Origin of the sequence: Rubellimicrobium thermophilum DSM 16684 (genome assembly GCF_000442315.1) — a bacterium.
Lineage (GTDB): Bacteria > Pseudomonadota > Alphaproteobacteria > Rhodobacterales > Rhodobacteraceae > Rubellimicrobium > Rubellimicrobium thermophilum.
Map to the genome: position 1 here is coordinate 499,235 of NZ_KE557320.1, position 57,553 is coordinate 556,787.

A 57,553-nucleotide genomic window follows, 5' to 3' on the forward strand; every position below is an offset into this window, starting at 1 on the left:
CACATCCGCGTCAGGTTCGCCCGGATCTTCGCCAGGCGCAGCGCCTGCGCCCCGTCGCCCTCCGCGGCGGCGGCCAGCGCCGCATCGAGATCGAACAGCACCTCGCGCCGGGCCGGGTCGCGCACCCGGCTCGTGACCCAGCCCACCACGGCCAGGCGCACGCCTTCGGTGACCGGCTCCACCCGGTGCAGCGTGTCCGAAGGATAGAGCACCAGCTCTCCCGCCGGCAGGCGGAAGGCGCGGTCCTCGATCCGGTCCTCGATCACCAGCTCGCCGCCGCGATAGCGGTCGGGGTCGGACAGGAACAGCGTGAAGGACAGATCCGTGCGCGCGCCCCCGATGAAGGCCTCGTCCACATGGGTGCCATAGGTCTGCCCCCCCTCATAGCGCGAGACCATCAGCCGCGCGAATCCCTTCGGCCGCGCGGCCGAGACGAAGCCAGCATGGGCCAGCAGTGCGGCCTCGACCTTGCGCAGCACCGCCTCGCGGGCGGGGCCGGGCGTGGCCTGCGCATTGCGCTTGACGGCGCGCGCCATGGCCCCTGCGGTCAGGGTGCCGTCCTCCCAGGGGAGGGCGGCCACCGCTGCCTGCAGCGCGGCCAGTTCATGGGCATCGAACAGGCCGCCGATCACATGGAACATGCGCGCCTACCGCAGCTGCAGCCCGGCCAGCTCGATCCGCGCCGCCGCGCCGAGCAGCACGGCCGCATCGCCCTCGACCGCCCCTTCGGGCACAAGCCCCGGGAAAATCGCATCGGTCGGCGCCAGGGCCTCTTCCATGGCTGCGGCGGCCTCGGGGCTGGTTCCGGCCAGCTTCGCAACCTGATCCTTCGCCACCTGAACAAAGCCCCAGGCATCCTGATATTCGTGCAGATTGGCGACCGCCCCATCGACGATGCCGATGGCATATTCCTCGGCAGCGGTCCGCATCAGGGCCTCGATGGCGCGGGCCTGCTGATAGGGCGTGGCCCCTGCGGCCTGCCGCGCCGCCTCGATCCGCGCCATCACCGCCGATTCGGCCTCGGCGACGGCCGCCGGATCGGCCCTGCCTTCGACCGCCGCCGCCAGAGCCTCCAGCTCGGGCGCAAAGCCCTCCGCCCCGGCGGCCTCCAGCATCGGCACGAGATCGGCATAGATCTCGTCGCCCGGATGCTTCATGTGGGTCACGGCGAGGTTCGACTCTCCGGCTGCATAGAGGGCGGCACCGGCGCGCAGATGCCCCTCCACAAGGCCCAGCGCCGTCAGCAGGGCAACCGCCGCATCGCCCTCTGCCAGGGCGGCCCCTTCGCCGCCTTCGCCCTCGCCGCCACCGGCGGCGGCGCCATGGGCCTGCCCATGGGGTCTGGGCCAGGGCCGGCGCCGCGGCAAGAACCGCCAGACCGCCCGCCAGCATCGTCCGCCGGGGAATCACCACCCGCACCGGCCTGTCCTGTTCGCTGCTCATTGTCGCGTCCAGTTCCTGATTGTTTTTGTCTGGATAATCCGGCGGCCGGCCGGAGTCAAAGTCTTTCTGTCAGGAAAAGGGGGCCTCGGAAAGGTGCGGCGCGGCCCGTCGCCGGACCGCGCCATTTCTCCGGCTGTTCCGGGGCCTCAGCCGTCGCGGGACACGCTCCACAGCATCGTCTCGCCCGAGCTGTCCTGCACGCCGTCATTGTCGGTCAGAAGCCACATCCGGCCTTCGCTGTCGAAGGCCAGCCCTTCGACCTTGTCCAGGACATAGCCGCCTGTCGCCGTCAGGTCCGGCAGCAGGTCGCGCACCACTTCGCGCGGGACGGTCGGCAGATCGCCCCCGAGCGGCGCCGGCACCAGCGCCTCCAGCGGCACGCGCGTCACCAGCTTGGTGCGGGCCATCCCGCCGACATGGTTGTCGCGCTCGATCAGATAGAGGTGGTCCCCCTGCACCGCCATGTCGCCCAGACCGACCCAGCCGCCATCGGTCGGCGCGGCGGTCTGATAGCGCACGGCGCCCCATTCGCCCGTGGCGGGATCATAGGACAGCAGCTTGACATGGTTCTCCGGATCGTCGCGCCAGGGGCGCTGGATCGCGATCCACACCACCCCGTCGATGACGGCCACGCCTTCGGCGCCGAACCGCGTCTCGTGGTCGAGCAGCGCCGGGGGAAAGCCGATCTCCTCGCGGATCGCGCCATCGGCGCCGATGCGGATCAGGCCATGCGGGATCAGGCGATCCGGGCGCCCCTCGGTGACGGCCCAGAACCCGCCCTCGCCATCGGGGGCCAGGCCTTCGAGGTCGAGCTTCTGCGCCGCATCGCCGCCACGGGTGATGCGCAGGGCCGCGGTGATCCGGGCGGGGGTCTGCGTGATGTCGATGGTGAAGATCGTCGGCTGGGCGGCGAACAGGCTGTCGCCCACGGCATAAAGGATCCCCGGCCGTTCCGGGTCCTCGGCCAGGCCCGACAACGCGCCCCAGCCGAGCGGTCCGCCCTCGGGCGCCTCCGTCCCTGCCGAGGTCAGATGGGGATAGGCGGGCGGGCCGTCCTGCATCCGGTAGATCATCACATGCGCCCGCGGGCCGCCATCGGCGCCCAGATCCGCCTCGTTGGCGGTGACCAGAAGGCCGCGTCCGGGGATGCTCACGGCGCCTTCGGGGCTGACGCCCGAGGGCAGGAGCTGCGTCAGCACCGGCGCCGCCGGATCCGTCACGTCATACACGGCCACGACCGATGCCCGCTCCGACAGGACGAACAGCAGCGGCACCCCGTCGAAGACGCCGAAGGCCGCGCCCTCGGGGCTCGTTGCCCTTGGACGAAGAGCGGTGGTCGGGATAATGCCCGATCGCGATGATGGCCTGCTCGAGGGCGGGGCCGCTCTCCCAGACCACGCGGCCATCGCGGTTCCAGATCGTCACCCCGCGCGATCCGCCATCCATGTCGCCCTCGTTGACGGTGGCGAAATGGTCCTCGTCGATCCACTGGATGGCGTCGGGCTCGCGCAGGCGGCCGGGCTGGCTGTCGGTGGCGCGGATCGCTCCGTCGCGCCGCGTGTCGATCCCTTCCAGATCGACCGTTCCGGCGGGGAAATGGGCCAGCACCTCTCCTGTGCGCGAGAGCAGGACGATGTGGTTGTTCTCCTGCAGGGTGACGGCGATCTCGCCCCGGGCGTTGACATGGACGAATTCCGGCTCGGGGTCTTCGGGGGCGATCTCCGCCAGACCCGAGACATCGGCCCGGATGATCCCGTCGCAATCGGGCAGCCCCTCCGCCAGGGGCACGATGCTGACCCATCCGCCGGGCATCTGCCCCACGCGGCCGTCGCCGGCCTCCTCGTCGCGCTCGTTCTCGATGGCCACGGCCAGGAAGGATCCGTCCGGCGCAAGGGCGGTGGAATCGGGCTGTCCGCCCAGGTCGCAGCGCGCCCGTTCCTCCCGACTGTCGAGATCCAGCGCGACGAGATGTCCCGAGGGCTCGGTGAAGCTCGCGGATGTGTTGACGGCGATCATCGCCATCCGCCCGAGGACCGAGACGGCGGTGGGTTCTCCCGCCATCGCGACATGGCCGAGAGGCCGCGGCCGCGCGGGATCGGCAAGATCGATCAGGCCGACCGCGCCCAGCGGGCTGTCGGTATAAACCAGCACCATGCCATCGTCCGAGGCGGCGACGATCTCGGCCGACGATTCCTGCGCAGGGTCCTCGCCCTCGGCCATGTTCGCAACGACCGGAAAGCTTGCGATGCGGTTGAAGGCGCGCCCGGCCTCCTGCGCCAGGGCGCCCGAAGCCGCAAGCGCCAGCGCGGAGACGAGGCCGGCGATCCGACAGGTCATGACTGAATTCTCCCGATGCAGTTCCGCCCTGCCTGCTGACGGCCCCGCGTTACGGGATCATGACGGTTCGGTTGCGGTTGCATGACGCGCTGCGCCTTCCTTGACGCGCGCTCCGCCCGGCCCCATAGCCTGCGCCATGACCGACCTCGCCCGCATCCGCAACTTCTCGATCGTCGCCCATATCGACCACGGGAAGTCCACGCTCGCCGACAGGCTGATCCAGGCCACCGGCACCGTCGCCGACCGCGACATGAAGGAGCAGATTCTCGACTCGATGGACATCGAGCGCGAGCGCGGCATCACCATCAAGGCCAACACCGTCCGGCTCGACTACACGGCCCGCGACGGCCAGGCCTATGTCCTGAACCTGATCGACACCCCCGGCCATGTGGACTTTGCCTATGAGGTGTCGCGCTCCATGCGGGCGGTGGAGGGTTCCCTGCTGGTCGTGGATGCCAGCCAGGGGGTCGAGGCGCAGACCCTCGCCAATGTCTATCAGGCGCTCGATGCCGGGCACGAGATCGTCCCCGTCCTCAACAAGATCGACCTGCCCGCCGCCGAACCGGACCGGGTCAAGGCCCAGATCGAGGACGTGATCGGTCTCGATGCCTCGGATGCGGTGCTGATCTCGGCCAAGTCGGGCCTCGGCATCCCCGATGTGCTCGAGGCGATCGTCACCCGCCTGCCGCCGCCGAAGGGCGACCGCGAGGCCCCGCTCAAGGCGATGCTGGTGGACAGCTGGTATGACGCCTATCTCGGCGTCGTCGTCATGATCCGCGTCATGGACGGGGTGATCCGCAAGGGCGACCGCATCCGCATGATGCAGACCGGTGCCGTCTATGCCGTGGACCGGCTGGCCGTGCTGCGCCCGCAGATGGTGGACTGGCCCGAACTCGGCCCCGGCGAGATCGGCGTCCTCACCGCCTCGATCAAGCAGGTCCGCGATACCCGGGTGGGCGATACCATCACCCATGAGCGCCGCCCGGCGGATGCGCCCCTGCCCGGCTTCAAGCCGGCCCAGCCCGTGGTCTTCTGCGGCCTCTTCCCCGTCGATGCCGCCGATTTCGAGGATCTGCGCGACGCCATCGAGAAGCTCGCCCTCAACGACGCCAGCTTCACCTTCGAGATGGAGACCTCCGCCGCGCTCGGCTTCGGCTTCCGCTGCGGCTTTCTCGGCCTGCTGCATCTGGAGGTGGTGCGCGACCGGCTCGAACGCGAATACGGGCTGGACCTGATCACCACCGCGCCCAGCGTGGTCTACCGCCTGCACATGAAGGACGGCACCGTGCGGGACCTGCACAATCCCGCCGACATGCCGGACCCCACCCATATCGACCATATCGAGGAACCGCGCATCAAGGCGACGATCATGGTCCCGGACGAGTATCTGGGCGATGTGCTCAAGCTCTGCCAGGACCGCCGCGGCATCCAGCTCAACCTGACCTATGCCGGCAGCCGGGCGATGGTCGAATACGACCTGCCGCTGAACGAGGTCGTGTTCGACTTCTACGACCGGCTGAAATCCGTGACCAAGGGTTATGCCAGCTTCGACTATCACATCACCGGCTACCGCGAGGACCGGCTGGTCAAGATGCAGATCCTCGTCAATGGCGAGCCCGTGGACGCGCTGTCGATGATGGTCCATCGTGACCGCGCCGAAACGCGCGGCCGCGCCATGGTGGAAAAGCTCAAGGAGCTGATCCCCCGCCACATGTTCCAGATTCCCATCCAGGCCGCCATCGGCGGCAAGGTCATCGCGCGCGAGACGCTCTCGGCCCTGCGCAAGGACGTGACCGCGAAATGCTATGGCGGCGACGCCACGCGCAAGCGCAAGCTGCTCGAGAAGCAGAAGGCCGGCAAGAAGAGGATGCGCCAGTTCGGCAAGGTGGACATCCCGCAGGAGGCCTTCATCTCCGCCCTGAAGATGGACGGATAGGGACGGACGGACCGGCCCCCCGTGGCCGGCCGCGCGATGCCCGGCCGTGCCGCCGGGGCGCCCGGGCACCCGGATGCCGCCGCAGGGGATCCGGCCGGGGGGCTGGCGGGGGCTGTGTCCCCTGTGCCACGGTGGCCGGCGTGGAGGGCGGCCTTAACCCGGTATTAACCCTTCCTTGCGATTCTCCGCCTGTCCCCCACCAGACGGAGTGTTTCGCCCATGGCCCCCGAACTGGCGCTTCTGCGCCCCGATCTGCTGCCCCCGGCCCGTGCGGCGCTGCTGGCGGCGCTGCGGGACTGGCTCATCGGGCTGAACCCGGATGCGCCAGATATGCGGGATCTGGCGATCGCCGCCCTCCTGCAGGCGGCGCATGTCGCGGCCTCTCCCGTCACGGATGCGGGGCTGGCCGCCTTCTGCGACCACGCCCGCCACGCCTTCATCGGCCGCATGCTGGACGTCAACTGGTTCTTCGCCCCCGAAGGGCCGGTTCATCCCTTCCCACTGCCCCAGGCGCCGCCTCCGCCCCGCCCGAAGGCGCCGCCCGGCGCGCTGCCGCGGATCGTCCGTCCGCGCCTGCCGATGATCCGCCGCCGCCGCGGCGGCGGTCACGCGGGGGTGCCCTCACTCCGCGACATGGAGCCGCGGGCGCGCCGCCTCGGCCTCGATCCGCATCAGCCGCTGCTCGAGGGCCATGCGCTCGGCCCGCTCGGCCGCCAGGGCATGGGCGAGATCGCGCGGATCGGGCAGCGGCTCCTCGGCCTCCCGCGGGCCGACGAAGCGGCCGAAGATGCGGGTCAGAAGCCGCTGCAGGTCGTCCATGATGAGGAAGAAGCTCGGCACGACGACCAGGCTCAGCACCGTGCTCATCAGGATGCCGCCGATGACCGCTGTCGCCATGGGGGCGCGGAAGCTGCCGCCATCGCCCACCCCCAGGGCAGAGGGCAGCATCCCCGCCGACATGGCGATGGAGGTCATGATGATCGGGCGCGCCCGCTTGTGCCCGGCCTCCACCACCGCGTCAAAGCGGCTCATGCCGTCGGCCCGCATCTCGATGGCGAAATCCACCAGAAGGATGGCGTTCTTGGTCACGATTCCCATCAGCATCAGGATGCCGATGAGGACGGGCATCGAGACGGGCGAATTCGTCAGGATCAGTGCCGCGGCCACGCCCCCGATGGCCAGCGGAAGGGAGAAGAGGATCGTGAAGGGCTGGATGACCGAGCGGAACAGGAGGATCAGCACCCCCAGCACCATGAACAGGCCAAGGACCATGGAGTTGAGGAAGCCCGCATTCAGTTCGGCCTGCGCTTCGGCGTCGCCGGATTCGGCGATGCGCACGCCGGGGGGCAGCTCGACCCCCGCCATGATCTCCTCGAAACGGGCGGTGGCGGTACCCAGCGCCACACCGGGGGACAGGGTGGCGCCGATGGTGGCGACACGGTCGCGGTTGAGCCGCTTGACCACCGAGGGTCCTTCGGCGACCGCGATGTCGGCCACGGCCGACAGGGGGACCGTCGCGCCCGTGGCGGTCGGCACGCGCAGGGCGGCCAGCCGCACGAGGTCGTCCCGCGCCGCCTCGGTCAGCCGGACACGAACCGGGATCAGCCGGTCGTCGATCGACAGCTTGGCATTGGCGGCGTCGAAATCGCCGATGGTTGCGACGCGCACCGTCTGGGCGATGGCGGCCGTGGTGACACCCAGGCGGGCGGCATCGTCGGCGCGCGGGGTGATCTGGACCTCGGGCCGGGGCAGGGCGCCTTCGGTGGACACGTCGGTGAAGAGGGGGTCTCCCCGCAGCGCCTCTTCCAGACGGGCCACGGCCAGGTTCAGCGCCTCGGCGTCGTCCGAGAGGATGGAGTAGCTGATGTCGCGTCCGCCGCCGCCGGGGCCGACATTGAGCCGGTAGGCGCGGATGTCCGGGATCGGGGCGATGGCCTGCGAGACGTCCATCTCGATCTCCGACTGGCTTCGGCTGCGTCCCTCCACGGGCTTGTCGGGGATCAGGCTGCCCAGGACGGGGATTCTCTCGGCCAGGTCGTGCAGCTTGCGCGAGAGCGAGGTATCCCGCTCTTCCAGCAGCACCGTGACCGAGGCGCGCCGCACATCGCGATCGCCCGTGGGCGAGGAGCCGCCCAGAACGAAGACATGCTCCACCCCGTCGATGTCCCGCACCGCCTCGAGGATGCGATCGGTGGCGAGGCGCGTGTCCTCGAGCGTCGATCCCGGCGGCAGCTCGACCGAGACGGGAATGCGCCCCGAATCGTCCTCGGGCATGAAGGATCCGGGGATCTGGGCCATGAAGAAGACCGAGACGGCGAGGACCCCGAAGGCCGCCAGCAGCGTCAGGTAGCGCCCCGGCAGGATCCACAGCCGGCCCGTGGCCGTGGCCCGCACCAGGCGCAGGTAGCCGCGCATCAGAAGGCCGTCGCCATGTCCGCCCCGTTCGTCGGCGTCCTTGCTGCGCATGAAGTAGGCCGCCAGCATCGGTGTGATGAGGCGCGCCACCAGCAGCGAGAAGATCACCGCCAGGGCGACGGTCAGACCGAACTGGCGGAAGTACTGGCCGGCGATCCCCGGCATGAAGGAGACGGGGACGAAGACCGCGACGATGGTCGCCGTGGTGGCGATGACGGCCAGGCCGATTTCGTCGGCGGCGTCGATGGCGGCGCGGTAGGGCGTCTTGCCCATGCGGACATGGCGCTGGATGTTCTCGATCTCCACGATCGCATCATCCACGAGGATCCCCGTGGCCAGCGTGATGGCCAGGAAGGAGACGAGGTTGAGCGAGAAGCCCAGCATCTCCATCGCCCAGAAGGTGGGGATGGCGGACAGGGGCAGGGCGATGGCCGCAATGATCGTGGCGCGCCAGTTGCGCAGGAAGGCCAGCACCACGAGCACGGCCAGGATGCCGCCCTCGATCAGCGTGTGGATGGCCGCTTCGTAATTGCCGTAGGTGAAGGAGACCTGATCATCCACCAGGGTGATCGAGACATCGGGATGTTCCGCCCGGATGCGGTCGAGCGTGGCTTCGGTCAGCTCGGCGACCGAGACCTCGGAGGCCCCCTTGGCCTTGTAGACGGAAAAGACGACGACCTCCTGCCCGTCGTAGCGGGCAAAGGACCGGGGTTCCTCGAAACTGTCGGTGACGGTGCCGAGCTGATCGAGCGTGACACGCTGGCCGGAGGGGAGGGCGATGGGCATCGCGGCAAGCCGCTCCGCATCGCCCCTGTCGCCCAGAAGGCGGATTGCCTGTTCCCCTCCGCCGATTTCGCTGCGCCCGGCGCCCTGATTGGCATTGATGGCGCGGATCTGCTGGCTGACCGCGGCGGCCGTGACGCCGTAGGCATCGAGCCGCAGCGGGTCGAGCTCCACCCGGATTTCGCGGTCGGCCCCGCCGTAGCGGTCCACGCGCCCGACGCCGAGCTGCCCCTGCAGCTCTCCGGCGATGGTGTTGTCCACGAACCAGGACAGCTCCTCGACGGTCATGCCGGGGGCCGAGACGGCGAAGGTCATGATCGCCTGACCCTCGACATCGATGCGCGTGACGACGGGGGTCTCGACCTCGGCGGGCAGGTCGCCGAGGATGCGGTCGATGGCATCCTTGACATCCTGCACGGCCTGATCGGTGGGGACTTCCAGACGGAACTCCACCAGGGTCTGGGAGACGCCGTCGCTGACGGTGGAGGTGACGTTCTTGACCCCGGCGATGCCGGCAACCGCATCCTCGATCTGCCGCGTGACCTGCGTTTCCATCTCGGCCGGCGCGGCGCCGGATTGCGAGACGCTCACCGCCACCAGCGGAATGTCGATGGAGGGGAACTGGGTGATGGGCAGGCTGCGGAACGACTGCCAGCCCAGGATCATCAGCAGAAGGAAGAAGAGGATCGGGGCGATCGGGTTGCGGATGGACCAGGCCGAGAAATTCATGATGCCTACTCTCCCTGGTCGGCGGGCTGGTCGGCGGGCTGGTCGGCGGGAACCGGGTTCACCCGGTCGCCATCGCGCACGAAGGCTCCGGCCTTGGCAACCACGCGATCGCCGGCCGCCAGCCCTTCGAGGATGCCGATGAGGGCGCCATCCCGGATGCCGGTGCGCACGGCCACACGTTCCACCGTTCCGTCAGGACCCACACGCATCACGCTTGTCCCGCCGTCGGGTTCCGATCCGATCGCTGTCACCGGCACGGCAAGCTGCTCCTCTTCGGCCACGAGAATCTCGGCCATCAGGGCCATGCCCCTGACGGCCCTGGCCTCGGCGGGGATGTCGATCCGGGCCAGCCCCAGGCGCGACTGGCGGTCGATCACCGGCTCCACCAGCCGCACCCGCCCCTCGACGGGATCGGACCAGGCCATTCCCGTCAGCCGGACAGTCTGGCCGGGTTGCACGCGGAGAAGATCGCCTTCCGCCAGTTCGGCCCGCAGCTCCATCGCCCCGTCGCGGATGATGGTGAACATCGCCGGTCCCGCGGCGCTGGCAATGGCCCCGATCTGCGCGTTCCTCTCCACCACAACGCCCGCCACCGGTGCCTTCACCTCGGTGCGCGAGAGCTGGAGCTCGGCATGGGCGATCTGCGCCTCCACGAGGGCGAGCTGCGCCCGCGCCGCCTCCACTCCCTGCCGGGCAACATCCACCGCGGCCCTTGCGGCTTCGGCGGCGGCGGTCGTCTGGTCGGCCTGCGCGCGCGGCACCGTGCCGTCGGCGGCCAGCCTTGCGTTGCGTGCGGCCACGCGCTCGGCCTCCTCGGCATTGGCGGTGGCCTGCGTCAGGGTCGCTTCGGCCTGCGCGATCTGGGCCTCCACCGCGGCACGGTTCGCCGCCAGCTGCGACAGCTGCAGCTCGAGCGTGGCCGGGGACAGCCGGGCCAGCACCTGTCCGGCCTCGACCCGCTCGCCGACATCGGCCAGCAGCGCATCGATCGCCTGTCCTTCGACAAGCGGCTGGACCTGCACCTCCTCCACCGCATCCACAAGGCCCGAGGCCATGATCCGGTCGCGCAGCAGGGCGGGGCGTACCTCGACCACGCTGATCGCGGGCAGGGACAGGGTCTGTCCTTCGGCCGAGGCGGGGATCGCCTCGGGCTGGGCTGTTGCCGCCAGGGGAGCGCACAGCGCCGCCACGGCCAGCAGGATGCGAAGGGGGAATGAAGTCATGTCACGGGCTTCCGGTTCCGGCCAATGCCTCGTCGAGCAGCCGGTCGATTGTGCGCAGGATGAGCGCATTCAGATCATCGGAGAGAGACTGTCCGGCCGGCCGTTCGAGAGAGGCCCCCCGGATCAGGATGAAGATGACGCGGGCATGAGCATCGAAGCGCCGGGCTGCCTCCTCCTCGGGCAGACCGCTGACAAGGGCGAGGACCCGCAGGATCCGTCGGAGGATTCCCTCCTCCACCTGCCGGAGAAGGGCAGCGATGTCGGGCTTGCGGGCGGCGGCGGCGATGATCTCGGCCCAGAGGGTGGGGGACTTCTCACAGGCCGCGGCCAGCCGCTGGGCCAGCGCCGCCTTCAGGGCGCCGAGCGGATCGGGAGAGGAGGCGATGGCGCGGAAGGCCCCCTCCACCTCGGCCAGATCGCGCGCGATCAGGGCCTCCACAAGGGCGGCCTTGGAGGGAAAGTAGCGGTAGAAATTTCCCGCGCTCATGCCGGCCGCGCGCGCCAGATCCTGCATCGAGGCGCCGTCGAAGCCCTTTTCCATGAAGGCATGCCGCGCCAAGCCGAGAATCATCTCGGCACGGTCGCTCTGGATGCCTTCGGCGGCGGCAGATGGCATGAATGTCCCTTCCGGGAATCAGGGGTGAATGAACGTTCATTCACATGTGCCTGCCGCCGGGAAAAGTCCAGAGGGATCGGAAGGGATTCCCGGTCTGCCGCATTCGCCGTGCGGCGGCGGGCTCGCGGCTCAGGCGGTGGCTCAGGCGGTCAGGAACTCCTGCACGAAGGCCGTCCGCGGGCGCGCTCGGATCTCGGCCGGCTTGCCGACCTGCTCGATCCGGCCCATCGACATGACCACGACAAGGTCGGCCAGCTCCATCGCCTCGTCCTGATCATGGGTGACGAAGACGGTGGTGAGGCCGGTGCTGTCGTGGATATGGCGCAAGCCCTGACGCAGCTCCCTGCGGACCTTGGCATCGAGGGCACCGAACGGCTCGTCGAGCAGGAGCATCCGCGGCTCGATGGCCAGCGCCCGGGCCAGGGCGACGCGTTGGCGCTGGCCTCCCGAAAGCTGGGAGGGGTAGCGTCCGCCGATCCCGGGAAGCTGGATCAGGTCGAGAAGCCGGTTCACGCGCCGTGCGATCTCGGCCTGCGGGGGTCGGATGGCGCGGGGACGGGCCCGCAGCCCGTAGGCGATGTTCTCGAAGACCGTCATGTGGCGGAACAGCGCGTAATGCTGGAATACGAAGCCCGCCCGGCGGTCCTGCACCCGCATTCCGGTGGTATCGACACCGTCGAACAGCACGCGCCCCTGAGTCGCCTCCTCCAGACCGCCGAGGATGCGCAGCAGCGTCGTCTTGCCCGAACCCGAAGGGCCGAGCAGAGCGACCAGCGCGCCGGACGGGATCGACAGCGAGACGGGATGAAGCGCGACGGTCCGGCCGAAGGTCTTGGCGATCCCGTCGATCTCGATATGCATGGCGGTGGTCTCCTAATGCCGCGCCGTGGCGGCCAGCTGATCCGCATGGCGCCATTCCAGCGCCGTCTTGAGCCCGAGCGTGACGAGCGCCAGCATCGCCAGCAGCGCCGCCATCGAGAAGGCCGCGACCGAGAGGTATTCGTTGTAGAGCATCTCGATCATGATCGGCATGGTGGCGGTCTGGCCGCGGATCTTGCCCGAGACGACGGCAACCGCCCCGAACTCGCCCATGGCGCGGGCGTTGCTCAGCAGTACGCCGTAGAGCAACGCCCAGCGGATCTTGGGCAGCGTCACGGTCAGGAACATCCGCCAGCCGGACGCACCGAGGGTCAGCGCGGCTTCCTCCTCGGCCTTGCCCTGCTCGGTCATCAGCGGCACGAGCTCGCGGGCGACGAAGGGAAAGGTGATGAACATCGTGGCCAGCACGATGCCCGGCACCGCGAAGACGACGGGAAACCCATGGGCCACGAGCCAGCCGCCCAGGGCGGAATGGGCCCCGAAGAGCAGGACCACGCACAGACCCGCCACGACCGGCGAGACGGAGAAGGGCAGATCGATCAGCGTCAGGAGCAGCGCCTTGCCGCGCCAGTGATATTTGGTGATGAGCCAGGCTGCGGCGATGCCGAAGACCGCATTGAGCGGCACCGCGATCGCGGCGACGGTCAGGGTCAGGCGAATCGCGGCGCGTGCATCGTGTTCGCCCAGCGAGGCGAGGGCGACGCGCCAGCCCTGCCCGAGCGCCTCCGCCAGCACCGCGGCGAGCGGCGCAAGGAGCAGCACGGCCAGCACGGCCAGGACGATCGCGGTCAGCAGGATCCGGACCCAGCGCGGCTCCTCGGTCGGGCCGGTGCGGGCGCGGAAGCGGGGCGGCGTCCAGAGAAGATGCGGGCTTGCGACGGTCATCGGTCAGGCCTCCGCGGTCATGCGCCGGCTCCAGACCTGGATCAGATTGATCAGCAGGAGGAGCGCAAAGGAAATGGCCAGCATGGCCATGGCGATGGCTACGGCCCCGTCGTAATCGAATTCCTCGAGCCGGATGACGATGAGAAGGGGGGCGATCTCGGTCACGCCGGGCAGATTGCCCGCGATGAAGATGACCGATCCGTATTCCCCCACGGCGCGGGCAAGGGCGAGGGCAAAGCCGGTCAGCAGGGCCGGCAGGAGCATGGGCAGGACCACCCGGCGGAGGGTGGTGAGGCGGCTGGCCCCCAATGTGGCCGAAACCTCCTCGATCTCCGTCTCGATCTCCTGGATCACGGGCTGGACCGTGCGCACGACGAAGGGCAGCCCGACGAAGACGAGGGCGATCCAGATCCCGATCTCGGTATAGGCGACGCGCAGGCCGAACCACTGCAGCAGCGGCGCGCCAAGGGCGCCATTGGGGGCATAGAGGGCCGTCAGGGCGATGCCGGCGACGGCGGTGGGAAGGGCAAAGGGCAGGTCCACGGCGGCATCGATCAGCCGCCGGCCTGGAAAGCGGTAGCGCACCAGCACCCAGGCGAGGGCAAGGCCGAAGACGAGGTTGAACAGGGCCGCCACGAGCGCGGCGCGGAACGACAGCAGCAGGGCCGCCGTCGTCCGCGGGCGGGCGATCATCGCCCACAGATCCGCCGGCCCCACCTGCGCCGCCCGTAGCAGGAGCGCACCGATCGGCAGCAGGACCACGAGGCTGAGCATCGACAGCGTGATGCCAGCGGCCAGTCCCCATCCCGGAAGGGGAGAGGACGGGCGCAGGGCGCGGAGGGGGTTCATTGTTCCCCCGTGTAGATCTGGTCGAACACGCCCCCGTCGGCGAAATGCTCCGCCTGGGCGGCGCGCCAGCCGCCGAAATCCTCGATGGTCACGAGGTCGAGAGGGGGCAGGCGTTCCACATCCTCTGGCGCGGCCAGCGAGCTGTCCCAGCCACGGTAGAAATGATGGAAGATCAGCGCCTGGGCCTCCGGGGTATAGAGGAAGTCGAGATAGGCCTGGGCCAGCGCCCGCTCCTCCTCGGAGGCGAGGTTGCCATCGACCAGGCTCACGGGTGGCTCGGCCAGGATGGAAAGCGAGGGCACCACGATGTCGAACTGGTCTTCGCCCAGCTCCCGGAGAGCCAGATGAGCCTCGTTTTCCCAGGCGAGCAGCACATCCCCGATGCCACGTTGCGCGAAGGTGGTCGTCGCACCGCGCGCACCGGAATCGAGGACGGGCACATGGCGGTAGAGTTCGGCGACGAATTCGCGCGGGTCCCGGCCATTGGCCTTGGCCCAGGCCCATGCGGCAAGATAGTTCCAGCGCGCGCCGCCCGATGTCTTGGGGTTCGGCGTGATGACCTGCACCCCGTCGGCCAGCAGGTCGTCCCAGTCCTCGATCCCCTTCGGATTACCCTCACGCACAAGGAACACGATGGTGGACGTGTAGGGAGAGGAATTGTGGGGCAGGCGGGATTGCCAGTCCTCGGGGATGAGGTCGGTCTTCTCGGCGATGGCGTCGATGTCTCCGGCCAGGGCGAGCGTGACCACATCCGCGCCCAGTCCGTCGATGACCGCCCGCGCCTGCGAACCGGATCCGCCATGGCTCATCTCGATCGTGACGGGCTCATGGCCCTGCGCCTCCCACCAGGCTGCGAAGGCCGCATTGATGTCGCGGTAGAGTTCGCGCGTGGGATCATAGGAAACGTTCAGCAGCGTCTGCTGCGCCGTGGCCATGTCGGCCACTCCCAGGGCCGCAGTCAGCGCAGCGGGCAGGAGCCGGGCGATGCCGGCAGCCCTGTCCATGCGGAACAGGGGCAGTGCGGTGGTGACGATGCGATGCGGCATCGGATGTCTCCCTGCAAGCCGACCGGAGCGCCGGTCGGGGGTGGCGCAAATATCGACCTTGTTGGTCGAGTATTGCAAGCAAAAAATCTCGTCATGAATTGTCGAGATTTTCTGCCTGCGTGTTCCGGCCATGGCAGGGAGGGTCATGCCTGAACACGGGTGGCCCGGGCGGCGTCAGGCCGCAAAGATCCGGTCTGCCGATCCGTCCGCCCGCATCAGATCCGCCAGTGTGAGCGATTCGATCAGCAGCAGATAGCTCCAGAAGACTTCGGAAAAGACCTTGCGGATGCGGCAGCTTGCCTCGTCGGCGCAATCCTCGCACCGCGCGTAGGAGCGCCGGGACAGGCAGGGCAGGGGGGCCATCGGGCCATCGATCAGCCGCAGAAGCTCGGAGAGGGAGACCGTCTCGGGGGCCTGGGCCATGACATAGCCGCCCGCCCGCCCGCGGATCGAGGCGATGATGCCGGCATTGCGGATTTCCAGAAGGATATGCTCGAGGAAGCGCTTTGGTGCGCCCGATCGGCGGGCGATTTCCTCGATTCGCAGGGCCCGGCCCCCGCCCGCCTGCTCGTCGGCAAGCGCCAGAAGCGCCTTGAGGGCATATTTCATCTTCTGACTGATCATGAGGGGGCCCCTAACGGAACCGCAGGAACCTCGCAATCCGGCCGATTCGTGCCGATCACGTCCAGGGGGGATAATGCTTGCCGTTGCGCCCCTCATGCCCCAGATGCAAGGAGGCGCGCCGTCGGGGCGTGTCGCCGGAGCAGGGACAAGATGGGCCAGGCCAAAGCCAACCGCGACAAGAGGCGCCTTCTGCGCCAGTTCGCCGCCATCGAGCGCCTTGCGCCGGCAACTCGTGGGCCCCTGCGCCCGCTGCTGGATCCGCGTTGGGTCCTGATCCGTGTCCCGGTGGCCATCCTGCTGATCATCGGGGGGCTTTTGTCCTTCCTGCCCTTCCTCGGTGTCTGGATGCTGCCGCTCGGGATGCTGCTTCTGGCCGTCGACATCCCCGCCTTGCGGCCTGTAACCAATGTCCTGATGATCCGGGGACGGCGCTGGATCTCCAGCCGTCTGAGACGGTTTCGCCACCGCTGAAGGGGGAGTGGCCGCGCGGCCATGACCGGCAGGAAGAATGCCTCATCCCCCTCGCGACTCCTGAAGTCTGCTGCTAACCCTGAAGGCGAACGGCGCAAGACCGGACGGGCAGGTGGCAATGATATCGAGACGGACGCTCCTCGCGGGCGGGGCGGTGCTGACGGCGCTGTCGGGCTGCGGTTCCTTCAGGACCAAGGCGCCCCACCACCCCGGCGAATCCGCTCCCGATGACAATGCGACCGGGTCCGTATCGGCTCTTCTCGTGATGAAGGCGCGCCGCCGTCTCTATCTGCTGGACGGGCAGAAGGTCATTCGCGAGTTCCACATCGCCCTGGGCAGCGATCCCGTCGGCCACAAGGAGCGGGAAGGGGACGGGCGCACTCCCGAAGGCGTCTATTACATCGACCGGCGCAATCCCCGTTCACGCTATCATCTGGCGCTGGGGATCTCCTATCCGAACGCAGCCGACATTGCGCGGGCCAAGGAATTGGGCGTCGATCCGGGTGGCGACATCTTCATCCATGGTCAGCCCGCCTTTGTCCCTCCGGGGCACGGATAGCCGGGACTGGACAGCCGGCTGCATCGCCGTCTCGAATCGCGAGATCGAGGAGATCTGGGATCTGGTGCCGAATGGCGTGCCCGTAACGATTCGCCCCTGAGACCGCTCGTTGCGGAAAAGGGCGTCCGAGCGACCCGGCTCGCAGCCGGGGCCGAAGCGCGCATGCCTTGCCGAGCTGTCCCGCTGTCCCGGCTCAGGGCCCGAGCCGCGCTTCGCGAGGGCGGATGGGGCGCATCGGCCTGTGTCGATCTTCAGGGCTGTTGCACCGCGATGGCAATCGGGCCTGACAGAGCCCCGACCCCTCTGGACACTCCCGGGCCCCTCCCGTAGAAGGCCCGCACCCGATGCGGAGGCGCTGTCCTCCCATCCCCGTGCCCGGGTAGCTCAGGGGTAGAGCAGTCGACTGAAAATCGACGTGTCGGTGGTTCAAATCCGCCCCCGGGCACCATTGGTTCCCCAAATGTTTGCCCGAACCGCTGCCGCTCTCATGCGGCTGATGCCCTCCGTCAGAAAACGCGACCACGGCGCGGCGCGGCAGAATCATCAGACCTTGCCGGTCCAGACCACACCCAGTTCCGCAAGGCCGGCGGCCAGCTGCGGCGGAAGGTCTTCCTCGCCGGCATCCCACGACCCCAGATCCGGGGGTGCCTCTTCGGCGGGCAGATAGCGCCAGCCCTGAAAGGGTCGGCGGGGCGTCGGCCGGACACGGATCAGATCGGGGTCGAGCACGAGCGCACAGCGAAGACTGTCGTCCGGCGCACGCATCTCCTCCAGCCTCAGCAGCCTCTGCCGGCACAGGATCATGCCGCGGATGACCCAGTAGACCGAACCCCCCTCCAGCAGCTCGGCCTCACGCTTGGGCCACATCCGGGTGATGTGGCGGGGCAGGCCGTCCGGCCCGCGCCCCGGGCCCTTCTGCCATCGGGCAAGGTCGCCGACATCTTCCGTTCCCACCGAGAGCTTGATGAGGTGAAGCCCGCTCATACGCTGCCCCCCGGTCCGACCGACTGCCATCGGCCTTCATGCGCCGGCCTCGGCGGATGGGCAAGGGACCCCCCATCCCGTTGACCGGCCCGTGACCCCACCCTAGCCTCGGGATCCCGGTCCCGGAGGCAATCATGGCTACCGACCAGTCCCCCCCTGCGCCTTGCCAGCCCGTTCGACACTTTCATCGCCGAACAGGTCTGGGACATGAAGTATCGCCTCAAGGCGCCTGACGGGACGCCGCTCGAACGGACGATCCGGGACAGTTGGTCGCGCGTCGCGCACGCGCTGGCTTCGGTCGAGGCGGATCCCTCCCTCTGGGAGCCGCGCTTCCTTGCCGCGCTGGAGGATTTCCGCTTCCTCCCCGCCGGGCGCATCCTGGCCGGCGCCGGAACAGGGCGCTCGGTCACGCTGTTCAACTGCTTCGTGATGGGCACCATCGAGGATTCGATGGCCGGCATCTTCGACGCGCTGAAGGAGGCCGCACTCACGATGCAGGCCGGCGGCGGCATCGGCTACGACTTCTCGACCATCCGGCCCAGGGGAGCGCCCGTGCGCGGGATCGGCGCCGAGGCTTCGGGCCCGCTGTCCTTCATGGATGTGTGGGATGCGATGTGCCGCACCATCATGTCCGCCGGCAGCCGCCGCGGGGCCATGATGGGCACGCTCCGCTGCGACCATCCGGACATCGAGGCCTTCATCGACGCCAAGCGCGACCCGAACCGCCTGCGGATGTTCAACCTGTCCGTGCTGGTCACGGATGGCTTCATGGCCGCCGTGGAGGCCGATGCCCCCTGGGACCTGACCTTCGATGGCGTGGTGTTCCGCACCCTGCCAGCCCGTGCCCTCTGGGACCGGATCATGCGGGCGACCTATGACATGGCCGAACCGGGGGTGATCTTCATCGACCGGATCAATGCCCGCAACAACCTGCGCTACTGCGAATCCATTTCGGCGACCAACCCCTGTGGCGAGCAGCCCCTGCCGCCCTATGGGGCCTGTCTCCTAGGCTCGGTCAACCTCGCGCGGCTGGTGCGCGATCCGTTCGGCCCGGAGGCGGGAATCAACCCTCAAGAGCTGGAGGATCTGGTCTCGGTCGCCGTGCGCATGCTGGACAATGTGGTGGACCTGTCCCGCTTTCCGCTGCCCCAGCAGGCGGCCGAAGCGCAGGCCAAGCGACGCATCGGCCTGGGGGTTACGGGGCTCGCGGATGCGCTGATGATGCTGGGGCTGCGCTATGGCAGCGAGGAGGCCGCCGCATGGACCCGGGACCTCCTGCGCCGCATCGCGCATGCGGCCTATCTCGCCTCGGCCCGTCTGGCGAAGGAGAAAGGCGCGTTCCCGCTCTTCGATCGCGATGCCTTTCTGCAGACGGACATGATGCAGCGCATGGACGATGCCGTGCGCAAGGCCGTCGCAGCGCACGGGATCCGCAATGCGCTGCTGACATCGATCGCACCGACCGGGACGATCTCTCTTCTGGCCGGGAACGTCTCATCGGGGATCGAGCCGGTCTTTGCTCATTCCCATATCCGCAAGGTCCTGCAACCGGATGGCACGCGACGCGAGGAGGAGGTCACGGATTATGCCGTGCGTCTCTGGCGGCGCCTCCATGGCGATGCGCCCTTGCCCGTCTGGGCGGTGACGGCGCAGGATCTGGATCCGCTCGATCACGTGCGGATGCAGGCGGCGGCACAGGAATGGGTGGACAGCTCCATCTCCAAGACGATCAATGTCCCGGCCGATCTGCCCTTCGACCGCTTTCGCGATGTCTATGCCGAGGCCTACCGGCAGGGTTGCAAGGGCTGCACGACCTACCGCCCGAATGCGGTGACAGGCCATGTCCTGGCCGTGAAGCGCGAGGAGCCCGAGGCTGCCCTGCCGGCCGCTCCGGCCGCGCCCCTTGATCGCCCCGAAGCCCTGGACGGAACGACCTACAAGCTGAAATGGCCGGGTTCCGAACATGCGCTCTACATCACCGTGAACGATGTGGTCCTGGACGGCCGGCGCCGCCCCTTCGAGGTGTTCATCAATTCCAAGAACATGGAGCATTATGCTTGGATCGTTGCGCTGACCCGCATGATCTCGGCCGTGTTCCGCCGGGGGGGAGAGGTGGCCTTCGTCGTCGAGGAGCTGAAGGCCGTGTTCGATCCGCGCGGCGGCGCCTGGATGGAGGGGCGCTATGTCCCCTCGATCCTCGCCGCGATCGGGGGGGTTATCGAGCGGCATATGCAGCAGATCGGCTTTCTGGACATGCAGAAGGACAGTGCCGCCTCCCGGGGGATCGGAGCGCCCCGGCGGGCAGGGTTGTCCGGCCTGCGGCAGCCCCGGAATGCGGGTTCAGGAAGGTTGCCTCATCTGCGAGACCTGCGGCTTCTCCCACTGCGGATGACCGGATCCCGCTCGAGGGGCGGCCGGCCTGCCGAGGGCGGTGAGCACCCGCACGCCTGGGGGGAGATTGCCGCAGTCCCGAGTTCGCGGGGCCGGGAAACCGGTGACATCGCTTCGTCTCGGGAGAGGAAGCAGGACCGCGTCAACGACCGCATGGAGCACAACGAGCGCGCCGCGGGCGGGACTGAACCCGCCCGCCGCGGGTCATTCGGCGGCTTGGGCGTAATCCTCGACCGGCGGACAGATGCAGACCAGATTCCGGTCGCCATAGGCATTGTCCACGCGCCCGACAGGCGGCCAATACTTGTCCACCCGGAACGCCCCAGGCGGGAAGCACCCCTGTTCACGGCTGTAGGGACGATCCCAGTCGGCCACGAGATCCTGGACAGTATGCGGCGCGCGGCGGAGGGGAGACTCCTCGACCCGCCAGTCGCCGCGTTCCACGGCGGCAATCTCCTCGCGGATGCCGAGCATCGCGGCGATGAACCGGTCGATCTCGGCCTTGGGTTCGGATTCGGTCGGTTCCACCATCAGCGTTCCGGCCACAGGCCAGGACATGGTGGGGGCGTGGAATCCGTTGTCGATAAGCCGTTTGGCGATGTCTTCTACCGTAATGCCGTGGGCGGCGAAGGGCCGGGTGTCGAGGATGCATTCATGCGCGACCCGTCCGCGATTGCCGGCGAACAGGATGGGATAGGCATCCTTCAGGCGCGCCGCGACATAATTGGCGCTCAGGATGGCGACCTTTGTCGCCTGGGTCAGCCCGGCCCCACCCATGAGAAGGCAATATGCCCATGAAATCAGGAGGATCGATGCCGATCCGAAGGGCGCAGCCGAAACTGCGCCGGCCTGACCGCTTCGGGGATCGGTCGGCAGATAGGGCGCCAGATGGGCCTTGACCCCGATCGGGCCCATCCCGGGCCCGCCGCCACCATGGGGAATGGCAAAGGTCTTGTGGAGGTTCAGATGCGAGACATCGGCCCCGACAAGCCCCGGTTTCACAAGGCCCACCAGGGCATTCATGTTCGCGCCATCCAGATAGACCTGCCCGCCATGGGCATGGGTGATGTCGCAGACCTCGCGCAGCGTGTCCTCGAAAACCCCATGCGTGGACGGATAGGTGATCATGCAGGCGGCGAGACGATCCCCCGCCGCGGCGGCCTTGGCCCGGAAATCCTCCAGGTCCACATCCCCCTGGCTTGTGGATCGGACAACCACAACCTCCATCCCGGCCATCTGGGCCGAGGCGGGATTGGTCCCGTGGGCACTGACCGGGATCAGGCAAATGCGCCGCTGATCATCGCCGCGGGCACGGTGATAGCGCAGGATCGTCAGAAGGCCGGCATACTCTCCCTGCGCGCCCGAATTCGGCTGCATCGAGAAGGCGTCATAGCCGGTGATCTCGCACAGCTTGGCCGAAAGGTCCTCGATCGCCTCGCGATAGCCGGCAGCCTGATCCTCGGGACAGAACGGATGGAGATTGGCGAATTCCGGCCAGGTGAGGGGGATCATCTCGGCCGCGGCATTCAGCTTCATCGTGCAGGATCCCAGGGGGATCATGGCGCGATCCAGGGCAAGATCGCGGTCCGACAGACGACGCATGTAGCGCATCATCTCTGCCTCGGCCCGGTTCATGTGAAAGACCGGATGGGTCAGATAGGATGAGGTGCGCAGGAGATCTTCGGGGATGGCGACATTCCCCCGATGCGGCGGGGCCGCGTCGATTCCAAAGGTGCGAAGCACGCGCAGCAGCACCTGCTCGTCAGTCGTCTCGTCCAGGGAGATCCCGACGCGGTCGGTCCCGATCCGGCGGAGATTCAGTCCCTCGGCGCGCGCAGCGGCCAGAATTCCCGCCTGACCTACCCCGACCTCGACAGTGATCGTGTCGAAGAAATGCGAGGGCGAGACCCGTGCCCCGGCAGCCTGCAGGGCCCGTGCCAGACGCTGCGTATGGATGTGGACGCGCTCGGCGATGGCGCGCAGCCCCTTGGGCCCATGGAACACCGCATACATCGAGGCCATGACCGCAAGCAGGGCCTGGGCGGTGCAGACATTGGACGTCGCCTTCTCGCGGCGGATGTGCTGCTCCCGGGTCTGGAGCGCGAGGCGATAGGCGCGATTTCCCCGCGCATCCACCGAGACGCCGACGATCCGGCCCGGCATGGCCCGCTTCAGCGAATCCCGGCAGGACATGAAGGCGGCATGTGGCCCGCCATAGCCCATGGGAACACCGAAGCGCTGGGCGCTTCCCACGGCAATGTCTGCCCCCATCGCGCCGGGCTCCTTCAGCAGGGTCAGGGCGAGCAGATCCGTCGCGACGATGGCCAGCGCCCCGGCTGCATGCAGGCGATCGATGTCGCCGGTCAGGTCGCGGAGATGGCCGAATGTACCGGGATACTGGAAGATTGCCCCGAAAACCTCTGAAGGAACAAGAGAATCCGGTGGTCCGACAAGAACATGGATGCCCAGGGGCTCGGCCCTTGTGCGGATGACGGCAATTGTCTGGGGATGGCAGTCCTCGGCGACGAAAAAGGCCTTGGCCTTCGATTTGGCGCTGCGCTGCGCCATCGTCATCGCCTCGGCAGCGGCAGTGGCCTCATCGAGGAGCGAGGCATTCGCGACCGGCAGGCCGGTCAGGTCCGACACCATCGTCTGGAAATTGAGAAGCGCCTCGAGGCGGCCCTGGGCGATTTCCGGCTGATAGGGTGTATAGGCCGTGTACCAGGCAGGATTCTCAAGGATGTTCCGCTGGATGGCAGGTGGTGTGACAGTGCCGTAATAGCCTTGTCCGATCAGCGAGATGAGGGGCCGGTTGCGCGCGGCGACGGCGCGCATCCGGGCCAGAAGCTCGCGCTCCGTCAGGGCGGGCCAGGACAGGCTGTCCTTCTGCCGGATCGATGCCGGCACGGTCTCGTCGATCAGGGCATCGAGGGAAGGTGCGCCGACAACCTCGAGCATCTCGGCCATTTCCTCCGGGGACGGGCCGATATGGCGGCGGTTGGCAAAGTCGTCAGGGTCGTAACCGACCGGCTGCCAGGCCATGCTGAGCTCCTCCTGAATGACCGATCAGGCGATCATGTCCTGATATTCATCCTCGTCCATGAACCCGTCGAGGACGGCCAGATCATCCACCCGGATCTTGAAGAACCATCCGGCGCCGAGGGGATCCTCGTTGATCAGGCCGGGATTTTCCGTGAGCTTCTGATTGACCTCGACGATCTCGCCATCCACGGGCGCCAGGATGTCCGATGCGGCCTTGACGCTCTCGATCACGACGACTTCGTCGCCGGCCGCCACCATGGCCTCGACCTCGGGGAGTTCGACGAAGACGATGTCTCCCAGCTCCTTGGCCGCGTGTTCGGTGATCCCCACGACGATGACGTTTTCGCCTTCGGGACGAAGCCATTCGTGGTCTTCGGTGAATTTCATCGGATGCCTCAACGCTTGAAGGAGGGTGGGACGAAGGGAAGGGAACAGACCGTGGCCGGAAGGGTCTTTCCGCGGACCTCTCCTGTCAGGCGCGTTCCGGGCGATGCAAAGGCGATATCGACATAGGCCATGGCGATGGGGGCGCCGAGGGTCGGCCCGAATCCGCCCGATGTCACGCGTCCGATCGGTCCGGCCTCGGCCAGAACCGGGGTGCCCGCGCGCATCGGCTGACGCCCTTCGGGGCGCAGGCCGACCCGGCGGCGCCGGGGACCGATCTCCAGTTGTCGCAGGATCCGGTCCGCCCCCGGAAAGCCGCCGTGACGGGGGCCTCCTGCCCGGCGGGACCGGCCGATGGACCACTCAAGGGCGGCTTCCACCGGGCTGGTGCTGCGGTCGATGTCCTGCCCGTAGAGACAGAGGCCGGCTTCGAGGCGCAGGGAGTCCCTCGCGGCCAGCCCCGCAGGCTTCACCCCAGGCTGGCTCAGAAGGGCCAGGGCGAGGGACTCGGCCGCGGCCAGGGGAACCGAGATCTCGAAGCCATCCTCGCCGGTGTAGCCGGATCGCGAAACCCAGATCTCGCAGTCATGCCAGCGAAAGCTGGCGGCATCCATGAAGCGCATGGCCTCGATGCCGGGCAGCAGTGCAGACAGCGCTGCGGCCGATTGCGGCCCCTGCAGGGCGAACAGGGCACGATCCGTGATCTCCTCGATGTCTGCGCCGGGCAGGGCATCGGACAGATGTGCGATGTCTGCGTTGCGGGTGGCGGCATTGACGACCAGGAAAAGGTGATCGGGGCGGGCCGTGATCATCAGGTCATCGAGGATGCCGCCGGCATCGTCCGTCAGCAGGGCATAGCGCTGCCGCCCTTCCGGGAGCCCGCAGAGATCCGCCGGCGTGAGGCCTTCCATGGCGGCACGGAGACGCTCCATCCCGTGATGGGGCCGCAGGATCACCTGACCCATATGGCTCACATCAAAGAGGCTGGCGGCGGATCGGGTCTGCTCATGTTCGGCGATGACCCCATCGCCATAGTGGAGGGGCATGTCCCAGCCGGCGAAGGGGCCCATCCGCGCACCCAGGCTGCGATGGAGGCCATCGAGAGGCAGATGCCTCAGACCTTGAGTTGCCGTTGCATTCAAGGGCGCCTCCCCAGCCATGACCGGACAAGGGGTATGTCCAGCCAGCGTGCGACGCAAGCGCCCAGGCTTGCGACAAGGGATCCGTTCAGGGCCAAAATGCAGGATATCATCCTGCATGTTTGTTAATTATTAGAATAAAAACTCAGTATAGTCAAGAATAGCAGGATGATCTTGCAAAGTTTCCGATAGGAAACGCATCTTTGCGAGCATCTGCGCACTCCCCTGCGCTATCCCCCGGATGACAGCGGGAGACGGACGATGAAGGTGATTGTTCTGGGGGCCGGCGTGATCGGCGTCACCACGGCGTGGTATCTGCGTCAGGCGGGTCACGATGTGGCGGTTCTCGAACGGCGGGCGGCGCCGGGGCTCGAGACATCCTTCGCCAATGCCGGAGAGGTCAGCCCCGGCTATTCAGCCCCATGGGCGGCGCCCGGCATCCCGCTCAAAGCCTTGCGCTGGATGCTCCAGCGCCATGCCCCCCTGATCCTGCGGCCCGATCTCGACTGGGCGCGCCTCGTCTGGCTGGCCCGGATGCTGATGAACTGCACCTCTGCTGCTTATGCCACCAACAAGGCAAGGATGGTGCGCCTGGCCGAATATTCGCGGCGCGAGCTCGAGGCGCTCCGCGAGGCGACCGCAATCCGTTATGACGAGCGAATGCTCGGAACGCTGCAGGTCTTCCGCAGCGAACGGCAGATGCAGGCGGCACAGAAGGACATTGCCGTCCTGCAGGACAGGGGAGTCCGATTCGAGCTGCTCGATGCCGACGGGTGCGTCCGTGCCGAACCCGGCCTGGCTGACGCAAGGGGCCGGATCGCCGGCGGGCTTCGCCTCCCGGGGGACGAGACCGGGGACTGCTTCAAGTTCACCACAGCCCTTGCAGCACTCTCGCGCGAGGCAGGCGTGTCGTTCCATCACGGCATCACGGTCGAACGCCTCCTTCTGGAACGGGGCCGGATTGTCGGGGTCATCACCGATCATGGACCGCTGCAGGGCGATGCCGTGGTCGTGGCTCTCGGCAGCCATTCCCCTGCCTTGCTGCGGCCTCTGGGTCTGCGTCTGCCGGTCTGTCCGGTGAAGGGTTATTCCCTGACCATTCCGATCCGCGATGCCGCACGGGCCCCCGTCTCGACCGTGATGGACGAGACCTACAAGGTTGCCATCACCCGGCTCGGCGACCGGATCAGGGTCGGGGGGCTGGCGGAAATTGCCGGTTTTGACCTTTCCCTGCCCGAAAGGCGCAAGGCGACCCTGCTGCGATCGCTGACCGATCTCTTCGATGGCGCCGGTGCCGTCGAGGATGCGGATTTCTGGTGCGGTCTCCGGCCGATGACGCCGGATGGAACACCCGTCGTCGGGCCGACGCCGATCCCGGGACTGTGGACCAATACCGGACATGGCACCCTGGGATGGACCATGGCCGCCGGATCGGGTCGGGTCCTGGCCGATCTCATCTCCGGGATCCGTCCCGAGATCGAGACAGCCGATCTCGGTCTGTCGCGCTATCTGCGGCGCGACGGGATCCGGGCAGGGGTGCTGCGACCGATCGAGGCCTGAATGCATGGCCGTGGCGCCTGCATCCTGTCCTTGACAGCGAAGAGAAGGGAGACAGGGCGCGCTGCAATGTGAGGCCCGCTCCCGTGACGCCGGCCACCGGCCAGCGTATGGGTGGGAGGGAAGGATATCAGCCATGCTCACATCCGATCTCATCCTCGATGCAACTCTCCTGCCGGCGATGGCAGTCGCCCTTTTCGGGGGGGTGCTGTCCTTCCTTTCGCCCTGCGTCCTGCCCATCGTCCCGCCTTACCTCGCCTATATGAGCGGCATGACGATGGGAGAGCTTTCGCGGACCCGGGGGGCGCCACGACAGGTTCTGACGGCCGCCGCCTTCTTCGTGCTGGGCCTCTCAACCGTGTTCCTGCTGCTTGGTGCGGCAGCCTCTGCCCTCGGGCGTGCGCTGCTGCAATGGCAGGACTGGTTCGTGCCGTTGGCCGGTGCCGTCATCATGCTGTTCGGTCTTCATTTTCTCGGGATCTTCCGGATCCCGATCCTGGCGCGGGAGAGGCGGATCGAGGCGGGCGATCGCGGCGGCTCGGCCCTCGGGGCTTATGTCCTGGGCCTCGCCTTCGCCTTTGGCTGGACTCCCTGCCTTGGCCCGATCCTTGGAGCGATCCTCGGGATTGCGGCGACGGAGGCAAGCCTGGCCAGAGGCACAGTGCTCCTTGCCGCCTATGCCGTCGGCCTCGGTATCCCCTTCCTGCTGGCCGCGGCTTTCTTCCCACGGCTCGGCAAGACGATGGACGGCTTGCGGCCCCATATGGGCCGGATCGAGACGCTCTCCGGGCTTCTGCTGTGGACCGTGGGACTGCTGATGATGACAGGGCAGTTCACGGCTCTGTCCTTCTGGCTGCTCGAAACCTTTCCGGTTCTCGGATCGGTCGGCTGATGCCTTACCTTCGCCATGCTCCATCACTAACCATGCAGGCATGGACAGGGTCGAAGGCAGGGCCGTCGCGCGGCGCCGGGTGTTCTACATTCCCGGCTACGACCCCCATCATCCCCGACGCTATTACGAATTGTATCGTCAGGAAGGGCCGGCCCAGGCGGCCATTTCCGGCTATGTGATCGAAACATCGCCAAAGCGCGGCGCCCGGCCCTTCGGCTGGAAGGCCACGGGGCACATGGATGGCCGGCAGACGGAGGCGGACTTCAGCGTCCTGATGTGGTCCGACATCGTGCGCGAATCGATGAACACCGGTATTGTCGGCACTTATGTCCAGATGCTGCGGACGCTCTGGATCTATGTCTCATCGGGGGCCCTCTGGCGTCTGATGGGCCTGCGCAAGGGCCCCGTCATTGCCGCGCTCTATCCGCCACTGATGCTGATCGGGCAGGGGGCGGTTGCAGTCGGTCTGGGCCTTCTGGCCGGCTGGGCTGCCGCGCAGGGGGTGGAGGCTTCTGGGCTCGGAGGGCGGACAGCTGCCCGCCTTGTCGGGGGGATCGCTGCCCTGGGCCTTGCGGTGGCCGTCCTGCAGTGGTTCCGGCGCAAGGATGCCAGGCTCTTTGCCTATTACCTGCTGCATGACTATGCCTTTTCCGCCCGCTGAGGGGGGCCAATCCCCCGGCGCTGGAGCAGCGGCTGGGCGAGTTCCGCCAGGCGATCGCCGAGGCCCTGCAGGAAGACGGAATCGACGAGGTGCTGCTTGTCGGACATTCCTCCGGTGCCCATCTCGCGGTTTCGGTCATGGCCGATCTGGTCCGTTTGCAGGATCTGTCCCCCCGGAACGGACCCGCGCTGGGGCTTCTGACCCTGGGGCAGGTCATCCCGATGATGTCCTTCCTGCCTGAAGCTCACCGCCTCCGGGGCGATCTGGCCTGTCTGGCCGCATGCGACCGCATTGCATGGGTGGATGTCTCTGCGCCGGGCGACGGCTGTGCCTTTGCGCTGTGCGATCCGGTGGCCGTGTCCGGAGTCCGGCCGCCCGGCGCGTGCTGGCCTCTGGTCATTTCCGCCGCCTTCACCCGGACCCTGTCCCCCGAACGATGGAAGCGGTTGCGCTGGCGCTTCTTCCGGCTCCACTTCCAGTATCTCTGCGCCTTCGATCATCCCGGCGATTACGACTATTTCCGTATCACGGCCGGTCCTCGCACCTTGCGGGACCGCTTTGCCGGGCGGCCTCCCTCGCGGTCGCGGATCGAACGGCCTGTCTCGCCCCACAGGTCGGTGGCGGCATGATCCGCCCCCCGAAACCGGCATCGAGGCCTGACCGGGTCTCTCTGCTGCGCTATCTGCGCCTGTTCCGCCGCGACATCCTCAGCGCCCAGCCCGCAAGGCTCTATCGCGCCTGGATGGCCGAGTTCCGCACGCCCTTCTTCACCTCCTATCTGGTCAACGATCCGGCCCTGCTGCGACGGGTGCTGGATGAATGTCCCGGCCAGTTCCCCAAATCCGACCGGATCGGGGCGGGGCGTCCGGCCGCTTCTGGGCCAGTCCGTCTTCGTGACGAACGGAAAACAGTGGGAACGCCAGCGCCGGATCATCGACCCCGCCCTCGAGGGCGGACGGCTGCGCGAGACCTTTCCGGCCCTGCATGCCGCAGGGGCAGCCGCCGCAGGACGGATCGCGAGGCTTGCGGATGGCCGGCCTTTCGATATCGAACCCGAGGCCAGCCATGCCGCGGCCGATGCCATCTTCCGGACGCTGTTCTCGATCCCCATCGAGGATCACACCGCAACGGCCGTCTTCGAGGCATTCCGTCAGCATCAACGGACGCAGCCGCTCCTCAACCTCGCCGCCTTCGTGCCCCTGCCGTCCTGGTTCCCGCGCTTTCACCGATGGCGGACGCTGGCAACCGCGCGGAAGATCCGCCGCCTCATTGGCGGTCTGACCCGTGATCGTGCAAAGGCCATCGAGGAGGGCACGGCCCCGGATGATCTCGCAACCAAGATCATGACGACGCGCGATCCTCTGTCCGGCGAGAGATTCGCCTGGCAGGAGATGGTCGATCAGGTGGCAATCTTCTTCCTGGCTGGGCATGAGACATCGGCCTCGGCCCTGTCATGGGCGCTCTGGCTGCTGGCTGCCCATCCCGAATGGCAGGACCGTGCCGCCGCTGAGGCCATGGCCTATGACGACAGTTTTGCCGGCCTGGGAAAGCTTCGCGTCTGCCGGGATGTGTTCCGCGAAGCCTTGCGGCTTTATCCGCCGGTTCCGATGATGGTGCGCGAGGCCGCCTGTCCCCAGACCTTCCGGGGCAGGGCGGTCGCCAGGGGGGCCCAGATCGTGCTGTCCCCTTGGCATCTCCATCGCCATGAACGGATCTGGACCGAGCCGGACCGCTTTGATCCCGGCCGCTGGAATACCGAAGACGGCCGTCATTGCGCGCGCGAAGCCTATCTGCCCTTTTCGCGCGGCCCCCGGGTCTGTCCGGGGGCAGGGTTCGCCATGGTCGAAGGGCCGCTGTTCCTGGCTCTCCTCCTCCGACGGATCCGGTTCCATGTCGATGAGACCCGCCTTCCCGTTCCGGTTGCCCATCTGACGGTCAGGGGGCGAGACGGGATCTGGCTGAGGGGAACCCCACGATCCTGATCGGCACCGGTCCGTCCGGACAGGGACGCGCAGCGGCTGTCTGTCGGCAACAGGCCGGCGACCCTTCATGAGGGATCGCCCGCATGGGCCGCGGTCATTCGGCCCTTGGTCTGACGGAACGGTGCCGGGGCAGGCGGCCCATCCGGGGGCTCAGTGCCGCGACAGGGCCCAGCGGAGCAGCCAGACCCGGATCGCGGAGGCCAGAGCCGTTTCTGGGTCGCGCTCTTCGTCGATGCGCGTGCAGAGGGCGTTTACCGAGAGCCCCTCGGCCCGGGCAGCCTCCTGAAGCACCTCCCAGAACGCATCCTCGAGCGATACAGAGGTGCGATGACCATGCAGGGTCAGTGAGCGTTTCCGGGGGGCGCCCATCACGTCTCGCGTTTCAGGGCATCCAGATCACGCTGGGCCTTCTCGTTGCGCATTGCTTCCAGACGCTTCTGGGCCCTGGTCCGTCCGTATTTCAAGGCATTGGCGTCGGCCCTGCGCTCCTCCCTCGCCCGCTCGCGTGCCTTGCGGGCCCTGTTCAGGTTGATCGGGGATCCGCTCATGGCACACCTCGGGTCGAAAGGATGGGTCGGTTCGCGCAGGGCCGCCGACAGGACGCCGATGGCGATCCTCACTTCGGCCCCAGCATGTCCTCCGGACGCACGACGCGATCGAAGGTTTCCGCATCGACGAAGCCGAGGCGGATGGCCTCTTCGCGGAGCGTGGTGCCGTTCCTGTGGGCCGCCTTGGCGACTTCGGCCGCCTTGTCATAGCCGATGGTGGGGGCCAGCGCGGTGACCAGCATCAGCGATTCCCGCATCAGCCGGCTGATGCGCTCCTCGTCCGCCTCGATTCCGGCCACGCAGTGATCGGTGAAGGCGCGCGCCGCATCCCCCAGAAGCTGCATGGATTGCAGCACATTGTAGGCGATCATGGGCTTCATGACGTTCAGCTCGAACTGCCCCTGCGATCCGGCAATGCCCACGGCCGCATCGTTGCCCATGACATGGACGCAGACCATCGTGATGGCTTCGACCTGGGTCGGATTGACCTTGCCGGGCATGATGGACGAGCCGGGTTCGTTCTCGGGCAGGCGCAGTTCGCCCAGACCGCAGCGCGGGCCGGAGCCGAGCATGCGGATGTCATGGGCGATCTTGTAGATGCCTGCCGCTGCCCCGCGAATCGCGCCGGACAGCGCGACAAGCGCGTCATGCGTGGCAAGAGCCTCGAACTTGTTGGGGGCGGTGACAAAGGGCAGCCCCGTCATCTCCGCAAGGCGGCGGGCGATCTCCTCGCCCCAGCCCTTGGGGCTGTTGAGACCTGTCCCCACCGCGGTCCCGCCCTGGGCGAGCTCGTAAACATCGGGCAGGGCGCGTTCGATCCGCTCGATGGCCTTGCGGAGCTGATGGGCGTAGCCGCCGAATTCCTGCCCGAGCGTGAGGGGCGTGGCGTCCATTGTGTGGGTGCGGCCGATCTTGATGATATGGGCAAAGGCCGCAGCCTTGGCCTCCAGCGCGGCCAGCAGATGGCGCAGACCCGGCAGCAGGACATCCCGGGCCGTCATCGCCGCGGCAACATGCATCGCCGTCGGATAGGTGTCGTTCGAAGACTGCCCCATGTTGACATGGTCGTTCGGATGCACGGGGGATTTGGACCCCATCCTGCCGCCCAGCATCTCGATCGCGCGGTTCGCGATGACCTCATTGGCATTCATGTTGGTCTGGGTGCCGGATCCGGTCTGCCAGACGACAAGGGGGAAATGATCGTCGAGACGGCCTTCGGCTACCTCGCTTGCCGCGGCGATGATGGCATCGGCCACGGCCGGATCGAGCGCGCCCCTGGCCTTGTTGGCCTCTGCACAGGCCCGCTTGATCAGGCCGAGCGCCCGGATGATCGCCACGGGCTGCTTCTCCCAGCCGATGGGGAAATTCCGGATGGAGCGCTGGGTCTGTGCCCCCCAGTAGCGGTCAGCCGGCACCTCGATGGGGCCAAAGCTGTCGGTCTCGGTGCGGGTCGCGGTCATGGCTCGTCCCCCTCGGTATGCCGTTGCATGCCGGATAGCGCGGGTTGCCGCCGGACGGAAGGCTACTTGCGGAACTTGTCGAGGCTGACGATTTCTGCCTGGCCCCGGGGTTCGCCGCGACGCTCCTCGCGAGGAGAGGGTTCGGGCTCCGGCTCGGGAGCGGCATGATGGGTGCTTGCCTGCGTCTCGAAGCGCAGGCCGAATTCGACTGACGGATCGACGAAGGTCTTGATCGCGTCATAGGGGACATACAGGGGTTCGGGGCTGTCGCCGAAATTGAGCGTGACGGAAAAGCCCTCTGCCGTCGCCTCCAGATCCTTGAACCAGTGCTGGAGGACGATGGTCATCTCGTTCGGATAGCGGTCTGAGAGCCAGTCGGCCAGCTCGACATCCGGGTGTTGCGTGTCGAAGGTGATGAAGAAGTGATGATTCCCGGGCAGCCCTTCTTCGGCCACCTGTGCCAGCACGTCATGGATGAGGCCACGCATGGCCCGGTGCATGAGTGTGCCGTAGTCGATCGTGCGGCCTTGCGGCATCGGAAAATCCCCCGGTAACCTTGCGGGGAATCATAAGGCATTCGCCGGAAGTCGGAAGGGGTGTCAGCCGGCACCGGCCAGGTGAAGAAGGCCGGCCGCGGCCGAGACCATCATCAAGGTCGGGATCATCGGCAGGCCGCGTATCAGCAGAAGCCAGCAGGCAAGCAGGACAAGACCGGTTGCCAGCGGCTGCAGGCTGCCGATGTCGGGCCAGGCCATCCGGATCGGGCCGGCCGTGACGGTTCCGACACTGCCGAAGGCCACATGGATGGCGAACAGGAAGGACAGGTTTGCGATGACGCCGACCACTGCGGCCATGATCGCGGCGAGGGCGCTTCGCAGCCGGGGCTGGGCATTCAGCCAGTCCACAAAGGGCGCGCCGGCCAGGATCCAGATGAAGCACGGGACGAAGGTCACCCACAGCGCCATCAACCCGCCCATGGCGGCGAGCGAGGGACTTCCCTGGTTGAGACCGGCAAGGATGGCCACGAAGGTCGTGACAAGGATCAGGGGGCCAGGGGTTGTTTCGGCCAGTCCCAGCGCATCCATCAGTTGCGGGGTCGTGACCCAGCCGCGAATCTCGACCACCTCCTGGGCCAGATAGCCCAGAACGGCATAGGCGCCGCCGAAGGTCACGACCGCCAGCCGGGAATAGAAAAGGCCGATCTCCTGCAGCAGAGGCGAGTCTGTCAGCGTCGCCCACAGAACCGGCATCCACCAGAGGACCAGTCCCACTATCGTGATGATCGCCGCGAAGGTCACGGAAACAGGGCGGGCCGTCGGGAATGCGCGATCCGAGGTCGCAAGGAACCCGAAGAGGCCGGCAAGGAGGACGACAAGCGGAAAGGGCATGGCCAGGGCGACCAGGCCCAGGAAGGAAAGGGCTGCGATCAGCCGATCCCGGTGGGACCTCAGCGCCCGCCGCGTCATTCCTGCGATGGCCCCCAGGACGATTGCGACCACCGTGGCCTTGATCCCGAGGAACATGGCCGCAACGAGGGGATGGCGGATCAGCGCGCCATAGGCGAATGCGAGAAGGAAGATCATCGCGGCGCCCGGCAGCACGAACAGACCGCCCGCCACCAGACCGCCCCGGATGCCGCCCAGTCTCCATCCGGCATAGGTCGCAAGCTGCATCGCTTCGGGGCCGGGCAGCATCATGCAGAACGAGAGCGCACGCAGGAACTCCTCTTCCGCAAGCCAGCCGCGTCTGGCCACCAGCTCGCGATGCATCAGGGCGATCTGTCCGGCCGGACCACCGAAGGAGACCATGCCGACATGCAGGAACAGGCGGGCGATTTCACCCAGACCGGGCGGCGTGCGCGGGAGGCCTGATTCGGTGGACATGGAACCCTGTCATCCTCATCGGTCTGTGGGCAGGGGAAGAAGAAACAGGCGGATCAGAGGGACAACAGGGGCCGCCGGATGGCAGGGCTTCCCGATCGGACTTCCGATCTGGCAGGAAATCTGGCAGGGGCAGGCCGCGTGGCCGGAGGGCGCCGGGCTGGCAACCCGGCATGTCACGACGGCAAGGGACGGCATCGATTCCCGAGCCCCATGTTCCGATGATGCAGCATGTGATGCAGCATGCGGGGATCGCCAGGGAAGGGAAATCGGAAGGGAAGGGAGTGCAGGCTTCTGTTGCCAGGTGCCTGCGAACCCCGCCTGAGGGGCTTAATCCCCAGGACTTTGGCTCAGGTCTCTACCGCCGAATCAGGCGGCGAGGGCCATCGCCGGAGCACGGTTGTCGTTGGCAACTATGCAGTTTGCACCGATAACGGTGGTCGCTCACCGGGACAAAGCCACGCCTTTACACGTTCGTCGATCCTGTTTCGGCCCCCTGGTCCCCCCAACGAGAGGCATCTGGTGGAGCCGCCGGGTACCGCCCCCGGGTCCGATCCGCTTATTCCGCGCGCGTTTATGCCCATAGTCCGGTTGCCCGGACAGCCGGAACATAGGATGTCGGGGCGGCTCGCACAAGGGTCCGTCCCTCGACCCGGGCCGGGCGAGCCGCGATGGGGGGCAGCGCTGTTCCCGGTCGGATCAGCGGGCCGGGCGCAGGGACGATGCCTCTCGCGCGAGCTGGCGGATCCTGTCCCAGTCCCCGGCGCGCACCCGGTCGTCCGGCGCCACCCAGGAGCCGCCGACACACAGCACATTCGACAGGGCAAGATAGCTGGCCGCATTGTCGGGGCCGATTCCGCCCGTTGGGCAGAACCGGACCCTCGGCAGCGGCCCGGCCCAGGCCCGCAAGGTGGCCGGGCCTCCGTTCGCCTCGGCGGGAAAGAACTTCTGGACCGTATATCCCCGCTCGAGCAGGGCCATGGATTCGGACGGGGTGGCGGCGCCCGGCAGGAGGGGCAGGTCATGCGCTTCGCAGGCCTCGATCAGGCGCGGCGTGGCGCCAGGCGAAACGCCGAAGGCGGCACCGGCTTCCTTGGCGGCGACGACATCTGCCTCTGTCAGAAGCGTGCCAGCGCCGACGACTCCTCCCTCGATCTGCGCCATCGCCCGGATGGCCTCCAGGGCGGCAGGGGTGCGAAGCGTGATTTCCAGCACCGGGAGGCCTCCCTCAATCAGGGCACGGGCAAGGCCGGGCGCATGACTGGCGTCCCGGATCACCAGCACGGGGATCACGGGGGCCAGTCCGCAGACCCGTGCGACCAGTTCGGATGCCTGTTCAGGCGTCATGCTGCCATCTCCATGTCTGTGGTCATCAGAGGATGACCGATGCGCCTTCAGTGGCCGGTCTGACTTCGCGACGGAAGAGTTCGAACAGGCTCCGCCCCGGATCCTGGGGCCCTGTGGCCTGCCGGGGATCGGCCGGCGAACGATCGGACAGGTCGGCCAGCACCTCGAGCCGTCCCGCCATGGCATCCACACGGATCATGTCGCCGTCGCGCAACAGGGCCAGCGGTCCGCCGGCAGCGGCCTCGGGACTGACATGGATGGCGGCGGGAACCCGGCCGGAGGCGCCGGACATCCGGCCGTCGGTGACCAGTGCGACGCGATGACCGCGATCCTGCAGGACCGAGAGCACGGGAGTCAGGGCGTGGAGTTCCGGCATCCCGTTGGCCGATGGCCCCTGATGCGTGACGACGACCACGACATCGCCATCGAGCGAGCCGGATCGGAAGGCCGCCTTGACCTCTTCCTGCGTCCGGAAGAGGCGGGCGGGCGCCTCGATCACATGGCGGTCTGCCGGAACGGCGGAAACCTTCATCACCGCCGTGCCGAGATTGCCGGTCAGCCGCACAAGCCCGCCGCTGGGCTGGAAGGGATCCGCCACGGGCCGCAGGATGCGGTCATTTTCCGTCCTGCGCGGCCCCTCCTGCCAGACCAGCTTTCCATCGCGGAGCACGGGGGTCCGCGTATAGGGTGTCAGGCCGTCTCCGGCCACGGTGACGACATCTTCGTGAAGAAGCCCGGCAGCCAGCATCTCGGCGATCAGAAACTGCAATCCGCCGGCGGCATGGAAATGGTTCACATCGGCCAGACCATTGGGATAGACCTTCGCCATCAGGGGCACGGCGGCCGAGATGTCGGCAAAGTCCTCAAGATCGAGGAGGATCCCGGCTGCCCGTGCCATGGCCGGCAGATGGATCACGAGATTGGTCGAGCCCCCGGTCGCCATCAGACCGGCGATCCCGTTCACGAAGGCCCTTTCGTCAAGGACATGGGCCACCGGACGCCAGTCGTTGCCCAGCGCCGTGATGCTCAGGGCGCGCTCCACCGCCGCCACGGTCAGTGCCTCGCGCAGGGGGGTGCCGGGATTGACAAAACTGGCACCGGGCAGATGCAGGCCCATGAACTCCATGAGCATCTGGTTGGTGTTCGCCGTCCCGTAGAAGGTGCAGGTGCCGGGCCCGTGATAGGACGCCATTTCTGCCGCCATGAGCTCGGCCCGGGTGGCTTGGCCCGTCTCGAAGCGCTGACGCACACGCGACTTCTCGTCGTTCGGAATGCCGGACGGCATGGGCCCCGAGGGCACGAAGACCGCCGGCAGATGGCCGAATCGGGCGGCGGCCATGACCAGGCCGGGCACGATCTTGTCGCAGATGCCCAGATAAAGCACGGCATCGAAGACATCATGCGAGAGCGCCACGGCAGAGGCCAGCGCGATCACATCACGCGAGAAGAGGGACAGTTCCATCCCCCACCGGCCCTGCGTTACGCCGTCGCACATCGCCGGCACGCCGCCGGCGACCTGAGCAGTCCCGCCCGCCCGGCGGGCTGTCTCGCGGATGAGGGCGGGATAGCTCTCATAGGGCTGATGGGCCGACAGCATGTCGTTGTAGGCCGTCACGATACCCAGATGGGGGGCCCGCGTTTCCACGAGCCGATCCTTGTCGGCCTCCATGGCGGCATAGGCATGGGCCTGATTGCCGCAGGACAGATGGGCCCGCTTCGGCCCTTCGGCACGGGCGCGTTCCACGGCGTCCAGATACTGCCGCCGGCTTTCGGCAGAGCGGCGGCGGATGCGATCCGTCACGGCGGCGATGCGGGGATCGAGCGGCATCGGGCCTCTCCTTCCTGGCTGCATGTCCTGCATAACAGAATCTGTTAGCGCTAACAACTCCTCCCCACGCGTTCCCGCCCCGGTCCCCGGATCGGTCGTCGGCGACAGGGCTTCCGGTCGGCTGGGCCGGAGGATAAGGCTGCGCCATCATGGTCGCCCTGCGCTCGGATCCGCCTTATCCCGTCGTCCGCCTCTCTCCCCGGGCCGAAGCCCGGGCGATCCGTCACGGCTTTCCCTGGGTCTATGCTGGCGAGCTGGTGATGGATCGCCGGACCGCGTCGCTGGCGCCGGGTGCGCTGGCGGTGCTCGAGGATGCCGAACGGCGGCCGATGGGCGTCGTGACGGTCAATCCCGCCAGCCGGATCCTCTGTCGCGTTCTCGACAACGACCCTGGCGCCGTCATCGATGAGGACTGGATCGCCGTCCGCCTGGCCCGGGCCCTGACGCTCCGCCAGAGCCTGTTCGATGCGCCCTTCTATCGCCTGGTCCATGCCGAGGCCGACGGTCTGCCCGGCGTGGTGATCGATCGCATGGGGGATCTGGCCGTCATCCAGCCCAATGCCGCCTGGGCCGAGAACCATCTGCCCGCGATCGCGAACGCCCTGGTCCGGGTGACGGGCGTGACGCGCATCGTCAAGAACGGATCGGGCCGCACGCGCGCCCTCGAAGGACTGACCGAGGAGACCCACATGGTCCGGGGCGAGGCCCCGGATGGCCCGGTCCCGGTGCCGATGAACGGGGCCATCTATCTTGCGGATGTTCTGGGGGGACAGAAGACCGGGCTGTTCTACGATCAGCGGTTCAATCACGCTCTTGCCAGCCGTCTTGCCGCCGGCGGCCGCGTTCTCGATGTCTTCTGTCATGTCGGCGGCTTCGGGCTTGCCGCGTTGGCTGGCGGCGCGCGCGAAGCCCTGCTCGTCGATTCCTCGGCCGCGGCCCTGGCCCTGGCCGAGCAGGGCGCCGAGCGGATGGGTCGGCGCGTTACGACACGGCGGGGGGATGCCTTCGCCGTCATGGAGGACCTTGCGGCAGCGGGAGAGCAGTTCGACCTCGTCGTCTGCGATCCGCCTGCCTTCGCCCCTTCGAAGGCGGCGCTCGATGCGGGGCTGCGTGCCTATGAACGCGTGGCCCGGCTTGCCGCGCCGCTGGTCCGCGAGGGCGGGATCCTCGTGCTGTGTTCCTGCTCCCATGCGGCCGATCTGGCCCGGTTCCGGGCAGCCTGTGCCCGCGGCATCGGGCGGGCCGGTCGGCGGGGCCCGGTGATCCATACCGGCTTTGCCGGGCCGGATCACCCGATTCTGCCGCATCTGACCGAACAGGGTTACCTCAAGGCCCTGTTCTTCAGACTGTGAAGGTCTTCCTCGACGCCTGCGTCCTCTACCCGACGGTCCTGCGCGAGATCCTGCTGGGCTGCGCGGCCCGGCAGCTTTTCACTCCGCTCTGGTCGGACCGGGTGCTGGAGGAATGGGCCCGGGCGGCGGCACGGCTCGGCCCGGCTGCGGAAGAGCTGGCGCGCAGCGAGATCGCCGCAGCCCGGCGGATGTTTCCGGCCGCCGAAGTGACCCGCTTCGGAGGCCTGGAGCGGCGCCTGTGGTTGCCCGATCCGGGGGATGTCCATGTCCTGGCGGCAGCCGTCGCAGGTTCGGCCGATGCCATCCTGACCTGGAATGCCATGGATTTTCCCCGCGGCCTTCTGGCGGAAGAAGGGCTGATGCGCCTCGATCCGGATCATTTCCTCGTCGGTCTGGCCGAAAGCGCGCCTGCCGATGTGAGCGCTGTTGTCGCAGCCTCCGTCCGCGAGGCGACGCGCCTGTCGGGTGAGGAATGGACGGCAGGCCGGCTCCTGAGAAAGGCCCGGCTGCCGCGGCTGGCCAGGACGCTGACGCGGATCAGCGGATGAGCCGCAGCCTGTTGCCCGCGATCTCGATGCGATCAAAGCGGGCGAGATAGCCCATCCCCAGCAGCGAGGCATCAAGTTGTCCGTCCGTGACCACGGCCGGCACAGTCTCGTCCACGATTCCCTCCAGATCCATCCGGGCCAGCGTGATCCGCGCCGTTCGGACCGGGCCGTTCGCCGTCATGGCGGCACCCGCAAATGACAGCGATTCCGGGTCTATCCCCGCCGCCTCGGCATCGCGCCGGGACAGCACGATGTCCGTGGCCCCGGTATCGACCGTGAACATGACAGGGGAACCGTTGACCAGAATCCGCACCTGGTAATGCCCGTCCGGCCCGAGGGGGATTTCCACGATGCGCCCCGTCGTCGAGCTCAGGACCTGCTGGCGGGGCACGACCGTCGAACGGATCTCCGGCCACAGGCCGATGATGGCGATCACGCCCAGAAAGATCAGCACCCAGATCGTGGCCTGCTGCAGCAGGCGAGAGGCGGAAGGACGTGCGGAGGTCAGGAACCATCCCCCGACCGCCACCATCAGGAGGAGGAGATAGAGCAGATGGCCAAGGCTTTCTCCGGTCATGCCTTGCCATGTAGGCGGCCCGCCGTCCCATGTCAGGGGCAGGCTCCCGATCTGCCTGCGATGGCCGACCGGTGCCGGTCCGGGCTGGTGCCGGTCCGGGCTGGTGCCGATGCGGCAGGGGATGATGCACGGAGGGCATATCGGTCCGGCTGAAGGGGATGCCGGGATGAGTCGGATGCCTCGATTCAGGCGGGCAGGGGGTGTTCCGACCCGATTCGCCGTTCCCCGTTTGTCCGGCTGGCGCCATGCGGTGCCTTGGTCTATCCTGATGGCAGAGCCAGGTCATCCCTGGCCGAGATCCGGGCGAACCGGACGGCTTGAGGCAGAGGCAAACTCCATGACGGATCTGGTCCATGGGACGATCCCCGTGCGCGCGGGCGATCCGATCCTTCCCCGGTGGTGGCGGACGCTGGACAAGGCGTCGCTGGGTTGCGTCCTCGGGCTTTTCGGGATCGGGCTTCTGCTGGGGCTGGCAGCCTCGCCGCCGCTGGCTGCACGCAACGGTCTCGAACCCTTTCACTATGTCGAGCGGCAGGCCTTCTTCGGGGCGATAGCCCTGGTCGTCATGCTGGCTGTCTCGATGCTCGAACCCCGGCAGGTGCGGCGGCTTGGCGTGCTGGGCTTTGCGGCCAGCTTTGTCGCGCTGCTTCTGCTGCCCTTCTTCGGGACGGATTTCGGCAAGGGCGCCGTCCGCTGGTATTCCCTCGGCTTTGCCTCCTTCCAGCCCTCCGAATTCCTCAAGCCGGGTTTCGTGGTTCTCAGCGCCTGGCTGATGGCGGCCGCGCATGAGAAGAACGGACCTCCGGGACGGTTGTGGTCCTTCGTCCTCGCGGTTCTGGTGGTGTCGCTGCTGGCCCTCCAGCCGGATTTCGGTCAGGCCGCGCTGGTGCTGTTCTCCTGGGGGGTCCTCTACTTCGTGGCCGGGGCCCCGATGACCTTGCTGATGATCCTGGCCGGGTGCGTGGCCTTTGCGGGAACCGTCGCCTACGAGAAGTCCGAGCATTTCGCCCGCCGGATCGACGGGTTCCTGTCGCCCGAGGTGGACCCGAGAACCCAGCTCGGCTACGCGACCAACGCGATCCGCGAAGGGGGATTCTTCGGTGTGGGCGTGGGCGGGGGCGAGGTGAAATGGTCCCTGCCGGACGCCCATACCGATTTCATCATTGCCGTGGCGGCCGAGGAATACGGCCTGATCCTGGTGGTATGCATCATTGGGCTCTATGCGACAGTCGTCATCGGTTCGCTGCTGCGCCTTTCGCGCGAGCGGGATCCCTTCATCCGTCTGGCCGGAACCGGACTGGCCTGTGTCTTCGGGGTGCAGGCCATGATCAACATGGGCGTCGCGGTCCGCCTCCTTCCGGCCAAGGGGATGACGCTGCCCTTCGTCAGCTATGGCGGTTCCTCCCTGATTGCCGGAGGCATCGCCATGGGCATGCTTCTGGCGATGACGCGCAGCCGCCCGCAAGGCCAGATGGGCGACATCCTGGGGGCAAGGCGCCGGCTGGGGGCGGACGCATGACTCCCCGCCTCGTGATTGCCGCAGGAGGAACGGGCGGTCACATGTTTCCGGCTCAGGCCCTGGCCGAGGTGATGCTGGCGCGCGGCTGGCAGGTGACATTGTCCACCGATGCCAGAGGCATGCGCTATGCGGCCGGTTTTCCTGCCGAAGTCCGGCGCGAGGTCGTCCTGTCCGCGACACCGGCGCGCGGCGGCCTGGCCGGCCGCATCGCAGTGCCCTTCCGGGTCGGCGCCGGGGTGCTGGCGGCCCTCGGACGGATGGGGGTCGGCCGCCCGTCCGTGGTGGCCGGATTCGGCGGCTATCCCACGATTCCGGCCCTGTCGGCGGCTCTGGCGCTTCGGGTTCCGGCCCTGATCCACGAACAGAACGGCGTGCTGGGCCGCGTCAACCGCGTCTTTGCTCCGCGCGTGGCGGCCGTGGCCTGCGGAACCTGGCCCACGGTCATGCCAGCCGGCGTGCAGACGATTCATGTCGGCAATCCCGTGCGAGGCGCGATCCTTGCGCGTGCCGGGACGCCCTATCCCTCTCCCGCAGCCGGCCCCATCAGGATTCTCGTCATCGGGGGAAGCCAGGGCGCGCGGGCCCTGTCCGATCTCGTGCCTCCTGCCCTTGCCGCGCTTCCGGAGGATCTGCGGAGCCGCCTGCATGTCAGCCAGCAGGCCCGGGCCGAAGATCTCGGGCGCGTGGTTGCCGCTTATGAGGCCGAGGGGATCGCGGCAGAGATCCGCCCCTTCTTCGACGATGTGGCCGAGAGGATGGCGCGGGCCTCTCTCGTGATCGCACGGGCCGGGGCATCCACGATCGCAGATCTGACGGTCATCGGCCGCCCGGCCGTCCTGATTCCCTATCCCCATGCCGCAGCCGACCATCAGACGGCCAATGCCCGGGCGCTCGAGGCGGCCGGCGGGGCCGTTGTCCTGCCGGAGGCGGAACTCACCGCCGGCGCCCTCACGGCCGTCCTCCGCGACCTCCTCGCGGCGCCGGACCGCGTCGCCCGGATGGCGGCAGCGGCCCTTGCGGCAGGCCGGCCCGATGCGGCCGAGCGTCTGGCGGCGCTTGTGGAGGGACTCGCCAGACGGGAAAAGCAGGGCCGAACATGAAGGACGGAGGCTGGCCGATGCAGAGGCCCACGAAGCTGCCCCAGGATGTCGGCCCGATCCATTTCGTCGGGATCGGCGGGATCGGGATGTCGGGAATCGCCGAGGTGCTGCTGACGCTCGGCTACCGGGTGCAGGGGTCCGACGCGCGGGAGAACGAGAATGTCGCGCGCCTGCGGGGGCTTGGCGTTCCGATCTGGATCGGTCAGAAGGCCGAGAACCTGGACGGGGCCGAGGTCGTCGTCATTTCCTCCGCGATCAAGCCCGGCAATCCGGAGCTGGACGCGGCCCGCGCCCGGGGGCTGCCCGTCGTCCGCCGCGCCGAGATGCTGGCCGAGCTGATGCGCCTGAAGTCCAATGTGGCCATCGCCGGAACCCATGGAAAGACCACCACCACGACGATGGTGGCCAAGCTTCTCGAGGCGGGGGGATTCGACCCGACCGTGGTCAATGGCGGAATCATCGAGAGCTATGGCTCCACGTCGCGCATCGGTCAGGGCGAATGGATGGTCGTTGAAGCCGACGAGAGCGATGGCACTTTCAACCGCCTTCCGGCGACGATCGCGATCGTCACCAACATCGATCCCGAACATATGGAGCACTGGGGTTCGGTCGAGGCGCTCCGCCGTGGCTTTCTGGAGTTTGTCTCGCATATCCCGTTCTACGGTCTTGCGGTCTGCTGCACCGATCACCCCGAGGTGCAGGCGCTGGTGGGCCGGGTGACGGATCGTCGCGTGCGCACCTTCGGCTTCAATGCCCAGGCCGATGTGCGGGCCACCCATCCCACCTACGAGGGTGGCGTGGCGCATTTCGATGTCATCCTCCAGGCCGAAGGCGACCGGATCGAGGGCATGACCCTGCCCATGCCGGGGGATCACAACGTGTCCAACGCCCTGGCGGCTATCGCCGTGGCCCGTCACCTCGGGATCGGCAAGGACACGATCCGCGATGCCCTCGCGGCCTTCCGCAGTCCGAAGCGCCGCTTCACCCGCGTGGGCGAGGCGCGGGGCGTGACGGTGATCGACGATTACGGCCATCATCCGGTCGAGATCGCCGCCGTCCTGCGCGCAGCCCGCCAGTATTCCAAAGGCCGCATCATCGCGATCCATCAGCCGCATCGCTATTCGCGCCTCTCCTCGCTGTTCGAGGACTTCTGCACCTGTTTCAACGAAGCCGATGTCGTCGGTATTGCCGATGTCTATGCCGCGGGAGAGGATCCGATTCCCGGGGCCGGCCGCGATGATCTGGTCGCCGGGCTGATCCGGCATGGGCATCGTCATGCCCGCGCCGTCACCGACGAGGATGATCTTCTCCGCCTTGTGAAGGAGCAGGCCGGGCCGGGCGATCTTGTTGTCTGTCTCGGTGCGGGCAGCATCACCAACTGGGCCCAGGCGCTGCCCGGCCGTCTCGAAGGAACCCGATGACATGACAGGACAGGGCATCACCGCATCGATTTCCCCATCCCTTCTCCCGGCGCTCTCCGAAAGGGGGAGGGCGTGCGTCCGGGCCGGCAGGGCGGGAGCGCGCGTATGATGACGCCGCCCCTGATCCTCACGCTCCTGTGGTTCGTGGCGGCGAATGGCGCGGCAATGCTGCCCACGCGCGGCAACCGCCGCAAGCGGGCGGTCCTGCTTGTCGTCGTCGGGGTCCCCCTTCTGGGATGGCTGACGGCCGTGCACGGGCCGGTTGCGGGAATCCTGGCGCTGGCGGCCGGGACCTCGGTCCTGCGCTGGCCGATCATCCATGTCCTGCGGCGGGCAGGATACGGCCTGCGCCGCGGGGAGCCGGCAGAATGAGCCGCTGGCCGCCGCTTCGCGGCACGCTGACCGAGGGTCGCCCCCTGGCCGATCTGACCTGGCTGCGCGTGGGTGGGCCGGCCGATGCGCTCGTCCAGCCGGCGGATGTGGAGGATCTCTGCGCCTTCCTGGCGGCGCTGCCTGCCGATGTTCCGGTCTTTCCCATGGGGGTGGGATCGAACCTGATCGTCCGTGACGGGGGTGTCCGCGGTGTGGTCCTGCGGCTTGGGCCGCGGCTTCAACGCGATCACGGTGGAGGATGGCCGCGTGCGCGCCGGGGCGGCCGCTCTTGATGCGCATGTGGCGCGCCGGGCTGCCGAGGCCGGCCTCGACCTGACCTTCCTGCGGACCATTCCCGGCACGATCGGCGGCGCCGTGCGGATGAACGCCGGATGCTACGGAACCTATGTCAGCGATGTCCTTGTCGAGGCACGGGTGGTGCTGCGCGATGGCTCGATGGTGGTGATGCCGAAGGCGGATCTGGACCTCGCCTATCGGTCGAGCCGGCTGCCGGAGGGGGCCGTCATCGTCGAGGCCCTGTTCGCGCCGCCCCCCGGAGAGCCCGCCGCCCTGGAAAGGCGGATGGAGGAACAGATCGCCCGCCGTGATGCCTCTCAGCCTGTCCGGGATCGCACGGCGGGTTCGACCTTCCGCAATCCGTCCGGCCACTCCTCCACCGGCCGCAGCGACGACACGCACGAGATGAAGGCCTGGAAGCTGATCGAGGATGCGGGCATGCGCGGTGCGCGCATCGGCGGCGCGATCATGAATCCCAAGCATGCCAATTTCCTCACCAATGCCGGCGGGGCCAGTGCGGCCGATCTCGAATCCCTGGGCGAGGCTGTGCGAAAGGCCGTTTACGATCACAGCGGAGTGACGCTAGAGTGGGAGATCATGCGGGTCGGAGAACCCGCCTGTCGTGAGGGGTAGGCCCGGTCACGGGCGCTTAAGATCAAGATGACGGGCCGGAGGACGGCCCGCAGATGGGGCAGTCGAGGGCATGTCGGGCAGGGCAGGTCCCAGAGTTGCCGTCCTCATGGGCGGCCTGTCGGCGGAGCGCGAGGTTTCGCTCTCCTCCGGTCGGGGTTGCGCGTCCGCCCTCCGGGAAGCAGGGTATGACGTCGTCGAGATCGATGCGGGGCCGGATCTGGCACTTCGGCTGGCCGATGTCGCGCCCGATGTCGCCTTCAACGCCCTGCATGGCCGGTGGGGTGAGGACGGATGCGTCCAGGGGCTGCTGGAATGGATGCGCATCCCCTACACGCATTCGGGCGTTCTGGCCTCTGCCCTTGCCATGGACAAGCAGCGCGCGAAGGAGGCGTTCCGCCAGGCTGGTCTTCCGGTCGCTCCCAGCCTGCTTGTTTCCCGGCAGGAGGTAGAGGCGCGCCATGTCATGGCGCCCCCCTATGTCGTCAAGCCGAATGACGAGGGCTCTTCGGTCGGTGTCTTCATCGTCCCGGAAGGGAGCAATGCGCCGCCGCAGCTTGCCGAGACGATGCCCGCAACGGTCATGGTGGAGGCCTTCGCCCCCGGACGCGAGCTGACGACCGCCGTCCTGGGCGATCGCCCCCTCACGGTGACCGACATCGTCACGGAGGGATGGTATGATTATCATGCCAAATACGCCCCGGGCGGCTCGCGTCACATCCTGCCCGCCGACATCCCCCGCGATGTCTTCGAGGCCTGTCTCGACCTTGCCCTGCGGGCTCATCGGGCCCTGGGCTGCCGGGGCCTGTCCCGGACGGATTTCCGCTGGGACGAAAGCCGGGGGCTCGACGGGCTCGTGATCCTCGAGCTCAACACCCAGCCCGGCATGACGCCGACCTCGCTTGCGCCCGAGCAGGCGGCCGCGATCGGCATGTCCTTCCCGGAACTCTGCCGCTGGCTGGTGGAGGATGCCTCATGCGGACGTTGAAGCTGTTGTGGCAGATCACCATTCCTTCGCTGCGCCGCCTGCCCGAGGCCGTGCCGAGCGGGATGCGTCGCGATCCCGCGCCGACCCTGTGGTCCTACCGCTATCAGAGGCTGATGCTCACCCCTGCCTATCGGCGGCTGGTGCGCATCGGTCTGCCCTCTGCGGTGGCGGTGCTGATGCTCGGGGGCTGGTTTGCGGCGCCCGGCAACCGGGCCTGGCTTCTGGCCGAGATCGAGGCCGTCAAGAATGCCATCCAGGAACGGCCCGAGTTCATGGTCCATGACATCGAGGTCATCGGCGCCGACCGGGCCCTGTCGGTGGCCATCCATGGCATTGCGGATTTCGACTTTCCCCTGTCGTCCTTCGACATCGATCTTGCAGCTCTGCGCGACCGCGTGACCGAGCTGTCGGCGGTGCGCAGGGCCGAGGTCAGCGTGGCCCCCGGCGGCGTCCTGCGCGTGGTGGTGGACCAGCGCAAGCCCGTCGCCGTATGGCGCTATTCCGATGGGCTTCGCCTCATCGATGCCGAGGGCGTGATGACCGGCATGATCGCCTCACGCAGCGACCGGGCCGATCTGCCCCTCATTGCCGGCGACGGCGCACGCGACGCCATCGACGAGGCTCTTGCCCTGTTCGCCACGGCCGAACCGATCAAGGATCGCGTGCGGGGGCTTGTGCGGATGGGCGAGCGCCGCTGGGACATGGTGCTTGACGGCGATTTGCGCATCCTCCTGCCGGCCGAAGGGGCAGTCCAGGCGCTTCAGCGAGTGCTGGCCCTGCATGAGGCGCAGGATCTGCTCGATCGCGACGTGGCGGTGGTGGACATGCGCCTTGGCCAGCGCCCGACCCTCCGCCTCAATCAGCCGGCTCTCAATGTGCTGCGCAACGCGGCCGCCAGCGCGGGATATGCCGCCCCCGCAGCGCCCATCGAAGAGGAGCAATGATGCCCCCCCTCCACCAGGCTCAGCGGGCCATGCGCGCCCTGCGCCGCGCGGCGCTCCAGCGCGGCGTCATCGCGATCCTCGATCTCGGCAGTTCCAAGATCGCCTGCCTCGTGCTGCGTTTCGATGCCTCGCCCGGTGCCGTCGGAGAGGAGAGCGATGTAGGCCCCATGGCCGGGCAGGCCCAGTTCCGGGTGATCGGCGCCTCGGTCACGCGGTCGCGGGGGATCCGCCTGGGCGAGGTCGATTCCATGCAGGAGACCGAGCGGGCGATCCGCACCGCCGTGCAGGCGGCCCAGAAGGCGGCGAATGTCCGTGTCGATCATGTGATCGCCTGCTTCTCCGGCGGCAGGCCTGAAAGCCATGCCCTGTTCGGCGAGGCCGATGTCGAAGGCCCGGTCGTCACCGGCGCCGATATCGGGCGGGTGCTGGCTGCCTGCGACATGCCCGATCTCGGTCCTTCGCGCGAGGTGCTCCACGCCCATCCGGTTCATTTCGCGCTCGATCATCGTACCGGCGTTTCCGATCCCCGCGGGCAGGCAGGGCAGCGGCTGTCCACGGATGTCCATCTGCTGACCGTCGATGCCGCCGCGATCGAGACCATTCTTCTCTGCCTCAAGCGATGCGATCTCGAATGCGCGGGGCTGGCCTCGGCGGCCTATGTCTCGGGCATTGCCGCCCTCGTGGAGGACGAGCAGGAGCTCGGGGCGGCCTGCATCGACATGGGGGGGGGTTCGACCGGTCTGTCCATCTTCATCCGCAAGCACATGATCTACGCCGATTCCGTCCGCCTGGGGGGGGATCATGTGACAGCCGATATCTCGATGGGCCTTCAGGTTCCGCATGCCACGGCCGAACGACTCAAGACCCTGCATGGGGGTGTGGTCGCCACGGGAATGGACGACCGCGAACTGATCCCCATCGGCGGCGACAGTGGCGACTGGGAGCGCGACCGGCGCATGGTCAGCCGGACGGATCTGATCGGCATCATGCGCCCGCGGGTCGAAGAGATCCTCGAGGAGGTGCGGGCACGGCTCGATTTCGCCGGCTTCGACCAGCTTCCATCCCAGTCCATCGTCCTCACGGGCGGGGGATCGCAGATTCCTGGCCTTGACGGGCTGGCCTCGCGCATCCTTGGGCGCAGGGTGCGAATGGGCCGGCCGCTGAGGGTCCAGGGTCTGCCGCAGGCGGCGACCGGCGGGGCCTTTTCCGCCGCTGTCGGGCTGACGCTCCTTGCAGCCAATCCGAAGGACGAATGGTGGGATTTCGAGGCTCCACCGGAGCGCTATCCGGCACGGTCGCTCCGCCGGGCGGTGCGCTGGTTCCGCGACAACTGGTGAGCGGCGGATTCCGGCCGAAACTTCGGCGCTTGCGCCCCGGCCTTGCGGAATTGCGTCAGAAACGCGACGGAGAGCTGTTTTGCGCGTGACGGCGCGCCAGCAGGTCGATAGGATCGATTCGACCGTCGGCACGACCCGGAACGCAGGACGGGGCGACGGGGCGGGGCCGTCGGACAGCGGCACGAGAAATACGGGATAACAGGCGGACAACAGCGCGATGGCACTCAATCTCTCCCTCCCCGGGCAGGAGGAACTCAAGCCCCGCATCACCGTGTTCGGCGTTGGCGGCGCCGGCGGCAATGCCGTCAACAACATGATCGCCAAGCAGCTTGAGGGTGTGGAATTCGTCGTCGCCAACACCGACGCGCAGGCCCTCAAGCAGTCGAACGCGCCTGCGAAGATCCAGATGGGGATCAAGGCGACCGAAGGGCTTGGCGCCGGGGCGCGGCCTTCCGTCGGCGCCGCCGCCGCCGAGGAATCGATCCAGCAGATCGTCGATCACCTCGCAGGCGCCCATATGTGCTTCATCACCGCGGGCATGGGCGGCGGGACCGGAACCGGCGCGGCACCCATCATCGCCCAGGCGGCGCGCGAGCTTGGCGTGCTGACCGTGGGGGTCGTGACCAAGCCCTTCCAGTTCGAGGGCGCCAGGCGGATGCGCCAGGCCGAAGAGGGGATCGAGGCGCTTCAGAAGGTCGTCGATACCCTCATCATCATCCCGAACCAGAACCTGTTCCGCCTCGCCACCGAAAACACCACCTTCACCGAGGCCTTCGCCCTGGCCGATGATGTGCTGTATCAGGGCGTCAAGGGGGTCACCGATCTGATGGTCAGGCCCGGCCTCATCAATCTCGACTTCGCCGATGTCCGCGCGGTGATGGACGAGATGGGCAAGGCCATGATGGGCACCGGCGAGGCCGAGGGACCCGACCGCGCCACCCCATGCTGCCGAGAAGGCCATTGCCAACCCGCTGCTCGACGAGATCAGCCTCAAGGGTGCCAAGGGCGTGCTGATCAACATCACCGGCGGCCATGACATGACCCTCTTCGAGTTCGACGAGGCTGCCAACAAGATCCGCGAGATGGTTGACGAGGATGCCAACATCATCGTCGGGTCCTCGCTCGATCCGGAGATGACGGGGCGGATGCGGGTCTCGGTGGTGGCCACGGGCATCGATGCCGGCCAGTCCCGCGGCGAAGTTCCCCTGCCGCGGCGTTCCATGTCCGCCCCCCTGCGTGAGAAGGTCAGCATCGAGGAGCCGCAGGTCCCCGCCGCCCGAACGGCAGCGACCGCACGGCCTGCCGTGCAGCCGGCCGCAACTCAGCCTGCCTCGCGCCCGGCCCCTCAGCCCGCTGCGCCGCGCCCGGCCGCCCAGCCGGCTGCCCCGGTCGCCGCATCGGCCATGTCTGCCCGGGCGGTCGAATCTGCACCGGCAGAGCGGACATTCGATGCGCGCGCGCCTCAGCCCGTCCATCACGACGTGGGTGATTTCTCCGACATCGAGTCAGCCCTCCAGGAGGACGCGCTGCCGCCCCCGGCCTATCAGCCGCCGCCTCAGCCCCAGACCGCCGCGCCGATGGCGGTCGCATCCCAGCCTGCTCCGCAGGCCGGGGCCAGACCTCCGGCCGGAACTCCCACGCCCGAAGCGATCGCACGGCTGCGCGCCATGGCCTCGCGTGCGGCCGAAGCCCGCGGAAACGATGTCCCGCGTCCCGCCCCTGCGGCTCCGCAATCCCAGCCGCAGACCGAGAAGCGGGGTTTCGGGATCAACTCGCTGATCAACCGGATGACCGGCGGCCACGCCTCCGACTCGCCCGCCGCGGCACGGGCGCCGGCCCGCGCGCCCTATGAATCTCCCGCCGAAAGCGAACAGGAACGGGCGGATATTCCTGCCTTCCTGCGCCGCCAGGCGAATTGAGATCGCCTCTGTCGTCTCGTTCTCTTCGGGGCCGCCCTTCGGGGCGGCCCTGTTCATTCTGCACGTCGTGTTTCAGCGCGTCAGAATCCGTGAATTGGCGTTGCAGCCGCGAATGCCTAGATCGAACCTGTGGCGCCTGAAGGGCACCAGACCGAATTCCGCAGAGGCCGATCTTGCAGACCACACTGAACCAGAGCGTCGTTGTCGCGGGTGCCGGGCTCCATACCGGAACGGCGGCGCGGGTCGTGCTGCGTGCCGCCCCGGCCGACAGCGGCATCCTCTTCCGGCGCATGGACGCCGGGGGCGCATCCATCCCCGCCCGCTGGGACCGTGCCCGCCATGGCCCTCTGGCCACCCGGCTCCTGGGGGAAGGTGGGGTGGAAATCTCGACCGTCGAGCATCTGATGGCGGCCTTCGCCGGGCTCGGCATCCACAACGCGACCGTGGAGGTCGAGGGGCCGGAGCTGCCGATCCTGGACGGCTCGGCCGCGCCCTGGGTGAAGGCGATCCTGCAGGCGGGGATCCGGCAGCTCGATGCGCCCTTGAGGGCCATCGCGCTGCGCCGCACCGTCGAAGTCACGGATGAACAGGGCGCCCTTGCCCGGCTGGAACCGGCCCCGGGCCTGTCCATGCATTTCGTCATCGCGTTCAGGGACGAAGCCATCGGCCGCCAGGAGCTGTCGCTCGACCTTGCCAACGGAGCCTTCCTGCGCGAGCTGTGTCAGGCTCGCACCTTCTGCCGCCTCTCCGATGTGGAGCGGATGCGGAAGGAGGGTCTCGCCCTTGGGGGCAGCTTCGGCAATGCCGTCGTCGTGGACGGCGCACGGGTTCTCACCCCCGGGGGACTGCGCTATCCCGACGAACCGGTGCGGCACAAGATGCTCGACGCGATGGGCGATCTGGCCCTGGCCGGGGCCCCGCTCCTTGCGCGCTATACCGGCCTGAAGGCGGGACATACGCTGACCAACCGGTTGCTGCACGCCCTTTTCGCCGATGACAGCGCCTGGTGCTTCGTGACCGTGGATGCGGCACTGGCGCAGCGTCTTCCCGGTGCCGGAGTGACCCCCGAGGACCTTTCCGCCGCACAGGTCGCGGCATAGGACTCAGGCAAGGCTTTCTCCGCCTTCGGCAATCGTGCTACAGGGGCGGGGGAGCCCCGCGGGGCACCCCAACGAGAGCGACGGCACGAGCGGCGAGGCACGCAATGACGGCAGGATGGGGACGGGTCGGGCTCGGGGTCGTACTGGCGCTGGGACTTGCTGCCTGTGGAGGCCCGGGAGGCAATCTCCGCACGCCGGGCGCCCTGGACGGCTACAGCCCCGACCAGATCTATGTCTGGGCGAACAGGCCCTCGACCGAGGGCGCGAATCCGACGCAGCCTTCTTCTTCTCCGAGATCGAACGCCTTTACCCCTATTCCGAATGGGCCAAGCGCGGCCTCATCATGGCTGCCTTCGCCTATCACCGCGACCGCGACTACGAGAACGCCCGCGCGGCGGCCCAGCGCTATCTCGACTTCTATCCCGCCGAGGAGGATGCCGCCTATGCGCAATACCTCCTCGCGCTGTCCTATTACGACCAGATCGACGATATCGGCCGCGACCAGGGCCTGACCTTCCAGGCCCTCCAGTCGCTGCGCGCCGTGATCGAAGGCTATCCGGACAGCCAGTATGCCGCCGATGCGATGGTCAAGTTCGACCTCGCCTTCAACCATCTCGCCGCGAAGGAGATGGAGATCGGGCGCTACTACCTTGCCCGCGGGCATTATGCCGCGGCGGCCAACCGCTTCCGCGTGGTCGTCGAGGATTTCCAGACGACACAGCAGACGCCCGAAGCCCTCTACCGTCTGGTCGAAGCCTATCTGGCGCTCGGCCTCGATGCCGAGGCCCAGACGGCAGGGGCCATCCTCGGCCACAACTACCGCGAGACGGACTGGTATCGCGATGCCCATGCCCTTCTGACGGGCCGCGGCCTGCGCGTCGAGGCCACGGGGGACAACTGGCTCTCGGCGATCTACCGGCAGGTCGTGCGCGGCGAATGGATCTGAAAGCAGAGGCCGCCCCATCTACATCACCGCTCCCATCTGCCAGGGAACGAACTCGGCCCCGCCAAAGCCCAGACGTTCGGATTTCGTGCGTTCGCCGGAGGCAACCGCCACCATCAGGTCGAGAAGTTCGCGCCCCTTCTGCTCCACCGGCACGCCGCGCGCGATGATGTCGCCGCAGTCGAGATCCATGTCATCGGCCATGCGGGCGGCCATCTCGCTGTTGGTGGCCAGCTTGATGCAGGGCACCGGCTTGTAGCCCGAAACCGATCCCCGCCCCGTGGTGAACACGATCAGATTCGCCCCCGAGGCGATCTGACCGGTGACGGAACAGGGATCGTATCCGGGGCTGTCCATGTAGACGAAGCCCTTCTGCGTGATCGGCTCCGCATAGCGATAGACCCCGGACAGCGGCGCGGTGCCGCCCTTGGCCACGGCGCCCAGGCTCTTTTCCAGGATCGTGGTCAGCCCGCCGCGCTTGTTGCCGGGAGAGGGATTGTTGTCCATCTGCCCCCCCCAGCGAGCGGTATAGTCCTCCCACCAGCGGATCAGATCCAGAAGCTTCATTCCCACCTCCGGCGTCACCGCACGGCGCGTCAGCAGATGTTCGGCGCCATAGATCTCGGGCGTTTCGGACAGGATCGTCGTGCCGCCATGCGCCACCAGAAGATCCGAGGCATGGCCCAGCGCCGGATTGGCCGTGATCCCCGAATAGCCGTCCGAGCCCCCGCATTGCAGCCCCACGGTCAGATGATCGAGGCCCACCGCCTCGCGCCGGCAGCGGCTGGCGACCTCGGCCATCTCGCGCAGGATGGCCACACCCTGTTCCACGGTGCGGCGCGTGCCGCCGGTCTGCTGGATCGTCATCATGCGGAACAGGCCGTCTCCGCGCATCCGTCCCGCAGCGGCCAGATCCCCAACCTGCATCACCTCGCAGCCGAGGCCGACAAGCAGGATGCCTGCAAAGTTCGGATTGCGCGCCCAGCCGCGCAGCGTGCGCATGAGCGTCTCGTAGCCTTCGCCTTTCGAGGCCATCCCGCAGCCGGTGCCATGGACGATGGGGCACGACCCCGTCGATGGCGGGATTGTCGCGCAGCCACGCCTCGCGCTCGCAGGCCTCGGCGATGAAGCGGGCGACGGAACCGGAGCAGTTCACCGTGGTCAGCACGCCCAGATAGTTGCGCGTGCCCACCTGCCCGTCCGCCCTGCGATAGCCGAGAAAGCTGCGCGGTTCGACCGCCGGCAGCGGGCGCAGATCGGTCGAGAAGGCATAATCCGTGTCATGCGCCCCCATGCCGAGATTGTGGGAATGGACATGATCGCCGGGGGCGATGGCCTGGGTCGCGGCACCGATGATCTGACCATAGCGGATCACCCGGCCGCCGACCGGGATCGGCGCGAGGGCGATCTTGTGACCGCGCGGGACGGGGCCGGCAAGAGTGATACCGTATTCAGGCAGGAGGCTGTCCGCCGGCAGGTCGGCCAGGGCGATGACGACATTGTCGGACGGATGGAGCCGGAGCGTCCGGGCGGCAGCGGTGTCGAGCATGGGCATCCCCCTGAAACGGATCGACAGGCATGTTGACAGGCACGGGGCCTTGGCTAGCATGCTAGCATGTCGCAAGTGGTGAGGGACAGGGGAAACGGGCTGAGGCCGCTCGCGGCCTTCAGCGGGACACTGGCCCAGCGAACCTACGCCGCCCTGAAGGAGGCCATCCTCGATCTCACCCTCAAGCCCGGCGAGATCATCCGCAAGGGCGAGGTCTGCTCGGCCCTGGGCGTGTCGCGCTCTCCGGTCAGCGAGGCCCTGGCACGGCTGGCTGCCGAGGCTCTGGTCGATGTCGTCCCGCAGGCCGGAACCTTCGTTGCACGACTGTCCATGGAAGAGGTGCGCGAAGGCGCCTTCCTGCGTGAGGCGCTGGAGCTTCATGCCGTGGAGGCTGTCGCCTCCGCCGTCACGGACGAGCAGGTCACGCTGCTGCGCCGCAGCCTGGCCGTGCAGGAAGCCCTGGCCGGCGCCGAGGACATGGGCGCCTTCTACGATGAGGACGCCCGCATGCATGAGATGATCCTGGGCATGACCGGCCATCGGCGCCTGCCGGGGCTGTCGCGGACGGCATGGGTGCATGTGGACCGGGCGCGGCGCCTGATGCTGCCCACGCCGGGACGGATGGCAGAGACCGTCGAGGAACACAGGGCCATCATCGAGGCCATCGCCGCCCGCGATCCCGCCGCCGCGCGCGAGGCGACGCGCCGGCATCTGGGACAGCTTCTGAAGCGGCTCGAGGCGCTGGCCATGGAACGTCCCGACCTGTTTTCCTGACACAGGGCCTGACACAGGGGGCGTGCGATCCCGCGCTGTCCCCAGGGCGCCGCGGAATGCGCGGCGGGCAGGGGGGCTGCGCCGTCCGTCCGCGCCGACGCACCGGCAAGGGGCCGGTTCGTCGGGAGAGATGGCGTGGACAGAGGCAGAAGGCATGGCGCGGGATCTCCTTTCCCGGCCAGGATGCGGTGAAAAGGTTAACAAATCGTATGCGGATCGCGCGGTGGGTGTTGCAGGCAGGGGTCATCCTGCAACCGATTGTCAAGAAATCAATTTCTGGCGAATCTCGTGATTCGCGGGAACAAAGATGAACAGAAGCTGAATCGTCATCCCGTTCCACCGCCCCCATCGCCGGGGCGCAGCCGCATCAGATCCTTCGTCCTCTCGTAGAGAGCGCGGAAGATCCGCCAATGCGTCTCATAGGCCGGGACAGGACGGGGGTCGCAGCAGCCGACGGGGGGATTCCAGCGGTCGATCGCCTCGGCATCCGCGGCGCCGATGGCCTGCGCCGCAAGGAAGGCATCGCCATAGGACGCCCCGAGCGTGACGCGGCGCAGCTCCTGCGGCAACCCGGTCATGTCCGATGTGGCCTGGAGCCAGACCCCGCGGGCCCCGCCCCCACCGCCATCACGCGGGTCGGGGGGGAGCCGGCCTCGCGATAGGTCTCCACGATATGGCGGGTGGCTGCGGCAATCCCTTCGAGAGCCGCGTGGTAGATGTCGCCGCGGCCATGGGTGAGGTCGAGCCCGAACAGCACGCCGCGCGCATGGGGATCGTGCAGCGGCGTGCGCTCGCCCGAGAAATAGGGCAGGCAGACAAGGCCTCGCGCCCCGGGGGAGAGGCCTCGGCCTCGGCATGCAGATGGGCAAAGCCTTCGGCGCGGTCGAGATGGGGGGCCAGCAGGCCGCGCAGCCACTGGGTCAGCGTGCCGGAGGTGGCCAGACCCGCCATCGCCGCCGCCGGACCGGGATGAAGCCAGGGGGCCGTCCAGAGCCGGGAATCCGTCAGGCGCCTTTCGGTGAGCTGGATGACGAACACCGTCGAGCCATACATCAGCATCATGTCCCCGGGCCGGCGCAGGCCGACCGAGACCGCCTCGGCCGCGGCGTCGATGGTGCCGGTGGTCACGGGGGTTCCGGGGGCAAGGCCCGTCTCCTGCGCCGCCTCCGGCGTCACATGGCCCGCGATCTCGGCCGACCAGAGCAGATCCGGAAGCTGGCTGCGGTCGCAGATCCCCAGCAGATCGGCCGACCAGTCGCCGGTCGCGATGTCATAGAGCGGCGCCCAGCCCGCTGCCGTGTAGCGGTCCATCGCGAAGCGGCCCGTCAGCCGTTCGAGCAGGAAGCTCGTGGCCGTATGCAGGCGGGCGGTGCGCGACCAGATCGCGGGTTCGTGCCGGGCGAGCCAGAGGATCTTGGGCCCGACGGCCTGGGATGTCAGGGCCTGTCCGGCGCGGCGCAGGATCGCCTCTTCGCCCAGACGGGCGGTCAGCTCGGCGATTTCCGGGGCGGCGCGCGTGTCCACCCCGTAGAGGATGCCGGGGCGCAGCGGCCGGCCCGCCGCATCGACCGGCAGGCAGCAGGGGCCGATGGCGCTGATGGCCAGGGCCTTCACCGCCGAGCCGGGCAGGCCGGAGCGATCCAGCAGGGCGCGGGAGAGATGGACGACGGCGCCCACCAGTCCTCTTCGGCGCGGTGTTCCGCCCAGCCGGGCTGGGGAACCTGCATCTCATGCGGGCGGCGCGCCTCGGCCAGCAGGGCGCCTGTCGCCGTATCCACCAGAACCCCCTTCGATTCGAAGGTTCCGATGTCGATGCCCATCGTCACGGGGGTCATGGGCCACGCTCCAGCCTGAGGGACGGATCGATCCGCGCCAGGGCACCCTCCAGAAGATCCGTCAGGGCCGCAAGATCGCGCAGGTCGCAGATCTCGAGCGGGGAATGGGAATGGCGCATGGGAAAGCCGACATCGAGACAGGCCACCCCTGCGCCCACCGTCTGGACATAGGAGGCATCCGTCAGCACGCCCACCTGCGCGCTGCGCTGGAGCGGAAGACCCAGCGCCCCGGCCGCCTCCTCCATCAGCCGCACCAGAGCCGGATGCGGGATGACCCCATTGAGCGTGCCGCGCCCGTGAAAGCTGTAGAGGCTGATGCCGGGGCCGCCGCCCAGCGCCATCTCGCCCCGGTCGGCCATGTCGGGCGTGTCGGTCGCCAGCATCAGGTCGATCTGGATGGCGATGTCGGGGCGGAGGGTCTGCGCCGCAACCACGGCACCGCGCAGGTTGAATTCCTCCTGCACGGACCAGACGCAATGAACCGTCGGACCGCCCGCACGCTTGCCCAGCCGCTCGGCCAGCGCGACGAGGACGGCACAGCCCGCCCGGTCGTCCAGAGCCGTGGCGGCAATCCGATCCCCCGCAAGGGGCAGCCAGCGCGGGTGATAGACCACGGGGGTGCCGATGCGGATGCCGGCGGCCTCGGCCGCGGCCTTCGACCCATGGCCGCTGTCGATGCGGATCTCGGGCGCGGCGGGAGCGATGTATTTCTCTGCCGGAGATGTCGCATGATGCGACTTCACGGTGATCACCCCCGGCAAGGCTTCGCATCCCGGCGGACAGATCAGGACCGCCTGCGCAAGCATCGCCTTTTCCGCCACACCCCCCAGACGCTCGACACGCAGAAGCCCGTCGGCCTCCACCTTGCGCACGACAAAGCCGAGCTGATCCATATGGGCGAAGACCATCACGGAGGGCAGGGCCGGATCGCCGGGGAGGGTCAGGATCAGGTTCCCGAGGCGATCGGTGGTCGTGGACAGACCCACGGCCGACAGCCGATCGCGAAGCCAGGCGGCCACCGGCTCTTCATGGCCCGCAAGGCCGGGCAGCAGGCAGAGCGCCTTCAGATCGTCGCGAAGGCTCATGCGTGGGCGCCCCCCTGCCGGGTCTGCCGCACGAGGGCCATGAAGGCACGAGCGCGGTCCGGGTCCACCGGGTTCCATGTGTGTCCGTCGATCTTGAGCGCCGATCCCACGATGCAGCCATCGGCGATGCGCAGCACATCGGCCACCGTGTCGTGCCGGACGCCGGTATTGGCCAGGACCGGCACATCGCGCACGGCACGCTTGACGGCCTCCAGATCCTCCATCCGCGCGGCCTCTCCCGTGATCTGCCCGGAGACCAGCACGGCATCGGGAATCGAGGAGAACACCGCCGAACGGGCGCGATCAGGCAGGGGACGGCGGTCGAGACTGTCGGCGAACTCTGCCGAGATGTTGAAGAGCATGGCACAGTCCG

The 57,553-nt window shown here is 68.0% G+C and carries 44 protein-coding genes, 1 tRNA gene, 1 other RNA gene and 9 pseudogenes (1 of these 55 only partly in view); 24 read left to right on the forward strand and 31 right to left on the reverse strand.

What is annotated here, in order from left to right:
- From RUTHE_RS03430 to RUTHE_RS03440, 3 genes and pseudogenes are all read right to left on the reverse strand, one after another.
- On the reverse strand, positions 1-641 hold a 641-nt coding region (locus RUTHE_RS03430; RefSeq protein WP_021096877.1), incomplete at its 3' end, for a Fe2+-dependent dioxygenase.
- 6 nt (positions 642-647) lie between these two features.
- Complete coding sequence (locus tag RUTHE_RS03435; protein WP_021096878.1) at positions 648-1,367, reverse strand: hypothetical protein; 720 nt, start codon at positions 1,365-1,367, stop codon at positions 648-650.
- 222 nt (positions 1,368-1,589) lie between these two features.
- Positions 1,590-3,780 (reverse strand): annotated as a pseudogene (locus RUTHE_RS03440) (esterase-like activity of phytase family protein).
- Between the two features lie 136 nt (positions 3,781-3,916).
- Here RUTHE_RS03440 and lepA point away from each other — a divergent pair.
- Positions 3,917-5,716 carry a translation elongation factor 4 gene (lepA, locus tag RUTHE_RS03445; protein WP_021096881.1) on the forward strand — a complete coding sequence of 600 codons (1,800 nt, stop codon included), beginning with the start codon at positions 3,917-3,919 and terminating at the stop codon, positions 5,714-5,716.
- Positions 5,717-6,337: 621 nt separating this feature from the next.
- Here lepA and RUTHE_RS03455 read toward each other — a convergent pair.
- From RUTHE_RS03455 to RUTHE_RS03490, 8 genes are all read right to left on the reverse strand, one after another.
- Positions 6,338-9,643, reverse strand: coding sequence for an efflux RND transporter permease subunit (locus RUTHE_RS03455; protein ID WP_021096883.1), 3,306 nt, complete (start codon positions 9,641-9,643; stop codon positions 6,338-6,340).
- Between the two features lie 5 nt (positions 9,644-9,648).
- Positions 9,649-10,866 carry an efflux RND transporter periplasmic adaptor subunit gene (locus RUTHE_RS03460; RefSeq protein WP_021096884.1) on the reverse strand — a complete coding sequence of 406 codons (1,218 nt, stop codon included), beginning with the start codon at positions 10,864-10,866 and terminating at the stop codon, positions 9,649-9,651.
- A gap of 1 nt (position 10,867) precedes the next feature.
- A complete protein-coding gene (locus tag RUTHE_RS03465) occupies positions 10,868-11,482 on the reverse strand; it encodes a TetR/AcrR family transcriptional regulator (RefSeq protein WP_021096885.1) in 615 nt (204 codons plus the stop codon).
- A 141-nt stretch (positions 11,483-11,623) separates the two neighbouring features.
- Positions 11,624-12,343 carry a sulfate/molybdate ABC transporter ATP-binding protein gene (locus tag RUTHE_RS03470; protein WP_021096886.1) on the reverse strand — a complete coding sequence of 240 codons (720 nt, stop codon included), beginning with the start codon at positions 12,341-12,343 and terminating at the stop codon, positions 11,624-11,626.
- 12 nt (positions 12,344-12,355) lie between these two features.
- Positions 12,356-13,246, reverse strand: coding sequence for a sulfate ABC transporter permease subunit CysW (gene cysW, locus RUTHE_RS03475; protein WP_021096887.1), 891 nt, complete (start codon positions 13,244-13,246; stop codon positions 12,356-12,358).
- 3 nt (positions 13,247-13,249) lie between these two features.
- Positions 13,250-14,095, reverse strand: coding sequence for a sulfate ABC transporter permease subunit CysT (gene cysT / locus RUTHE_RS03480; RefSeq protein ID WP_021096888.1), 846 nt, complete (start codon positions 14,093-14,095; stop codon positions 13,250-13,252).
- Positions 14,092-15,141: a sulfate ABC transporter substrate-binding protein gene (locus RUTHE_RS03485; RefSeq protein WP_021096889.1), complete on the reverse strand. Its 1,050-nt coding sequence runs from the start codon at positions 15,139-15,141 to the stop codon at positions 14,092-14,094. The genes cysT and RUTHE_RS03485 overlap by 4 nt, the downstream gene beginning before the upstream one ends.
- Before the next feature lie 174 nt (positions 15,142-15,315).
- Entirely contained in the window at positions 15,316-15,765 is a 450-nt protein-coding gene (locus RUTHE_RS03490; RefSeq protein ID WP_021096890.1) for an RrF2 family transcriptional regulator, read from the reverse strand.
- A 150-nt stretch (positions 15,766-15,915) separates the two neighbouring features.
- Between RUTHE_RS03490 and RUTHE_RS03495 the strand changes: the two genes are divergently transcribed.
- From RUTHE_RS03495 to RUTHE_RS03505, 4 genes are all read left to right on the forward strand, one after another.
- Entirely contained in the window at positions 15,916-16,236 is a 321-nt protein-coding gene (locus RUTHE_RS03495; RefSeq protein ID WP_021096891.1) for a hypothetical protein, read from the forward strand.
- A gap of 118 nt (positions 16,237-16,354) precedes the next feature.
- Positions 16,355-16,795: a L,D-transpeptidase family protein gene (locus RUTHE_RS03500; protein ID WP_021096892.1), complete on the forward strand. Its 441-nt coding sequence runs from the start codon at positions 16,355-16,357 to the stop codon at positions 16,793-16,795.
- Complete coding sequence (locus tag RUTHE_RS18160; RefSeq protein ID WP_342662202.1) at positions 16,758-16,895, forward strand: L,D-transpeptidase family protein; 138 nt, start codon at positions 16,758-16,760, stop codon at positions 16,893-16,895. Before RUTHE_RS03500 ends, RUTHE_RS18160 begins: the two co-directional genes overlap by 38 nt.
- Positions 16,896-17,168: 273 nt before the next feature.
- A tRNA-Phe gene (locus tag RUTHE_RS03505) sits at positions 17,169-17,243 on the forward strand.
- Between the two features lie 95 nt (positions 17,244-17,338).
- Here RUTHE_RS03505 and RUTHE_RS03510 read toward each other — a convergent pair.
- Positions 17,339-17,779: a DUF1489 family protein gene (locus tag RUTHE_RS03510; RefSeq protein WP_021096893.1), complete on the reverse strand. Its 441-nt coding sequence runs from the start codon at positions 17,777-17,779 to the stop codon at positions 17,339-17,341.
- A gap of 207 nt (positions 17,780-17,986) precedes the next feature.
- On the opposite strand from RUTHE_RS03510, the pseudogene RUTHE_RS15895 reads away from it, so the two are divergent.
- A pseudogene (locus tag RUTHE_RS15895) lies at positions 17,987-20,171 on the forward strand (adenosylcobalamin-dependent ribonucleoside-diphosphate reductase).
- Positions 20,172-20,374: 203 nt separating this feature from the next.
- On the opposite strand, the gene gcvP reads toward RUTHE_RS15895, so the two are convergent.
- From gcvP to gcvT, 3 genes are read right to left on the reverse strand one after another with little or no spacing between them, the layout of a single operon-like run.
- A complete protein-coding gene (gcvP, locus tag RUTHE_RS03520) occupies positions 20,375-23,212 on the reverse strand; it encodes an aminomethyl-transferring glycine dehydrogenase (RefSeq protein WP_021096897.1) in 2,838 nt (945 codons plus the stop codon).
- A 24-nt stretch (positions 23,213-23,236) separates the two neighbouring features.
- The gene (gene gcvH / locus RUTHE_RS03525; protein WP_021096898.1) at positions 23,237-23,599 is read right to left on the reverse strand and encodes a glycine cleavage system protein GcvH; all 363 of its coding nucleotides are present in this window, start codon (positions 23,597-23,599) and stop codon (positions 23,237-23,239) included.
- An 8-nt stretch (positions 23,600-23,607) separates the two neighbouring features.
- Positions 23,608-24,738 (reverse strand): glycine cleavage system aminomethyltransferase GcvT, encoded by a 1,131-nt coding sequence (gene gcvT, locus RUTHE_RS03530; protein ID WP_021096899.1) that lies wholly within the window; start codon positions 24,736-24,738, stop codon positions 23,608-23,610.
- A 258-nt stretch (positions 24,739-24,996) separates the two neighbouring features.
- Here gcvT and RUTHE_RS03535 point away from each other — a divergent pair, with 258 nt between their 5' ends.
- From RUTHE_RS03535 to RUTHE_RS03550, 4 genes and pseudogenes are all read left to right on the forward strand, one after another.
- Positions 24,997-26,295 carry a D-amino acid dehydrogenase gene (locus RUTHE_RS03535; RefSeq protein WP_021096900.1) on the forward strand — a complete coding sequence of 433 codons (1,299 nt, stop codon included), beginning with the start codon at positions 24,997-24,999 and terminating at the stop codon, positions 26,293-26,295.
- Positions 26,296-26,428: 133 nt separating this feature from the next.
- Positions 26,429-27,184: a cytochrome c biogenesis CcdA family protein gene (locus RUTHE_RS03540; protein ID WP_021096901.1), complete on the forward strand. Its 756-nt coding sequence runs from the start codon at positions 26,429-26,431 to the stop codon at positions 27,182-27,184.
- Positions 27,185-27,224: 40 nt separating this feature from the next.
- Positions 27,225-28,474: pseudogene (locus RUTHE_RS03545) on the forward strand (hypothetical protein).
- Positions 28,471-29,827 (forward strand): annotated as a pseudogene (locus RUTHE_RS03550) (cytochrome P450). Before RUTHE_RS03545 ends, RUTHE_RS03550 begins: the two co-directional pseudogenes overlap by 4 nt.
- Before the next feature lie 150 nt (positions 29,828-29,977).
- On the opposite strand, the gene RUTHE_RS03555 reads toward RUTHE_RS03550, so the two are convergent.
- From RUTHE_RS03555 to edd, 8 genes are all read right to left on the reverse strand, one after another.
- On the reverse strand, positions 29,978-30,196 hold the full coding sequence (locus RUTHE_RS03555; protein WP_021096905.1) for a ribbon-helix-helix domain-containing protein: 219 nt from the start codon (positions 30,194-30,196) through the stop codon (positions 29,978-29,980).
- Positions 30,196-30,447, reverse strand: a complete 252-nt coding sequence (locus tag RUTHE_RS03560; RefSeq protein WP_342662203.1) for a DUF4169 family protein — start codon at positions 30,445-30,447, stop codon at positions 30,196-30,198. Before RUTHE_RS03560 ends, RUTHE_RS03555 begins: the two co-directional genes overlap by 1 nt.
- Positions 30,444-31,835, reverse strand: coding sequence for a class II fumarate hydratase (gene fumC, locus RUTHE_RS03565; RefSeq protein ID WP_021096907.1), 1,392 nt, complete (start codon positions 31,833-31,835; stop codon positions 30,444-30,446). The genes RUTHE_RS03560 and fumC overlap by 4 nt, the downstream gene beginning before the upstream one ends.
- A 62-nt stretch (positions 31,836-31,897) precedes the next feature.
- A complete protein-coding gene (locus tag RUTHE_RS03570; RefSeq protein ID WP_021096908.1) occupies positions 31,898-32,371 on the reverse strand; it encodes an SspB family protein in 474 nt (157 codons plus the stop codon).
- A 63-nt stretch (positions 32,372-32,434) separates the two neighbouring features.
- On the reverse strand, positions 32,435-33,718 hold the full coding sequence (chrA, locus tag RUTHE_RS03575) for a chromate efflux transporter (protein WP_021096909.1): 1,284 nt from the start codon (positions 33,716-33,718) through the stop codon (positions 32,435-32,437).
- 280 nt (positions 33,719-33,998) lie between these two features.
- Positions 33,999-34,355, reverse strand: a transfer-messenger RNA (tmRNA) gene (gene ssrA, locus RUTHE_RS15435).
- 59 nt (positions 34,356-34,414) lie between these two features.
- Positions 34,415-35,062, reverse strand: a complete 648-nt coding sequence (gene eda, locus RUTHE_RS03580; RefSeq protein WP_021096910.1) for a bifunctional 4-hydroxy-2-oxoglutarate aldolase/2-dehydro-3-deoxy-phosphogluconate aldolase — start codon at positions 35,060-35,062, stop codon at positions 34,415-34,417.
- Positions 35,063-35,087: 25 nt separating this feature from the next.
- Positions 35,088-36,890, reverse strand: coding sequence for a phosphogluconate dehydratase (gene edd / locus RUTHE_RS03585; RefSeq protein WP_021096911.1), 1,803 nt, complete (start codon positions 36,888-36,890; stop codon positions 35,088-35,090).
- Between the two features lie 149 nt (positions 36,891-37,039).
- Between edd and RUTHE_RS03590 the strand changes: the two genes are divergently transcribed.
- Positions 37,040-38,242 carry an RSP_2647 family RNA methyltransferase gene (locus RUTHE_RS03590; RefSeq protein WP_021096912.1) on the forward strand — a complete coding sequence of 401 codons (1,203 nt, stop codon included), beginning with the start codon at positions 37,040-37,042 and terminating at the stop codon, positions 38,240-38,242.
- Positions 38,239-38,790 carry an RSP_2648 family PIN domain-containing protein gene (locus RUTHE_RS03595; RefSeq protein ID WP_021096913.1) on the forward strand — a complete coding sequence of 184 codons (552 nt, stop codon included), beginning with the start codon at positions 38,239-38,241 and terminating at the stop codon, positions 38,788-38,790. Before RUTHE_RS03590 ends, RUTHE_RS03595 begins: the two co-directional genes overlap by 4 nt.
- Here RUTHE_RS03595 and RUTHE_RS03600 read toward each other — a convergent pair.
- A complete protein-coding gene (locus RUTHE_RS03600) occupies positions 38,780-39,367 on the reverse strand; it encodes a retropepsin-like aspartic protease family protein (RefSeq protein WP_021096914.1) in 588 nt (195 codons plus the stop codon). The two genes, RUTHE_RS03595 and RUTHE_RS03600, sit on opposite strands and share 11 nt — an antisense overlap.
- Positions 39,368-39,704: 337 nt before the next feature.
- On the opposite strand from RUTHE_RS03600, the gene ftsW reads away from it, so the two are divergent.
- The 11 genes and pseudogenes from ftsW to RUTHE_RS03655 all read left to right on the forward strand — a co-directional run bounded on the left by ftsW (position 39,705) and on the right by RUTHE_RS03655 (position 51,940).
- A complete protein-coding gene (gene ftsW / locus RUTHE_RS03605) occupies positions 39,705-40,886 on the forward strand; it encodes a putative lipid II flippase FtsW (protein ID WP_021096915.1) in 1,182 nt (393 codons plus the stop codon).
- Positions 40,883-41,986 carry a UDP-N-acetylglucosamine--N-acetylmuramyl-(pentapeptide) pyrophosphoryl-undecaprenol N-acetylglucosamine transferase gene (locus RUTHE_RS03610; RefSeq protein ID WP_021096916.1) on the forward strand — a complete coding sequence of 368 codons (1,104 nt, stop codon included), beginning with the start codon at positions 40,883-40,885 and terminating at the stop codon, positions 41,984-41,986. The genes ftsW and RUTHE_RS03610 overlap by 4 nt, the downstream gene beginning before the upstream one ends.
- Positions 41,987-42,003: 17 nt before the next feature.
- Entirely contained in the window at positions 42,004-43,407 is a 1,404-nt protein-coding gene (murC, locus tag RUTHE_RS03615; protein WP_021096917.1) for a UDP-N-acetylmuramate--L-alanine ligase, read from the forward strand.
- Positions 43,408-43,512: 105 nt separating this feature from the next.
- Positions 43,513-43,779, forward strand: coding sequence for a DUF2484 family protein (locus RUTHE_RS03620; protein ID WP_342662204.1), 267 nt, complete (start codon positions 43,513-43,515; stop codon positions 43,777-43,779).
- Positions 43,776-44,709 (forward strand): annotated as a pseudogene (murB, locus tag RUTHE_RS03625) (UDP-N-acetylmuramate dehydrogenase). Before RUTHE_RS03620 ends, murB begins: the two are co-directional and overlap by 4 nt.
- 70 nt (positions 44,710-44,779) lie before the next feature.
- Positions 44,780-45,694: a D-alanine--D-alanine ligase gene (locus RUTHE_RS03630; RefSeq protein ID WP_084464989.1), complete on the forward strand. Its 915-nt coding sequence runs from the start codon at positions 44,780-44,782 to the stop codon at positions 45,692-45,694.
- Positions 45,682-46,638 (forward strand): cell division protein FtsQ/DivIB, encoded by a 957-nt coding sequence (locus RUTHE_RS03635; RefSeq protein ID WP_021096922.1) that lies wholly within the window; start codon positions 45,682-45,684, stop codon positions 46,636-46,638. The genes RUTHE_RS03630 and RUTHE_RS03635 overlap by 13 nt, the downstream gene beginning before the upstream one ends.
- Complete coding sequence (ftsA, locus tag RUTHE_RS03640) at positions 46,638-47,975, forward strand: cell division protein FtsA (protein WP_021096923.1); 1,338 nt, start codon at positions 46,638-46,640, stop codon at positions 47,973-47,975. Before RUTHE_RS03635 ends, ftsA begins: the two co-directional genes overlap by 1 nt.
- Positions 47,976-48,192: 217 nt before the next feature.
- Positions 48,193-49,894: pseudogene (gene ftsZ, locus RUTHE_RS03645) on the forward strand (cell division protein FtsZ).
- A 173-nt stretch (positions 49,895-50,067) separates the two neighbouring features.
- Positions 50,068-50,994 carry a UDP-3-O-acyl-N-acetylglucosamine deacetylase gene (gene lpxC / locus RUTHE_RS03650; RefSeq protein WP_021096926.1) on the forward strand — a complete coding sequence of 309 codons (927 nt, stop codon included), beginning with the start codon at positions 50,068-50,070 and terminating at the stop codon, positions 50,992-50,994.
- Between the two features lie 104 nt (positions 50,995-51,098).
- Positions 51,099-51,940, forward strand: a pseudogene (locus tag RUTHE_RS03655) (outer membrane protein assembly factor BamD).
- An 18-nt stretch (positions 51,941-51,958) separates the two neighbouring features.
- Here RUTHE_RS03655 and RUTHE_RS03660 read toward each other — a convergent pair.
- Positions 51,959-53,492: pseudogene (locus RUTHE_RS03660) on the reverse strand (UxaA family hydrolase).
- Positions 53,493-53,564: 72 nt separating this feature from the next.
- Between RUTHE_RS03660 and RUTHE_RS03665 the strand changes: the two are divergent.
- The gene (locus RUTHE_RS03665; protein WP_245542186.1) at positions 53,565-54,260 is read left to right on the forward strand and encodes a GntR family transcriptional regulator; all 696 of its coding nucleotides are present in this window, start codon (positions 53,565-53,567) and stop codon (positions 54,258-54,260) included.
- A 326-nt stretch (positions 54,261-54,586) separates the two neighbouring features.
- Here the strand turns inward: RUTHE_RS03665 and RUTHE_RS17350 are convergent, their stop codons facing one another.
- From RUTHE_RS17350 to RUTHE_RS03680, 6 genes and pseudogenes are all read right to left on the reverse strand, one after another.
- Positions 54,587-54,838, reverse strand: a complete 252-nt coding sequence (locus RUTHE_RS17350; protein WP_021096931.1) for a hypothetical protein — start codon at positions 54,836-54,838, stop codon at positions 54,587-54,589.
- The gene (locus RUTHE_RS17355) at positions 54,835-55,176 is read right to left on the reverse strand and encodes an FGGY-family carbohydrate kinase (protein WP_245542204.1); all 342 of its coding nucleotides are present in this window, start codon (positions 55,174-55,176) and stop codon (positions 54,835-54,837) included. Before RUTHE_RS17355 ends, RUTHE_RS17350 begins: the two co-directional genes overlap by 4 nt.
- A 236-nt stretch (positions 55,177-55,412) precedes the next feature.
- Positions 55,413-55,937 (reverse strand): annotated as a pseudogene (locus RUTHE_RS17360) (FGGY family carbohydrate kinase); the annotation flags it as partial.
- Positions 55,871-56,095, reverse strand: coding sequence for an FGGY family carbohydrate kinase (locus RUTHE_RS17365; RefSeq protein ID WP_021096933.1), 225 nt, complete (start codon positions 56,093-56,095; stop codon positions 55,871-55,873). The pseudogene RUTHE_RS17360 and the gene RUTHE_RS17365, both read right to left, overlap by 67 nt.
- Entirely contained in the window at positions 56,092-57,180 is a 1,089-nt protein-coding gene (locus RUTHE_RS03675; protein ID WP_021096934.1) for a M42 family metallopeptidase, read from the reverse strand. Before RUTHE_RS03675 ends, RUTHE_RS17365 begins: the two co-directional genes overlap by 4 nt.
- On the reverse strand, positions 57,177-57,553 hold the 3' portion of the coding sequence (locus tag RUTHE_RS03680) for a BtpA/SgcQ family protein (RefSeq protein ID WP_021096935.1). It continues 442 nt past the right edge of the window; the window shows 377 of its 819 coding nt (coding positions 443-819); its start codon lies beyond the right edge, outside the window — the gene reads right to left on this strand; the stop codon is at positions 57,177-57,179. The genes RUTHE_RS03675 and RUTHE_RS03680 overlap by 4 nt, the downstream gene beginning before the upstream one ends.

Excerpts from the sequence above, each read along its gene's own strand:
- lepA (WP_021096881.1), top strand. The coding sequence starts at position 3,917 with ATGACCGACCTCGCCCGCATCCGCAACTTCTCGATCGTCGCCCATATC.
- RUTHE_RS03455 (WP_021096883.1), bottom strand. The coding sequence starts at position 9,643 with ATGAATTTCTCGGCCTGGTCCATCCGCAACCCGATCGCCCCGATCCTC.
- RUTHE_RS03460 (WP_021096884.1), bottom strand. The coding sequence starts at position 10,866 with ATGACTTCATTCCCCCTTCGCATCCTGCTGGCCGTGGCGGCGCTGTGC.
- RUTHE_RS03465 (WP_021096885.1), bottom strand. The coding sequence starts at position 11,482 with ATGCCATCTGCCGCCGCCGAAGGCATCCAGAGCGACCGTGCCGAGATG.
- RUTHE_RS03470 (WP_021096886.1), bottom strand. The coding sequence starts at position 12,343 with ATGCATATCGAGATCGACGGGATCGCCAAGACCTTCGGCCGGACCGTC.
- cysW (WP_021096887.1), bottom strand. The coding sequence starts at position 13,246 with ATGACCGTCGCAAGCCCGCATCTTCTCTGGACGCCGCCCCGCTTCCGC.
- cysT (WP_021096888.1), bottom strand. The coding sequence starts at position 14,095 with ATGAACCCCCTCCGCGCCCTGCGCCCGTCCTCTCCCCTTCCGGGATGG.
- RUTHE_RS03485 (WP_021096889.1), bottom strand. The coding sequence starts at position 15,141 with ATGCCGCATCGCATCGTCACCACCGCACTGCCCCTGTTCCGCATGGAC.
- RUTHE_RS03490 (WP_021096890.1), bottom strand. The coding sequence starts at position 15,765 with ATGATCAGTCAGAAGATGAAATATGCCCTCAAGGCGCTTCTGGCGCTT.
- RUTHE_RS03495 (WP_021096891.1), top strand. The coding sequence starts at position 15,916 with ATGGGCCAGGCCAAAGCCAACCGCGACAAGAGGCGCCTTCTGCGCCAG.
- RUTHE_RS03500 (WP_021096892.1), top strand. The coding sequence starts at position 16,355 with ATGATATCGAGACGGACGCTCCTCGCGGGCGGGGCGGTGCTGACGGCG.
- RUTHE_RS18160 (WP_342662202.1), top strand. The coding sequence starts at position 16,758 with ATGGTCAGCCCGCCTTTGTCCCTCCGGGGCACGGATAGCCGGGACTGG.
- RUTHE_RS03510 (WP_021096893.1), bottom strand. The coding sequence starts at position 17,779 with ATGAGCGGGCTTCACCTCATCAAGCTCTCGGTGGGAACGGAAGATGTC.
- gcvP (WP_021096897.1), bottom strand. The coding sequence starts at position 23,212 with ATGGCCTGGCAGCCGGTCGGTTACGACCCTGACGACTTTGCCAACCGC.
- gcvH (WP_021096898.1), bottom strand. The coding sequence starts at position 23,599 with ATGAAATTCACCGAAGACCACGAATGGCTTCGTCCCGAAGGCGAAAAC.
- RUTHE_RS03535 (WP_021096900.1), top strand. The coding sequence starts at position 24,997 with ATGAAGGTGATTGTTCTGGGGGCCGGCGTGATCGGCGTCACCACGGCG.
- RUTHE_RS03540 (WP_021096901.1), top strand. The coding sequence starts at position 26,429 with ATGCTCACATCCGATCTCATCCTCGATGCAACTCTCCTGCCGGCGATG.
- RUTHE_RS03555 (WP_021096905.1), bottom strand. The coding sequence starts at position 30,196 with ATGGGCGCCCCCCGGAAACGCTCACTGACCCTGCATGGTCATCGCACC.
- fumC (WP_021096907.1), bottom strand. The coding sequence starts at position 31,835 with ATGACCGCGACCCGCACCGAGACCGACAGCTTTGGCCCCATCGAGGTG.
- RUTHE_RS03570 (WP_021096908.1), bottom strand. The coding sequence starts at position 32,371 with ATGCCGCAAGGCCGCACGATCGACTACGGCACACTCATGCACCGGGCC.
- chrA (WP_021096909.1), bottom strand. The coding sequence starts at position 33,718 with ATGTCCACCGAATCAGGCCTCCCGCGCACGCCGCCCGGTCTGGGTGAA.
- eda (WP_021096910.1), bottom strand. The coding sequence starts at position 35,062 with ATGACGCCTGAACAGGCATCCGAACTGGTCGCACGGGTCTGCGGACTG.
- edd (WP_021096911.1), bottom strand. The coding sequence starts at position 36,890 with ATGCCGCTCGATCCCCGCATCGCCGCCGTGACGGATCGCATCCGCCGC.
- RUTHE_RS03590 (WP_021096912.1), top strand. The coding sequence starts at position 37,040 with ATGGTCGCCCTGCGCTCGGATCCGCCTTATCCCGTCGTCCGCCTCTCT.
- RUTHE_RS03600 (WP_021096914.1), bottom strand. The coding sequence starts at position 39,367 with ATGACCGGAGAAAGCCTTGGCCATCTGCTCTATCTCCTCCTCCTGATG.
- ftsW (WP_021096915.1), top strand. The coding sequence starts at position 39,705 with ATGACGGATCTGGTCCATGGGACGATCCCCGTGCGCGCGGGCGATCCG.
- RUTHE_RS03610 (WP_021096916.1), top strand. The coding sequence starts at position 40,883 with ATGACTCCCCGCCTCGTGATTGCCGCAGGAGGAACGGGCGGTCACATG.
- murC (WP_021096917.1), top strand. The coding sequence starts at position 42,004 with ATGCAGAGGCCCACGAAGCTGCCCCAGGATGTCGGCCCGATCCATTTC.
- RUTHE_RS03620 (WP_342662204.1), top strand. The coding sequence starts at position 43,513 with ATGATGACGCCGCCCCTGATCCTCACGCTCCTGTGGTTCGTGGCGGCG.
- RUTHE_RS03630 (WP_084464989.1), top strand. The coding sequence starts at position 44,780 with ATGTCGGGCAGGGCAGGTCCCAGAGTTGCCGTCCTCATGGGCGGCCTG.
- RUTHE_RS03635 (WP_021096922.1), top strand. The coding sequence starts at position 45,682 with ATGCGGACGTTGAAGCTGTTGTGGCAGATCACCATTCCTTCGCTGCGC.
- ftsA (WP_021096923.1), top strand. The coding sequence starts at position 46,638 with ATGCCCCCCCTCCACCAGGCTCAGCGGGCCATGCGCGCCCTGCGCCGC.
- RUTHE_RS17350 (WP_021096931.1), bottom strand. The coding sequence starts at position 54,838 with ATGACCGGGTTGCCGCAGGAGCTGCGCCGCGTCACGCTCGGGGCGTCC.
- RUTHE_RS17365 (WP_021096933.1), bottom strand. The coding sequence starts at position 56,095 with ATGACCCCCGTGACGATGGGCATCGACATCGGAACCTTCGAATCGAAG.
- RUTHE_RS03675 (WP_021096934.1), bottom strand. The coding sequence starts at position 57,180 with ATGAGCCTTCGCGACGATCTGAAGGCGCTCTGCCTGCTGCCCGGCCTT.